Origin of the sequence: Azospirillum agricola, assembly GCF_020005195.1 — a bacterium.
Classification (GTDB): Bacteria; Pseudomonadota; Alphaproteobacteria; order Azospirillales; family Azospirillaceae; genus Azospirillum; species Azospirillum agricola.
In genome coordinates this window covers 1,340,198-1,392,788 of record NZ_JAIFZR010000004.1, presented here as the reverse complement: position 1 = coordinate 1,392,788, position 52,591 = coordinate 1,340,198, and the positions used below count along the sequence as shown (strand labels likewise).

Here is a 52,591-nt window from a genome sequence, read left to right as displayed (position 1 = left end):
GGGCCGGCGCTGTGGTGCTCAACGCGGTCCTGACCACGGTGGACAACGCGAGCAACGAGGTCTCCGGCGTGATCTCGGGCAGCGGCAGCCTGATCACGGAGGGCACCGGAACGCTGACCCTGTCGGGCGCCAACACCTACACCGGCGCCACGACCGTGCAAGGCGGAACGCTGGTCGTGGCGGGCGACGGCAACCTGGGCGGTGGCACGTGACGCTGAACGCGGCACGCTGACCGTGACCGGAGCCGGGGTGATCGACAATGGCATCGGCATCGATGCCAACGGCGCCACCAAAACCTCCGCCGCCGTCACCCTGTCGGGCGTGATCTCCGGCAACAACCTGACCAAGACCGGCAGCGGAACGCTGACCCTGTCGGGCGCCAACACCTACACCGGCAGCACCACGGTGTCGGCGGGCACGCTGCTCCTCACCGGCAGCCTCGGCAACGGGGCCGTGTCGGTGGCGTCCGGCGCGACCCTGGGCGGCACCGGAACCATCGGGCGGCAGCGTGACCGTAGACGGGGGGCGACCCTGGCGCCGGGCGTCGCGGGAAGCAAAACGGCATCGGCACGCTGCTCATCGGCGGCAACCTGACGATGAACGGAATCCTGGCGATCGAGCTGGCCGGCGCATCCAGCTACGACAAGGTCAGCGTCTCCGGCACCGTCACGATCAACGGCGGCAGCAGCGGCACCACCGGCAACAACTTCATCAGCGTCACCCGCGTGAACGGCTACGCGGCGACCAACACCACCTACGCGGTGATCAACAACACCGGCTCCAGCCCCATCAGCACAACCTTCCCCAGCCTCGCCGAGGCGGCACCCTGACCACCAACGGCGACCTCTACACGGTCAGCTACGCGGCGGGCACGGGTTCCGACGATCTGGTTCTGACGGCGGTGGGTCAACCCCACCGTGACGTCGGTGTCGGCGACGACCGCCGACGGCACCTACAAGGCGGGCGACACGGTGACGATCACCGTCACCTTCAACCGGGCGGTGACCGTGACCGGATCGCCGACCCTGAGCCTCGGCACCGGGCGGACGGCGACCTACACCGGCGGTTCGGCGGCACGACTCTGAGCTTCACCTACACCGTCCAGGCCGGCGACAGTTCCGCCGACCTGGATTACGCCTCGACCACCGCGCTGTCGCTGAACGCGGCGCATCGTCGACGGCACCACCAGCATGGCCGCCACCCACGCTGGCGCGCCAGGGCGGCCGCTGGCGGCGCGGGCACCGCACCGGCGGTCAACGGGGTGGTGGATCTCGGCCGACCGCCGGCCTACGACGCGCGCGCACGGTTCCGGCCGGCCTTCCGACCCGCGCGCCCCGGCTGACGTGCGGGGGCGAGCGACGCGGCGGGGGCGCGCGCTGACGGGCGCGGACGGCTCGGCGCCGCCCCCCGCCGCGGCGCGGCGACGAGCGCCCGCCCGTCCTCCGCCGCGGTGTCCTCCTCGACCGCCGACGGCACCTACGGCACCGGCGACACCATCACCATCCAGGTCAGCTTCTCGGAAGCGGTGACGGTGTCGGGCACGCCGACGCTGACGCTCAACACCGGCGCGTCGCGACCTACAGCGGCGGCTCCGGCGGCAGCGTGCTGACCTTCACCTACGTGGTGCAGGCCGGCGACACCACCGCCGACCTCGACGCCGGCGGCCTCGCCCTGAACGGCGGCGTCATCACCGACACCACGGGCAACCCCGCCACCCTGGCCTGCCGGGCGGGGGCGCCTCGCTCGCCGGCGGCAAGGCCATCGTCATCGACACCACCCCGCCCAGCGTCGTCGGCGTCAGCGTCCCGGCCGACGGGGCCTACACCGTCGGCAAGACGCTGAGCGTTACCGTGCAGCTCAGCGAGGCGGTCATCGTCAACGGCACGCCGACCATCCTGCTCGACATCGGCGGCGTCCAGCGCGTGGCGGTCTACAACCCGGCCGGCAGCAGTGGAACGGCGCTGCGCTTCGACTATGTGGTGCAGGCCGGCGACAACGACGCCGACGGCATCACCGTCAAGGAACTGGCGCTGAACGGCGCCAGCATCACCGACGCCGCCAGGCTGGCGCTGCCCGCGACCCTGGGCGGCATCCCCGGCACCCAGGGCGTGCTGGTCGACACGCTGGCGCCGGACGCCCCGTCGGTTCCGGTCCTCGCCGCCGGGCAGGACAGCGGCAGCTCGGCCACCGATGGGCTGACCAACGTCAACCGGCCGACCATCGGCGGCACCGCCGAGCCGGGCTCCACCGTCACCGTGATGATCGACGGCGTCGCCCGCGGCACCACGACGGCCGGCCCCGGCGGGGCGTGGAGCTTCACCGTCACCGACCCGCTGACCGACGGCGCCCACTCGATCACCACCACGGCGACCGATCGGGCCGGCAACGTCAGCCCCGCCTCACCGGCGCTGGCGCTGGTCATCGACGCCACGCCGCCGGTGCTCTCGACGCCGTCGCTCGCCCCCGGCTCCGACAGCGGGGTTTCGGCGACCGACCGCATCACCGGCGTGACGCGCCCGACCCTGACCGGAAGCGCCGAGCCCAACAGCAGCGTCCGCGTCATCCTCGACGGGGTGGTGGTCGGCACGGCGACGGCGGGGCCCGACGGGCGCTGGAGCTTCACCGTCGCCGACGCGCTGGCCGACGGCGACCACAGCGTGGCGACCGAAGCGACGGATGCGGCCGGCAACACCGGACGGTCGGCCAGCCAGACCTTCACGATCCGCAGCACGGCGCCCGGCGCTCCCTCGGCTCCGACGCTCGCCTCCGCGACAGCGGCGCCTCGGCCAGCGACGGGCTGACCAGCACGACCCGGCCGGTGCTGACCGGCACCGCCCCGCCCAACGGCACGGTGACCGTCTATGTCGACGGCACGGCGGTCGGCACCGCGCGGACCGACGGGGCGGGGTCTGGAGCCTGACCCTGAACAACCCGCTGACCGACGGCGCCCACCGGATAGAGGTCAGCGCCGCCGACGCGGCCGGCAACGTCGGTACCCAGCGGTCCGAGGCGCTGGTGCTGATGATCGACACGCAGGCCCCGACCGTGGCGGCGGGTGGCGCGGCGCCACGCCTGACCGCCGGCGGGACGGCGGCGGTCGGCGCCGGAATTTCGCTGTCCGACGCCAACACGCTGGACCGGGTGGTGATCAGCCTGACCAACGCGCAGGCCGGCGACGAGCTGGTGATCGGCGCGCTGCCGGGCGGCATCACGGCGAGCAGGGACGGCAACCGGATCGTGCTGTCGGGCGTCGCCTCGGCGGCGGACTACCAAGCGGCGGTGCGGGCGATCGGGCTGCGGTCGAGCGCCACCGACCCCAGCTTCGGCGGCACGGCGACGAGCCGGTCGATCACAGTGTCGGCGCGCGATGCAGCCGGCAACGAAAGCGGGGCGGCGACGGTGTCGGTCAACGTTCCCGCCACCGCGGTGCCGCCCACCGCCTCCGGCGGCGACACCGGTGACCACGATCTCCGGCAACGGCCCCTCGACCAACACCTCCTCCAGCTCCGGCTCCACCGGCAGCGGCTCCACCGCGCTGCCGAGCCTGCCCGGCGGAAACGGCGCAACCAGCGGGAGCGGCCCGATGATGGGATCCTCCGGCACCGACGCCGGCCGCTCGGTGACGCTGGCAGCGTCGGCGGCTCGTCGGCCAGCACCGACGCCGGCCGCTCGGTGACGTTGGGCAGCGTCGGCGGCTCGTCGGCCAGCACCGACGCCGGCCGCTCGGTGACGTTGGGCAGCGTCGGCGGCCAGAACAGCGACGGCTCCAGCAGCAGCTCCAGCGGCCTGTCGGGCGGCAGCGGCAGCACCGGCTCCAGCGGCGGCAGCCCGCTGACCGGCGGCTTGGGTGGCGGGTTCGGTGGCAGCTTGGGCAGCGGTCTGGGAGGTGTGATCGGCGGGGTGCAGAGTCCATTCTCCGGATCGATCGGCCCACGCACCGGAATCCAGCCCACGGCCGGCACACCGCAGAACGGCAACGTCCAGGGGCCGGGGGCCAACAGCCAGCGCACCGTCCCCAATCCTGGCAACGCCCCGGCCGGCGACGGCCAGAACCGGGAGCCGCAAAGCCAGCCCCAGGACCTGCCGCCGCAGGATCAGCAGCCGCAGGGCCAGCCCGAGGGGCAAGGCGAAGGCGGCGCCGAGGCACCGGGCGGAGCGGCACCCCAGGACACGGGAAGCGACGGCAAGCCGGCCGACCGGGCCGACGCGGCGCCGGCCGGCCGGGTGGCGCCGGGCTTCGCCCAGCAGGTCGCCCGCGCCCATGGCGGTCCGGCCGGGGCATCGGCCCTGCTCGCCGCCCTCGTCAACCACACCCTGCCCGGCAGCCGCGCCGCCTGACGGCGGCACGGCTCCGGCCCTCCTTTCCGAACGCTCCCGCCCAGCCTCTCCAACGCAAAACGGATCCAACCGTCCCATGAAGATTTCGCCCGCCCGCCTCCGCCGCCGCCCGCTTTCTTCGGCCTTTCCGCTCGTCGCGCTGTCCGCCTCGCTGCTCGCCGCCGGCTGCGCGGTGTCGCCGGAACCGCTGACGGCCGAGGACAATCTGGCGCGCGTGCGCAAGGATCTCAGCGTCGTGTTCGCCCCGCAGGAGCCGGTGACCAGGGCGATCTCCATGCACGAGGCGATGGCGCGGGCCATCAAGTACAACCTCGACGAACGCGTGAAGATCATGGAGACGGCGGTCGCCAGCCAGCAGCTCGACCTGTCGCACTACGACATGCTGCCGCGCGTCGTGGCTTCGGCCGGCTATGTCGGGCGCAACAACGATAGCGGTTCCGAGAGCCTGAACCTCGCCACCGGCCGGCGCACCGGCGAGAGCACCACGGCGGTCGACAAGCACCGCCGGGTCGGCGATCTCGGCTTCACCTGGAACGTGCTGGATTTCGGCGTCAGCTACCTGCGGGCGCGGCAGAACGCCAACCTCGTGCTGATCGCCGACGAGCGCCGCCGCCGCGTCGTCCAGGGCATCCTCCAGGACGTGCGCACCGCCTACTGGCGGGCGGTGGCGGCCGAACGGATGCTGGAGCGCATCGCCCCGCTGGAGGCGCGGATCGAAGGAGCCCGGCGCGACGCCCGCACGCTGGAGGCGCTGCGCGTCCAGGCACCGTTGCAGGCGCTGGGCTACACCCGTTCGCTGGTCGAGACGCTGCGCCAGTTGCAGTCGCTGCGGCGCGAGCTGGTCGCGGCCAAGTCGCAGCTCGGCGCCCTGATGGGGCTGCCGCCGGGCGAGCCCTTCGAGGTCGAACTGCCGGCCAAGGACGGCACCAAGGCGCCGCCCAGGCTGGAGATCCCGGTGGAGGCGCTGGAGACCTACGCGCTGCTGAACCGGCCGGAGCTGCTTGAGGAGAGCTACAACCAGCGCATCTCGGCCGACGAGACGTGGCGGTCGATGCTGAAGCTGCTGCCGGGGGTGGAGCTGAACGCGGCGCTGCGCTACGACAGCAACAGCTTCCTGCTGAACCAGCGCTGGGCCGATTACGGCGCGCGGGTGAGCTGGAACCTGATCAACCTCGTCTCCGCCCCCGGCACGCTGTCCTACGCCAACGCGCAGGAGGAGCTGGTGACCTTCCGCCGGCAGGCGCTGAGCATGGCGGTGCTGAGCCAGGTGCGGGTGGCGATGCTGCAATTCAGGGAGCTGAACCAGGAATTCGGACTGACCGCCGAGCAGGCCGATCTCGACACGCGCATCCGCACCCAGTACGCCAACGTCGGCACCGCCGGGCAGATCGGCGAGCTGGGGGTGATCCAGGCCGAGGTGACGGCGCTGCTGTCGGACCTGCGGCGCGATCTGGTCTACGCCGACCTGCACAACGCCTACGCCCGTGTGATGGTGTCGGCCGGTGTCGATCCACTGCCCGAAACGGTGCCCTCGGCCGATCTGGCGACGCTGACCCGGGCGGTCGACCAGGGGCTCGGCTCCTGGCAGGAACGCGCCAACAGCGCGCTGCGCGTCAAGGACCTCGCCAAGGGAGCCGATCCCAAGGCCGAAGCCGCCAAGCCCGAACCGGCGAAGCCGGAGACGGCCGCCACCCCGCCGGTCGCCGAAGCGAAACCCGCGCCGGTCATGATCGCCCCGATCGCCAGCGGACCGGCCAGCGGGCCGTCGAGGACCGCTCCGGCCGTCGCCGCCGCCTTCTCCCCCGTCATCCAGGTGGAACTCGGGGCCTACACAAGCCACAGGCTGGCGCAGCGCGATTGGGATACACTCGCCAAACGGTTGGGTTCGGCGGCCGACGGCAAGGGGGCGTTGTTCGTCACCACCAGCCGCAGCGCCGGCGGCCGGCCGATCGTCCAGTTGCGCGTCGGCGGCTTCGCCGACCACGCCGACGCCGAGCGCTTTTGCCAGGATGTGAAGGGTAAGCAGCAGGGATGCACCGTCCGAACCGTCTCCGCCATGCAAGGCGCCCCGGCCGTGGCCGCCTCGTGATCCGTCCCGTCGCGGCCGCCGTCGCCGCGGCGCTCGCCGCCACGCTGCCCGGCTGGTCCGGCGGCGCGGCACTGGCCCAGGACGCCGCCCAGGGGCAGGTCCGCGCGCTGGTCGAGGCCAAGCGGCACGCCGTGCTGTCGGCCGAAATCCCCGGCCGCATCGCCCGGCTGGGCGTCGAGGCCGGGCAGGGCTTCAAGGCCGGCGAGGTGCTGATCGCCTTCGACTGCGCCAGCTATCAGGCCGAGCTGGATGCCGCCCGTGCCCAGCTGAACGCTGCGGAGGTGACGGCGCGGGTCAACCGCAAGCTCAACAGCCTGCGCTCGATCGGCGAGGCCGAGGTCCAGCTTGCCGAGGCCAAGGCGCAGGTCGCCCGCGCCGACGTCCGCAAATACGAAGTCCAGGCCAAGCGCTGCGAGATCCGCGCGCCCTTCGACGGGCGAGCGGTCGAGCGGCGCATCCAGGAGCACGAGTCGGTTCCGGCCGGGGCGCCGCTGCTGGAAATCCTGTCCGACCGCGACCTCAAGGTGGAGCTGATCGTGCCGTCGTCCTGGCTGGTCTGGCTGAAGCCGGGCCAGCGCTTCGACCTGCGGGTGGACGAGACCGGGGCGTCGCTGCCCGGCGAGGTGGTGCAGCCCGGCGCCAAGGTCGATCCGGCCAGCCAATCGGTGAAGGTCACCGCCCGGCTGCTCGGCGACAGCGGCCCCGCCACCGGTCTGACGGCCGGGATGAGCGGCACTGCGGTCTTCCCGCTTCAGGCGCTGTCCGCCCTGCCTGCCAAGCCGGCCGCCACCCCGTGAGCCTCGCCCCCATGAGTTTGGTCCCCATGAGGCCGGCATGGGCGTGCCGGGCATGAGCGGCGCCGGCCCGTCCGCCGCCAACCCGGTCAACGGCCTGCTGCTTCTGCTGGAGCTGCAACGGCAGGCGTGGCGGCTGACGGCGGCGGCGGAGTTGCGCTACCACATCGTCAACCAGACCCGCCGGCTGATCGCCTACCGGCAGGCCGCCTTCCTGACCCTGCCCCCGACCCTGCCTGCGTCCGGACGCGGCCGGCCGGCGCTGGAGGCGGTGTCGAACATCGCGGTGCTGGAGCCGAACGCCCCCTTCGCCCGCTGGCTGGAGGACGCCGCCCGTGCCGTCGCCGCCGGGCCGGAGGGTGGGACCATCCACGTCGTCGATCCCGCCGCGCTGCCCCCGCCCGTGCGCGGCGCCTGGGGCGAGTGGGGACCGGCCCAGGCGCTGTGGTGCCCGCTGGCGGGGCCGGACGGCGTGCCGCGCGCCGGCCTGTGGCTCGGCCGCGACGAGCCGTGGACCGATGGCGAACTGCTGCTGCTTGGGCATCTGGCGGAGGGTTACGGCCATGCCTGGTGGGCGCTCGCCGGCAAGCGGGCGCCCAAGCCGGGCCGGCGGCGCGCGATGCTGCCGCTGCTGGCGCTGGCGCTGGTCTGCGGGGTGCTCGCGCTGCCGGTGCCGATGTCGACCCTGGCGCCGGCCGAGATCCGCGCCAGCGACCCGGTGATCGTCGCCGCCCCGCTGGACGGGGTGATCGAACGCTTCCACGTCCAGCCCAACGAGGCGGTGGCAGCCGGCCAGCCGTTGTTCAGCTTCGACGCCACCGTGCTGCGCAGCCGGCACGAGGTCGCCGCCAAGGGCCTGAGCCAGGCCGAGGCGGAGTTGCTGACCGCCTCCCAGGCCGCCTTCGCCGACCCGCAGACCAAGGCGCGCGTCGGCCAGCTCCGCGCCCAGGTCGAACTGCGCCGCGCCGAGCTGGGGCTGGCCCGCGACCTGCTCGACCGGGTGACGGTGCGGGCGGAGCGCGCCGGGCTCGCCGTCTTCACCGACACCAACGACTGGCTCGGCAAGCCGGTGGCGGTCGGCGAACGGGTGCTGACACTGGCCGACCCGCAGGCGCCGGAGATCGACATCCAGGTGGCGGTCGGCGACGCGCTGGTGCTGGAGGAGGGGTCGAGGGTCGAGCTGTTCCTGAACGTCGATCCGCTGCGCCCGCTGCGCGCCCGGCTGACCCACGCCAGCTACGAGGCCGGCCTCTCGGCGGCGGGGGTGCTGTCCTACCGGGTCAAGGCGGCGCTGGAGGCCGACCCCGGCCAGCCGCCGCCCCGCATCGGCCTGCGCGGCACCGCCAAGATCCTGGGCGAGCGGGTGCCGCTGGCCCTCTACCTGTTCCGCCGCCCGCTCGCCCTGCTGCGCCAGACGCTGGGCATCTGAGCGCGCGACCGCCCGAAAGGACGCCGCCTTGTCCATCGCCCTCACCGGCAGCGCCGCTGCTCCTTCGCCCGGCCGCAACCCGCCGGACAAAGTCCGGCTGCCGGCGCTGCGCGACGACCTGGCGCTGCTGCCGGCCCCCGCCGGGCTGGACGGGGCGCCGGGCTGGACCATCCACGACCCGGTGCGCAACCGCTACTTCCGCATCGGCCCGCAGGCCTTCGCGCTGATCGCACACTGGCATCTCGGCGCGCCGCGCGCCATCGCCGCGGCGGTGGCGGCGGAAAGCCTGTTCGAGGCGACCGACGACGACGTGATGGGCTTCTACCAGTTCCTCGCCGCCAACAACCTCACCGTCACCGCCGACACCGCCTATCTGGCGCGGCAGGCGGCGGCGCGCGAAACCGGCTGGATCTGGTGGCTGATCCACAACTACCTGTTCTTCCGCGTTCCCCTGTTGCGGCCCGACCGTTTCCTGTCGGCGACGGTCGGCTGGGTGGCGCCCTTCTACAGCCGGACGTGGCTGACGATCGTCCTGCTGGCCGGGGTGGCCGGGCTGCTGCTGGCGGCGCGGCAGTGGGACGCCTTCCTCCACACCTTCCAGCATTTCTTCAGTCCGGAGGGGCTGGCGCTCTATGGCGTCACGCTGATAAGCACCAAGATCCTCCACGAGCTTGGCCACGCCTACACCGCCAAGCGCTTCGGCTGCCGGGTGCCGACCATGGGGGTGGCCTTCCTGGTGATGTGGCCGGTGCTCTACACCGACACCACCGACGCCTGGAGGCTGGTGTCCCGGCGCCAGCGGCTGGCGGTGGGGGCCGCCGGCATGCTGACCGAGCTGACCATCGCCGTCTTCGCCACGCTGGCCTGGAGCTTCCTGCCCGACGGGCCGCTGCGCAGCGCCGCCTATTTCCTGGCGACGGTCAGCTGGGTCACCACGCTGGCGATCAACCTCAGCCCCTTCATGCGCTTCGACGGCTATTACCTGCTGTCCGACGCGCTCGACGTGCCGAACCTACAGGACCGCGCCTTCGCGCTCGCCCGCTGGAGGCTGCGGGAATGGCTGTTCGGCCTGGGCGAGCCGGCACCGGAGCAGATGCCGCCGCGCCTGCGCACCACGCTGCTGGTCTATGCCTACGTCACCTGGGTCTACCGGCTGGTGCTGTTCCTCGGCATCGCCCTGCTGGTCTACCACGTCGCCATCAAGGTTTTGGGGATCCTGCTGTTCGCCATCGAGATCGGCTGGTTCGTCGCTCGCCCCCTGTTCGCCGAGTTCCGGGCGTGGTGGGGGCTGCGCGACCGTTTCCGCGCCAACGGCCGCACGCTGCTGACGCTGCTCGGGCTGTCCGGCGCGGTCGGGCTGGCGGTGCTGCCGGTGACGACGACGGTGTCGGTGCCGGTGGTGTGGCGGTCCTCCGGCTTCGCGACGATCTACGCCCCCTTCCCCGCCAGGCTGGAGGAGACGCTGGTCAGGCCAGGCCAGACCGTGGCCGAGGGCGAACTGCTGTTCCGCCTGTCCGCCCCCGACCTGGACGGCAAGCTCCGGCAGGCGACCCTGCGCATCGACTGGATGCAGGACCAGATCGCGCGGCTGTCGTCGAGCCGCGAGCAGCTCGACCGGCTGCGGGCGATGGAGGAGGATCTGGCGGCGGCCCTGGCCGAACGGCAGGGCCTGCTCGACAGCCGGACCCGGCTGGAGGTGCGGGCGCCATTGTCCGGCACGGTGACCGACCTGGAGGACGCCCTGTTGCCCGGCCGCTGGCTGAGTCCGAAGCTGCCGCTGGCCACGGTGGTGTCGCCGGGGGCGGGCGAACTGGTCGGCTATGTCGGCGAGGGCGACTTCGACCGGCTGCAACCGGGGGCGGCGGCGCGCTTTCATCCCGACGACCCGCTGCGGGCGCGGATCGGCGCGCGGGTGCGGGCGGTCGATCCGGTCAGCGTGGCGGTGCTGGACGTGCCGGCCCTCGCCTCGCTGCATGGCGGGCCGGTGGCGGTGGAGGGGCAGGCCGGTCCGGCGGGACCGGGAGCCGTCTCCAGCCGCGCGGCGCTCACCCCCGTGGAGGCGGTTTACCGCATCGCCTTCGACGTCGAGAGCGGCGGCGACGCGGCGAAGGGGCCGCCGCGCGTCACCCGCGGCGTCGCCCGTGTCGAGGGCGAGGCCCGCAGCCTCGCCGAACGCTTCTGGCGCGCCGCCGCCGCCGTCCTCATCCGTGAAACCGGGTTCTGACCGCCGCACGGAACCGCCTTGCGGAGCGGCGGAAGCGGCGGCGCCGTTCACCGCGCGGCCCGGCCCGTGGGTTCAGGTCGCGAACTCCAGCGTGATCTGGCTGCCCTGGCCGGGGCGGCTGTCGATCCGCATCTGGCCGCCATGCGCCTCGATCAGCGACTTGACGATCGACAGGCCGAGCCCGGTCCCCTGCCCCGGACGGGTGGTCAGGGCCGATGCCTGGCCGAAGGGCACCACCGCCTGGCGCAACTGCTCCGCCGTCATGCCGACGCCGGTGTCGGTGATGCGCAGGACGCAGCGCCCGCTCACCCCGCGCCCGATGGCGATGTGGATGCGGCCGCCCTCCGGCGTGAACTTCACGGCGTTGCTCAGCAGATTCAACAGCATCTGCTTCAGCGCGCGCTCGTCGGCGACGACCGGGGGGATCGCCGGCGGGCGGCTGATCTCCATGCGGATGAGCTTCGGCTCGGCCTGGGGGGTCACGATGCGGACCGCCCATTCGACGGCGGCGACCGGATCGACCGGCTCCAGATGCAGCTCCATCCGGCCGGCCTGCAACCGCGACAGGTCGAGAATGTCGTCGATCAGCGTCAGCAGATGCCGGCCGGAGGCGTGGATGTCCTTGGCGTAGTCAGCGTAGCGCGGCAACGCCTGCGGCCCCAGCATCTGGTCCTTGATGACCTCGGAGAAGCCGAGGATGGCGTTGAGCGGAGTCCGCAGCTCGTGGCTGACACGGGCCAGGAAGTCGCGGTTGACCGCCAGCGCCGCCTCCAGCCGCTCGGCGTTGCGGTGCTGGACCAGCAGGAAGCCGGCGACGGTCACGATGGACAGGCTGAGCAGCGCCGCGATCGCCTGCATGTGGCGGCGCAGGCCAGCGACGGCCGTCTCCATGTCGACCAGCGCCGCCCCCACGGCGATGACCAGCGGATAGCCCTGGACCTGCCGGTAGGCGTAGGCGCGGCGCTGGCCGTCGGCGAGGCTGGTCTGCCAATAGACGCCGATCGGCGCCGCGCTCATCGCCGCCCACATTCCCGACCGGCTGATGGACAGGCCGACTCCGTCGTTCCCCCCCTGCTTGACCCCGCGCGCGCGGATGACATGATCGAGCCCGACCAGCGACACCACCCCTTGCGGGCCGATGTCGGCCTGCCGGTAGAAGTCGGACAGATAGTCGGGATCGACGTTGGCCGAGACGACCCCGGCGAAGCGGCCATCGGCGTCGTCGATCCGGCGGGTGAAGCGCAGCAGCGGCCGCCCGGTTTCCGACCCGGCATAAGGCAGGCCGACGCGCATCAGCGAGCGGCCCACCCCCTGGTGGAAGGGAAGGATGGCCTCGTCGTCCAGCACCTCGCCCCGCCCGTGCCCGGCGCTGCGGAAGACCATGGCGCCGGTGCGGTCGAAGACGCTGAAGTGATGGATCAGGTTGAGGTCGTACAGCCCCTCGTCGACGATCCGCCGCGCCTGCGCGAGGCCACCCTCGGCGTATTTCGCGACGAAGTTCTTCAGCGTGATGTCGATCTCGTGCAGGGTGCGGCCGGTGCTGCTCTCATAGGCGCGGGCGGTGGTTTCGGCCCCGGCGATGGCGTCGCGCTTCTGGCTCTCGAACAGCGCGTCGGCCATCTGGAAATAGCCGACCCACACCACCGCCAGCGCGATGGCCGCCGCCAACGGCACGCCCAGCCGGAAGGGCACCGGGTTCCTCACGCCGTACGCTCCACCGTTCCATGCCTCCCCGACCGGATTGCTGGGAACCGGACCGCGACCATCCCGACCTCATCCACGGGCCATGCGCCCCGCAGGGCGATGGGCCAGGATCGATCGGGCGGAGCGTCGCCGGATCCGTCAGAGGATCCGACAATTCGATTTCAATATAAATTTGGCTTCCCCGCCCGGCTGTCAAGGGAAGCGGCGGCGCAGCCTGTCGATGGCGGCGTCGAGCACCTCTTCGCGTTTGGAGAAGCAGAAGCGGATGCAGCTCCGCGGCGCGTTCTCGACGAAGAAGGCGCTGACCGGGATGGCGGTCACCCCGGCCTCGGCGACCAGACGGCGGCAGAACTCCTGGTCGTCGCCCTCGAAGCCGAAACGCGCCACGTCGGCCACCACGAAATAGGTGCCGGCCGACGGCAGCACGTCGAAGCCGACGGAGCGCAGCCCCTCGGCCAGCCGGTCCCGCTTGGCCTGGAGCCCGCCGGCCAGCCCGGTGAAATAGGCATCCTCCTTGCCCAGCCCATAGGCGACGGCGGTCTGGAGGTTGGGCGGGGTCGTGAAGGTCAGGAACTGGTGGGCCTTGGCGACCGGCTGGAGCAGATGCGGAGCGCCGGTGACGTAGCCGACCTTCCAGCCGGTCAGCGAGAAGGTCTTGCCGGCCGAACCGATCTTCAGGCAGCGGTCGCGCAGGCCCGGCAGGGTCATCAGCGGGATGTGGGCGCGGCCATCGAAGACCAGATGCTCGTAGACCTCGTCGCAGACCGCCAGCGTGTCGAAGCGCAGCATGAACTCGGCGATCAGTTCCAGCTCCGGCCGGCTGAACACCTTGGCCGCCGGGTTGAGCGGGTCGTTGACCAGGACCAGCTTGGTCTTCGGCGAGAAGGCGGCCTCCAGGTCGGCGCGGGTGAAGCTCCAGTCCGGGGCCTTCAGCGAGACGAAGCGCGGCACGCCGCCGGCCAGACGCACGATCGGCAGGTAGCTGTCATACATCGGCTGGAACAGCACCACCTCGTCACCGGGGTTGATCAGGCCGAGCAGGCAGGCGGTCAGCGCCTCGGTGGCGCCCGACGTCACCATCGTCTCGGTCTTCCAGTCGACGTCGAGGCCGTAGAAACGCTTGGCGTGAGCGGCGACGGCCTGCCGCAGATCCGGCGTGCCCATCATCGACGGGTACTGGTTCCAGCCGGTCAGCAGCGCGTCGGACGCCGCCGCCAGCACGTCGGCCGGGCCGCCGTCGTCGGGAAACCCCTGGCCCAGGTTGATCGCGCCATGCTCCTCCGACAGGCGGGACATGACCTCGAAGATCGTGGTGCCATAGCTCGACAGAATCGCGTTGCCCGACTTCACCGGTGCCTCCAAGCCTCAAGCGGACGCACAAGATGGAGGCGGCGGCGGGTGGATGTCCAGCGTCACGGTCCTGCGCGGGGCTCAGCCCTGCATGCGCTTCTTCTGGCGGCGGACGCGCAGCTTCACCCGGAAACGCTCGACCGGTCCGAGCACGCGCGGATAGCGGCGTTTCATCCGCACGAACAGGCGCCGCGCGTCGGCGGAGTTGCGCAGCACCAGCACGCCGCCCAGCAGCATGACCGGCAGCCCGCCCGGCCCCGGCAGCGGCGAGATCAGAATGCCCAGCGCGATGATCGTGCAGCCGGTGCCGATCAGCGCCAGCTGGCGCATGCGGGCGAAGGTGGGAATCGACGTCTCGGTGTCGCTGCGAGGCATCGCGGGTTCGAACGCTCCAAAGGGCCGGTCACCGCCATATGGGGAGGAACGCTGACGTGAAAAGAGCCCCCTCCCCCTTTGGACGAATTCGCCGACACGGATCCGCCGGCGGGAAGTCCGTCAATGCAGGGCGTGGCCGGGGACCTTCGGCTCCCGGTCGAGCCGGGCCGGGTCGAGCCGGCTCAGCACGGCGTTCAACTCGGCCGGCTTCGGGTCCCAGCCGAACTCCCTAGTCAGCAGGTCGCGCGCGGTGCCGGCGCGGTGCGCCAGCGGATCGCGGTCCGGACGCGCGGCAGACGGCGGACGGCGGTCGGCGCAGCTTTCCAGCATCAGCCGGATCATCCGCTCCCGCTTGGCGGCGTCGACGAAGCCGGACTTGTCGAAATAGAGCTTGGTGAATTCCATCTCGGCCAGCCGGGCCGAACTCTTCGGGTCGCCGACCAGCACGGCGGCCACCACCTCGACGCAGCGCCCGGCATAGGCCGGCAGGGGCGCCGTTCCGTCGTCCGCGCGGTCGAGGAGCCGCGCCGGCAGATCGACCAGCCGCCCGGAAACGTCCCTCACCAGATACCGGCGCCACACCTGCATGGTTCAGCCTCCCGCCCGGCCGAGCCGGTCCATGGGCCCGCAAGACCCCAAGCCTACACCAGTCGGCGGGGAGACGGAACCTGCCAAAGCGGCCGAGCCCGCGCTTGCCGGCGCCAGGCCTAGCGCGGCACCAGCGGCCAGAACAGCGCGATGGCGGCGGTGCCCAGCACCACCACCATGATCGACAGCGGCAGTCCGAGCCGCCAGTAGTCGCCGAACCGGTAGCCGCCCGGCCCCATCACCAGCGTGTTGCACTGGTGCCCGATCGGGGTGAGGAAGTCGCAGCCGGCCCCGACCGCCACCGCCATCAGGAAGGCGTCGGGGCGCAGCCCGAGATGCCCGGCGAGGCTGGCGCCGATCGGCGCCATCACCAGCACGGTCGCCGCGTTGTTCAGGAAGGGGGTGACCGCCATCGCCGTCATCAGGATCAGCGCCAGCGCGCCGACCGGCGGCAGCCCCTGCGCCGCGTCCGACAGGGCGCTGGCGATCAGCTCGGTGCCGCCGGTGGTGCGCAGCGTCTCGCTGACCGGGATCAGGGCGCCCAGCAGCACCAGGATCGGCCATTCGATGGCGTCGTAGGCCTCCTTCGGCGTGACGACGCCCAGCACGGTCATGGCGACGGCGGCGCCGAAGAAGGCGATGGCGACCGGCACCGTCCCGCTGGCGACCAGCGCCACCGTGACCGCCAGCACCGCCAGGGCGATGGTCCGCTTCGGCGTGCGCCCGATGGCAAGGTCGCGCGCCGCCAGCGGCAGGCAGCCCAGCTCGCCCAGCGTGTCCGGCAGGGTGGCCGCACGGCCCTGCAACACCACGAGGTCGCCGGGCTGGAGGCGGACCCGGCGCAGGCGCTGGCGGATCGGCCGGCCCCGGCGGCTGAGCGCCAGCAGGTTGACGCCGTGGCGCTCGCGCAGCGCCACCTCCTCGATGCTGCGGCCGATCAGGGGGGAGCGCTGCTCGACCACCCCTTCGGCCACCGCCATGTCGGCCTCGCTCTCGATGCCCTCCAGCTCCTTCTCGTGCATCATGCGCAGCCCGGCGCGCTTGACCAGATCGGCCAGCGCCTGGGTGTCGGCCTCCAGCACCAGGATGTCGTTCCCGTACAGCACCCAGTGGCCGGAGGGAACGTAGCGGCGGTGCTTCTCCCGGATGACGGCGGCGACCGTCACCTCACCCTCGCCGAACCCCTCCAGATCGGCGACCGTCTTGCCGACGAAGGGCGAATCGATGGGCAGCCGTGCCTCGGCCGTGTAGTCGTCGATGGAGAAGACCGGACCGGCGGCGGCGGCGCGCCCCTGCGGCAGCAGCCGGTAGCCGACCGCCAGGAAGGCCACGCCGGTCACCGCGATGACCAGCCCGACCGGGGTGAAATCGAACATGGCGAAGGGCTCGCCGGTCATCTCGGCCCGCACCCGCGAGACGATGATGTTGGGCGAGGTGCCGACCAGCGTCATCAGCCCGCCGAGCAGCGAGCCGAAGGCCATCGGCATCAGCAGCAGCGACACCGGCGTGCCGTTGCGCCGGGCGATCTGCAACGCGATCGGCATGAAGATCGCCAGTGCGCCGATGTTCTTGACCACCGCCGACAGCAGCGTCACCGCCCCGGTCAGCACCACCACCTGGGCCCAGACGGTCCTCATGCGCGGCGCCAGCGGCCGCATCGCCGCCTCCACCACGCCCGAGCGGCCAACCGCCGCGCTGACCACCAGCGCCGAGCCGACGATGATGACGATGTCGTCGGAGAAGCCCTGGAACGCCGCCTTCGGCTCGACGATTCCGACGGCCAGCGCCGCGAGCAGGGCAACCATGGCGACGAGGTCGTAGCGCAGCCGGTCCCAGATCAGCAGCGCGATCACCGCGCCGATGATGCCGAACGAGAACATCTGGTCGAGGGTCATGGAGAGGGCTTCACGTCCTTCTTGCTTGTGGCGTCCTGGCGGGGCGTCGGGGCCGTGTCACCGGCCGCTGCCGGCCGGGGCCGGCTTGCGGTCGGCCGCCGAACCGCCGGAGGCCTTGTCGTTCCTGCCGGTGCCGGGTTTGCGGGCGTCGCGCACCAGTTGATCGCAGTGTGGCTGCTCGTCGCTGCCCGGGTCAAGGAAGGGCAGCACGCCCGCCAGCGGGGTCAGCAGCGCGCCGAGCGCCACCGCGGCGGCTCCCCGCGCCGCCGATTCCGTCGGGTCGATGCCGATCTCGGGGTCGCCGAGCTTGCCCTGCACATGCACCGGAATGTGGGTGGCGAGGAACTGTGGCGACTTGGCGTTGCCGACCACCCGCAGATCCAGCCCCTCGTTGCGCAGGTTGATGGTGCCCTGCCCGGTCACCAGCGTCTCCGGCGTGTCGAGCACCAGCGCCTCCGTGCGGGCGATCCCCTTCTCCACCGACAGGTTGGCGACGAGGCAGGTGAAGGGCAGCGGCTGCGACCCCGACAGCACGACGCCCAGCGTCTCCAGGATGTTGGTCTTCAGCCCCTTGACCGCGAGGCTGGAGATCTTGCCGCCGTCCACCGCAGCACCCAGCTTGCCGTCCGACGAGGCCAGCAGGTCGGCCACCGTGGTGCCGCTGCCGGCGAGCTGGAGGCGCCCCGACACCGTGCCGCCCATCTGCCCGGCGAAGGAGGTCTCGCGGAAGAAGGCCGAGAGCTGCATCTTGCGGATGTCGAGGTTGGTGCGCAGCACCGGCACCTTGCGGCTGCCGTCGACCTGCACCGTCCCGGCGATCCGCCCGCCGCCGATGCCGAGCGACAGCGGGTCGAAGCGCAGGTCGCCGGCGTCCAGCCTGATCCGCATGTCGAGGTCGTCGAGCGGCGCGAAGGGCGACTCGACCCGCTGGCCCTTCAGGCGGATGTCCATGTCGGTGTTGCGCAGCTTCTCGACGTTGACGGGGGTGGCGGGAATCACCCGGTCCTTGGCGCGGGTCGGGTAATCGCCGTTGCCGCGCGGCGAGGCGCCGACCAGGCCGGCCAGATCCTGCGCCGCCAGCCGCTTGGAGGTGAGATCGCCGGTCACCTTCGGCCGCTCGCCGGCGGTCTCCACCGCGACGCTGCCCGACAGGTCGCTCTCGCCGACCTTGCCGTGCATGCCTTCGAACGACCAGCGGGTGCCCTCATAGCCGAGATGGCCGGAGATGCTGTAGGGCCGCGTCTTGGGCGTCGGAATCCCGAGGATCGGGAAGATCTCGGCCAGATCGTCGCCGCGCAGATCGACCGACAGGTCGATGCCCTGCATCTTCACCGGCTCGGCCACCGATCCCTCGATCCTGCCCCTGGTCTTGCCGACCGCCGCCTCGATCTTGATCGGGTAGGGTTCCGGGTCGTCGCGCAGGGTGAGCAGCGAGCCGCCCTCCGCCGCCAGGGTGAAGGGCTTGCCGGCGAAGCTCCCCTTGCCGTCCAGCTTCACCGTCTGGGTGTCGTTGTCGCCGGACGCGGTGTTGATGGTGTTGGCGATGTCGATGTCGCTGGTCGGGTCGCGGTAGCGGACGGCGCCGTCGGCGATGGCGAGCTGGCCGATCACCGGAATGTCGCCGCGCTTGTCGGGGGTCGCCGCCTCCTTCGCGACCTCCTTGGTCGGGGTCGGCGCGAAGGTCCAGTTGTTCTCGCCCCTGTCGTTCTTCTCCAGCACCAGCTTGGGACCGTCGACGCGCAGCTCCGGCAGCTCCCAGTTGCCCTTCAGGATCGGCCAGGGCAGCAGCGCGGCATCGAGCGCGCGGATGGCGAGCATGTCCTTCTCGTCGCTCCACGGCGCGTTGGCGATGCGCAGCCCTTCGAGATGGATGCGGATCGGGTTGCCGAGCCGGACCTTCAGGTCGCCGTCGATGGCGACCTCGCGGCCGAGCGCGGCGCTGGCCCGCTTGGCGACGAATCCGCGCGCGTCGTTCCAGTCGAAGATCAGCAGAAACGCCCCGATCCCCACCACCACGAGGCCGACCAGCCCCAGCAGTCCGTAGCCGATCCATTTCACCGCCGCCATCGCCCCGCTCCTCCTCCCGTCCGCAACCGCCTCGATAAGTTAACGAAGGATCGGGCGATCCGGACGGGGATGGAGCGTAGGGTTAGCCCCAAGGATCCGGCTCCCGCCCGAACGTCATAGAATTCAAGCGCGAGATAGATTGGATTTAACGCAAAATTCAGGGTATCGGCCCTGTAATGTCTCATCTCTTTTCCGCAGGCACGACCGGCCCCCCATGCGTTCCCTCACCAATTTCGCCCCCTCGACCTTCGAGGATCGCGGCGCCGCCGTCGCCTTCACCACGCCGGTGCTGGCCCAGACCCGTGTCCGCAAGGACAGCCGCGAACAGCTCGAGGTGCTCGTCCCCAACCTGTCGGAAGGGCGCGGCGTCTATGTGGTGCCGTGGAAGTCGCTGCCGCTGGCCTTCCCGATGACGGTCCACGACCGCATGCTGCACGACCTGATCGCCAAGGGGGAGGGCTGCTCGCCCGACGACATCCGCAAGGCGACGCTGGAGGCGGCGCGCTGCGGCCTCGCCGGCCCCGACGCGGTGGCGGCGGCGGAGGCGGCGCTCCGCGACGACGACGAGCAGCGGCTCCTCATCAACTACCAGCTCATCGTCGAGGCGCTGAAGGCGGTCGGGCTGGAATCGACGGAGATCCTGCGCGCCGGCCTCGCCTCGGCCGAAGGGCAGCGGCTGACCCGCGACCTGATGTCGAAGGCGGCGCACAGCCTGGGGCTGGAGCCGACCGAGCTGTATTCGCGCATCGCCGAGCTGGCCGCCTACGTCGAATCGATCGGGCTGGCGACCTCGCCCAAGCCGGCGCGGCTGCGCCGCCTGATGCGCGACCTCCAGGGCTTCCGCGACAGCATGACCGACTGGGCGACCGACAACGTGTCGGAGGCGGCCCCCATCGGCGGCTTCTGCGCCGAGGTCGCGGAGCACACGGTCAACCACGCCCGCACCGTGATGAAGCAGCTCGATCAGGCGGTCGCCTCCTTCGAGGTCCTGATCCGGCAATGGGACGTCAAGCGGGTCGTCGTGCGCAGGGCGGCGACGCGGCTGTCCTGGCTGCTCGACGGCTGGGAGTACCTGATCGCCCTGTGGGCCGATGCCGTCGCCAAGAGCCGGCACGAGCAGGATTTGACCGTCCACGAGATCTTCCGCGTCATTCCCCTGCTGCCCAAGAACGAGGGGCAGGGCGATCAGGCGTCGGCGGCCGACGCGCTGATGCAGAACAACCGGCGGTCCGTGCGCGCCTACGTCGACTGGCGCAGCGGGCAGCTCGACGTCGATCTCGTCATGAGAATCGAGACGATCAAGGGAAAGGCCGCCTGACGCCATGGAGATCCGGGATCTGCTCGCGCTGGGCGACCAGCTGCTCCACATCGACGAACCCAAGTTCCGGCAGATCGTGCAGCTGCTGGAGCAGATGGGCGACCATCCCGACATCCAGCGCACCATCGCCGTCCTCCGCCCGCGCATGGCGGAGCTGCGCATCAACCGCCGGCCGACGCTGAAGCGCCTGTTCTGCGACCCGTTCGAGGATCTGTTCGAAACCTTCGGCAAGAGCGAGCCGGCGCCGCTCAGCGTCATCGAACGCTCGCTGATGAACAACCTGTGGTCGATGGTCGAGGCGCAGATCGGCAAGGACCGGCTGAAGGGCTACCGCGGCGCCCTCCAGGAGGGACCGCAGCAGAAGGCCGCCACCGAGGCCTTCTGGGCGGAAACCGCCGCCGTCGTCGCCGACATCGCCGCCGAGATGCAGGCCGGGCGGGTCGCCGAGGCGTTCCGCCTGCGCGTCACCCCCGACCGGGTGCGGGCGGTCGCCGACATCGCCACCATCCTGACCATCGCGCCGGACATCCGCGACCTGAAGGCGGCGCTGTCGCCCAAGCCGGTGACCAAGCTGCACCAGGACCATCTCGACGGCATCCAGGACATCGCCCGCCGCATCGCCCGTGGCCGGCCGGACGCGCTGAAGATCTTCATCCTGGTCGCCGCCTCACGCCTGTCCGAACCGGCGGTGCTGCTCGGCGGGCTGTGGGACATGGATCTGGGCCGCGCCGACCGCGCCGCCCTGTTCATGGATCTGTCCGGAACGGTGATGGCGCAGATCGAGGGCCGTTCCCGCTCGCTGAAGGGGGGGCCCGGCGCGGCCCCCGACCGGCTGGCGGTGGCCGATCTGGCGGTCGATCTGGTCGCCAGCCTCGACGCCACCCGCGACGCCATGGAGCGGAGCCGCAACAAGTCCTTCGACCAGCGGCTGAAGGAGGTCCGGGGATCGGTCCACGAGATGGTGCGGACCCAGGTCTTGCAGGGCGCCGACGGCGGCATCGTCACCGCGCTCGACGGGCTGGGGGACGGAACCGGCGACCGGGCGCAGATGGCCCAGGCCGAAAACCAGGCGCGCGCGCTGCGCAAATGTGCCACCATCGCCGACCAGCTCGGCCTGCGCGGCGAGCTGAAGGCGGTGACGCAGAAGACGACGGCGACGCTGACCGACAAGGCCAGGGCGGCGCTGGGGCGCGGGCCGGCGGGGCCGGCGTCGCGGACCGGCTACACCGCCATCCGCATGATCGAGCTGATCGCCGGGTCGGCGGAGGCCAACAAGGTCATGGACGAGATTCTGGGCGGCGGACGCCGTTGAACGGGAGACATCGAGCGAAAGGACGCGGCATGGCGACGGGATACACGGGGTGGGAGCTGCCCGACGACGAGCGGACCCGCCTGCTGGCGCTGTTCCCCCAGCGCTACGAACGGCTGGTCGCCGACCATGTGACGCTGGAATTCGGGGTCCGCGCCGGGCACCCGCTGCCGGTGGCGACCGCCGGCGAGGTGGTCGGCAGCGTCGACGACGAGGCGGGCGTCCAGGCCCTGATCGTCGCCATCGACGGCAGCAGCGACCGCCCCGACGGCTCGACCCTCCACCTCACCTGGTCGCTGGCGCCGGGGCGCAAGCCGGCGGACTCCAACACCGTCATCGCCGAATTCGGCTGGCGCCCGGTGGAGCCGGTGGCGGTCCGGCTGGTGCCAAGATTCTTTGGGCGCTGAGGGCGGGGCAGCCCGACTCCCCTTTCCGTCATGCCCGGCCTTGGGCCGGGTATCCACGCGCAAATCTCAGCTGCACTCGTGGATGACCGGGACAAGCCCGGTCATGGCGTGGGTGGGAAAATGTGGGCGAGGAAACCGGCGCGGCTGCTTCCGCCCGTCGCCTACACATGGTCCGACGCCGCCCCCGCCGCGGCCCCGCGCTTCAGGCTCTGCTCGCGGTGGAAGATGAACAGGCCGCTGCCGATGATCAGCGCGCCGCCCAGCGCCATCCGCAGGCTCGGCTGCGTTCCCCAGACGGCGAGGTCGAGCAGCACCGCCCACAGGATCGACACATACTGGAACGGCACGACCACCGCCGCCGGGCTGAGCTGCAACGAGCGGTTGATCATCGCGTGCCCGCCCAGCGCCGTGATGCCGAGCAGGCCGAGCAGGAAGAAGTCCAGCCAGCCCGGCGTCGTCCAGGAAAACGGCAGCGCCGCGCCGCCCAGCACCAAGCCACCCAGCGTCTGATAGGTGACCAGCGGCAGGGTGCCGGCCTCGCGCAGCAGCCGGGTGAAGATCAGGCCCGACGCGAAGATGGTGGCGCCCAGCAATGCCACCAGCGACGGCAGAAGATCGAACTGACCGGTCGGGTTGAGGACGACGACGACCCCGACGAAGCCGACCACCACCGCGACCCAGCGCCGCCAGCCGACCGTCTCGCCGAGGAACAGCACCGACAGGGCGGTGACGATCAGCGGCGCCGACATGTAGATGGTCATCACGTCGGCCAACGGCAGATAGGCCACCGCCCAGTAGAAGCAGGCGATGTCCAGCGTCACCAGCAGCACGCGGACCAGATGCATCGGCAGCCGCTTGACCGCGAAGACGGTGCGCACGCCCTCGCGCAGGATCATCGGCAGCAGCACCGCCGTGCCGAACAGGCTGCGGATCGCCAGCAGCATGGCGACCGGGTATTCGGTCACCAGCCACTTGCCGAGCGCGTCGTTCAGCGTGAAGAACGTCATGCCGCCCAGCATCAGGAGGATGCCGAGGCGGCTGTCGGTGGCGGCGGCGGGGGTCGCGGTCATGGTGGGGGCTTGGTGCTTTGGAGTGAACGGGACCGCACCCTACCCGCTCAGACGACGCCCTTGTCGCGCAATTCCGCGATGTCCGCCGCGCTCAAACCCAGGGCCTCGGCCAGCACCGCGTCGGTGTGCTGGCCGAGCGTCGGCGGGGCGGTATCGTGGACCAGCGGGGTCGCCGAGTAACGGATCGGGCTCGCCACCGTCGGGACGGTGCCGAGATCCGGGTGCGGCAGATCCTGGCGGATGTTGCGGGCTTGGACGTGGGGGTCGGCGAAGACCGCCGCCAGATCGTTGATCGGGCCGCAGGGCACGCCGACCGTCTCCAGCGCGGCCAGCCAGTCGGCGCTGTCGCGGGTGCGGACGATCTCCTCCAGCAGCGGCACCAGCTCCTTGCGGTGGGCGACGCGGGCCGGGTTGGTGGCATAGCGCTCGTCCTTCGCCAGCTCCGGACGGCCGGCGACCTGGGCGAACTTGGCGAACTGGCCGTCGTTGCCGACCGCCAGGATGATGTGGCCGTCGCGGGTGGCGAAGGCTTGATAGGGCACGATGTTCGGGTGGGCGTTGCCGAGCCGCTGCGGCGGCTTGCCGCCGACCAGCGCATTCATCGCCTGGTTGGCGAGCACGGCGACCTGGACGTCGAGCAGCGCCAGATCAACCTGCTGCCCCTCGCCGGTGCGGTCGCGGTGGGCCAGCCCGCCCATGATGCCGATGGTGGCGTAAAGGCCGGTGAAGATGTCGGTCACCGCCACCCCGACCTTGACCGGGCCGGCGCCCGGCTCGCCGTCGGGCTGGCCGGTGATGCTCATCAGCCCGCCCATGCCCTGGATCATGAAGTCGTAGCCGGCGCGGTTGCGGTACGGCCCGGTCTGGCCGAAGCCGGTGATCGAGCAGTAGACCAGCCGCGGGTTGACCGCCTTCAGGCTGGCGTAGTCGAGGCCGTACTTGACCAGCCCGCCGACCTTGAAGTTCTCGACGACGACGTCGGCCTCGGCCGCCAGCCGGCGGACCAGCTCCTGGCCCTCCGGGCGCTCGAAGTCGATGGTGATCGACCGCTTGCCCCGGTTGGTGGAGAGGAAATAGGCCGACTGGTCGCCGGCCCAGGGCGGACCCCAGGCGCGGGTGTCGTCGCCGGCGCCGGGCCGTTCCACCTTGATCACGTCGGCCCCGAGATCGGCCAGCGTCTGCGCCGCCCAGGGGCCGGCCAGCACGCGCGACAGCTCAAGCACCTTGATGTGCGACAAGGGTCCGGCCAACTCCTGCTCCTCCCGTTCGTTTTCCCCTCTCCCGCCCCGGGAGAGGGTGGCCGCGAAGCGGCCGGGTGAGGGGCTATCGGGCGTGGAACCTAAGTCCATGCCCCGACAGCCCCTCACCCTTCCCATGCTGCGCATGGGCCCCTTCCCTCTCCCGGGACGGGAGAGGGACATTGGGTAACCGCCGCGATCACGCCGAGACGAGTTCTTCCAACGAACGCTCGATGATGTCCAGACCTTCGTCGATCACGGCATCCGACGCGGTCAGCGGGACCAGCACGCGGATCACGTTCGCGTAGGTGCCGCAGGACAGCAGGACCAGCCCCTTCTCCGCCGCCTTGGCGACCAGCGCCTTGGTCAGGTCGGCGGCCGGCTCCTTGGTCTGGCGGTCGGTCACCAGCTCCATGGCGACCATGGCGCCGAGGTTGCGGACGTCGCCGACGACCGGCAGCGAGTTGCGCTGGCCCATGACGCGGAAGCGGTCGGCGATGCGCTCGCCGATCACGACCGCGCGCTCGCACAGCTTCTCCTCCTCGATGGCGTCGAGGACGGCCAGCGCCGCCGTGGTCGCCAGCGGGCTGCCGGCGTAGGTGCCGCCGAGGCCGCCGGGGATCGGCGCGTCCATCAATGCCGCCTTGCCGGTCAGCGCCGACAGCGGGAAGCCGCCGGCCAGGCTCTTCGCCATGGTGATCAGGTCGGGTTCGACCCCGGCGTGCTCGACCGCGAACATCTTGCCGGTGCGGGCGAAGCCGGTCTGGATCTCGTCGACGATCATGATGATGCCGTGCTTGTCGCAGACCGCGCGGATCGCCTGGAGGAACTCCGGCGAGGCGATGTTGAAGCCGCCCTCGCCCTGCACCGGCTCGACGATGATCGCGGCGACGCGGGCCGGGTCGACGTCGGACTTGAACAGGGTGTCGAGCGCCTTCAGGCTCTCGGCGACCGAAATCTCGCGGTACGCGTTGGGGAACGGCACATGGTAGATGTCGGCCGGGAACGGGCCGAAGCCGACCTTGTAGGGAACGACCTTGCCGGTCAGCGCCATGCCGAGCAGCGTGCGGCCGTGGAAGCCGCCCGAGAAGGCGACGACCGCCGGACGGCCGGTGGCGGCGCGGGCGACCTTGACGGCGTTCTCGACCGCCTCGGCGCCCGTGGTGAAGAAGGCGGTCTTCTTCGGCGTGTCGCCGGGGACCAGCGCGTTCAGCTTCTCGGCCAGCTCGACGAAGCTGTCGTAGGGCGTCACCATCATGCAGGTGTGGGTGAAGCGGTCGAGCTGGGCCTTGACCGCCTCCATCACCTTGGGGTGGCGGTGGCCGGTGTTCAGCACGGCGATGCCGGCGCCGAAATCGATGTAGCGCTTGCCCTCGACGTCCCACATCTCGGCGTTCTCGGCGCGGTCGATGTAGATGGGCAGGCCGGCGGAGATGCCACGGGAAACGGCGGCCTCGCGGCGCACGACCAACGACTGGTTGCTCATGATCGATGTCCTTGGGAGTCGTGCGTGAGCGTCAGGCGCCGAGGCCGACGCAGAGATACTTGGTTTCCATGAAGTCATCGAGGCCGTACTTGGAGCCCTCGCGGCCGATGCCGGACTCCTTGACGCCGCCGAAGGGAGCCACCTCGGTCGAGATGATGCCCTCGTTGATGCCGACCATGCCGTATTCCAGCCCCTCGGCGACGCGCCAGACGCGGCCGATGTCGCGGCTGTAGAAATAGGCGGCGAGGCCGAACTCGGTGTCGTTGGCCATGCGGATGGCCTCCTCCTCCGTCTCGAACTTGAACAGCGGGGCGACCGGGCCGAAGATCTCCTCGCGGGCGACCCGCATCTCGGTGGTGATGCCGGTCAGGATCGTCGGCTCGAAGAAGGTGCCGCCCAGCGCGTGGCGCTTGCCGCCCAGCGCGACCTTGGCGCCCTTCTCCAGCGCGTCACCCATCAGCTCCTCGACCTTGGCGACGGCGTCGGCGTTGATCAGCGGGCCCTGGGTGACGCCGGCCTCGGTGCCGTCGCCGACCTTGAGCTGCTTGACCGCCTCGGCCAGCTTGGCGGCGAAGGCGTCGTAGACGCCGGCCTGCACCAGCAGCCGGTTGGCGCAGACGCAGGTCTGGCCGGCGTTGCGGTACTTCGACGCCATGGCGCCCTTGACCGCCTCGTCGAGGTCGGCGTCGTCGAAGACGATGAAGGGGGCGTTGCCGCCGAGTTCCAGCGACACCTTCTTGACCGTGCTGGCGGCCTGCCGCATCAGCAGCTTGCCGACCTCGGTCGAGCCGGTGAAGCTGACCTTGCGGACGATCGGGCTGTGGGTCAGCTCGTTGCCGATGGCGGCCGGCTCGGACCCCATGACGATGTTGATGACGCCCGCCGGGAAGCCGGCGCGCTCGGCCAGCTCGGCCAGCGCCAGCGCCGACAGCGGCGTGTCCTCCGCTGGCTTGATGACCACGGTGCAGCCGGCGGCCAGCGCCGGGGCGCATTTGCGGGTGATCATGGCGATCGGGAAGTTCCACGGCGTGATCGCCGCGACGACGCCGATGGCCTCCTTCAGCACGACGATGCGCTTGTTGGCGGCGAAGGTCGGGATGACGTCGCCATAGGCGCGCTTGCCCTCTTCCGCGAACCACTCGACGAAGGAGGCGCCGTAGGCGACCTCGCCGCGGGCTTCGGCCAGCGGCTTGCCCTGCTCGGCGGTCATCAGCCGGGCCAGATCCTCCTGCGCGGCCATGATCAGCTCGTACCAGCGGCGCAGCACGGCGGCGCGCTCCTTGCCGGTCTTGGCCTTCCAGCCCGGCAATGCTGCATTGGCGGCGTCGATGGCGGCGCGCGTCTCGGCGGCGCCCATGTCGGCCACTTCGGTGATGACCTTGCCGTTCGCCGGGTTGGTCACCGCGAAGGTCTTGCCGGAATCGGCCGCGCGCCACGCGCCGTTCACATAGCCCTTGGTCTGGAGGAGGCTCTGGTCGTTCAGCGACAGCATGTTGGTCCGCCCTGGATGCAGCCTGGAAGGGGAAAGGGTGCGTGGAGGCCCCTGGGCTTCGCCTGAAGGATCACCTTCGGCGATCGACCTGGGAGGCATTGCTTGATCCACGAACCGAAGCCTACCATGTTTAATAAATTAAACAACCCCTGTTTAGCTGTCCATATTTTGATGACGGGGTTGCGCGGATCCGCTATTGCTTAGGGTTGAGGAACCAGGAGTCGGGTGATGGATTTCGACGTCGGCACGCGGTTGAAGCAGATCCGCGAGCAGCATGGGCTGTCGCAGCGGGCGTTGGCGCAGAAGGCCGGCGTGACCAACGGCACCATCTCGCTGATCGAGCAGAACCGCAGCAGCCCGTCGGTGTCGTCGCTGCGCAAGGTGCTGCAAGGCATCCCGATGACGCTGGCCGAATTCTTCTCTTCCGACGACCTTCCCCCTCCCGAGCAAATCTTCTTCAAGAACAGCGAACTGGTCGAGCTGGCCGGCGAGCTGAAGGGCACCGTCGGCAAGGTCTCCTTCCGGCAGGTCGGCGACCTGCGCGGGCGCAACCTGCAAATCCTCCACGAACGCTACGCCCCGGGCGCCGACACCGGCCGCACCATGCTCCAGCACGAGTCCGAGGAGGGCGGCATCGTCGTCCGCGGCCAGATCGAGCTGACGGTCGGCGACCGCAAGGAGCTGCTCGGCCCCGGCGACGCCTATTTCTTCGACAGCCGCATCCCGCATCGGTTCCGCAACGTCGGCGAGGAGGAGTGCGAGCTGATCAGCGCCTGCACCCCGCCCTACCTGTAAGCCACCTACGCCACATTTCCCTTCAAGCGCTCGTTCCGGCGGCGCAGCAGTTCGATCATCGTCAGCAGGCCGATCGAGATCACCGTCAGCACCACCGCCACGGCCGTGATGGTCGGGCTGATGTTCTCGCGGATGCCGCTGAACATCTCGCGCGGCAGCGTGCGCTGGTCCGGCCCGGCGAGGAACAGCACCGTCACCACCTCGTCGAAGCTGGTGGCGAAGGCGAACAGCGCGCCCGAGGCCAGACCCGGCAGGATCAGCGGCAGGATCACCTTGCGGAAGGTCAGCAGCGGCGGCGCCCCCAGCGAGGCGGCGGCGCGCGCCAGAGTCATGTCGAAACCCTGCAGGGTCGCCGACACGGTGATGAACACGAAGGGCGTCGCCAGCGCCGTGTGGACCAGGATCAGGCCGAGGAAGTTGCCGGTCAGCCCGAGCGGCGCGAAGAAGAAGTAGACGCCGACCGCCGTGATGACCACCGGCACGACCATCGGCGACAGCACGACGGCGAGGATCACCGGCTTCCACTTGCTCTTCCACTGGACCATGCCCAGGGCCGCCAGCGTCCCCAGGATCATCGACAGGATGGCCGAGGCGACGCCGATGATGGCGCTGTTCTTCAAGGACAGCATCCAGCGCGGCGAGTTCAGGAAATCCTCGTACCAGCGCAGCGACAGCCCCGGCAGCGGGTAGGTCAGGTAGGCGCCCGAGCTGAAGGACAGCGGCACGATCGCCAGGATCGGCGCCATCAGGAACACGAAGACCAGGGTGGCGGCGATGACGGTCGCGATCCAGGCGGCGCGCTGGCTGGCCGTGCGGGGGGAATGGTTCGCGCTCAATTCTTGAGACCTCCCGTGTTCTGGCGGCCGAGCGCCAGCTTGCCGTAGACCGCCGCCAGAACCAGCGTGGACAGCAGCAGCACCGCCCCCAGCGCCGAGGCCAGGCCCCAGTTGACGGTTTCCGTGGTGTAGAAGGCGATGAAGGCCGAGATCATCTGGTCCGCCGCGCCGCCCACCAGGGCCGGCGTGATGTAGTAGCCGATGGCCAGGATGAAGACCAACAGGCAGCCGGCGCCGATGCCGGGGATGGTCTGCGGCAGGTAGATGCGGAAGAAGGCGGTGGCCGGCGGGGCGCCAAGCGAGGCCGCCGCCCGCATGTAGGCCGGCGAGATCGAGCGCATCACGCTGTACAGCGGCAGGATCATGAAGGGCAGCAGCACATGGGTCATCGCCATGTAGACGCCGAACCGGTTGTAGATCAGCCGCAGCGGCTCGTCGATCAGCCCCAGCCATTGCAGCGAGCCGTTGACGATGCCCTCGCTCTGCAAGATCACGATCCAGGCGCAGGTGCGCACCAGCAGCGAGGTCCAGAAGGGCAGCAGCACGAAGATCATCAGCAGGTTCGACTGCGCCGTCGGCAGGTTCGCCAGCAGATAGGCGACCGGGAAGCCGAGGACCAGGCACAGCGCGGTGACGCCGAGGCCGATGGCGAAGGTGCGTCCGAACAGGTCGAGGTAGATCGCCTGGTCCGCCGGCGACGCGACGATGGCGCCGTCGGCGTCGCGCGTCAGGTCGACGGCGGCCAGCAGGTAATAGCTGGTGACGGGACCGCTGGCGCTCTTGATCGCCGTCCAGGTGGCGTGCTCGCCCCAGGCCGGGTTGATGGCGATCAGCGTGTCCTTGGCGGTGCCGGGTTCCGGCGCCGTCTTCAGGTTGCGCGCGGTGGAGGTCAGGATGGTGCGGAAGCCGTTGACGACGTAGTTCAGCCGCTTGGCCGCGATGCCGATGGTCCCGGCGGCGCGCGCCGCCTGGAGGTCGCCGGCCAGCGCCGCGTAGGCCGTCTCCTCGGGAAGCCCCTGCCCGTTCCAGGTGGAGAGCGCCGCGACGGTGTGCGGCATGACCTGCGGCACCTCCCAGTCGTCGACCGAGCGCCAGATCATCCCGGCGATGGGAACGACGAAGGTGAACAGCAGGAACAGGAGAAGCGGCGCCACCAGACCCAGCGCGCGGAGCTGCCGGGCGCGTTCGGCCCGCTTCAATCGGCGCTTCAACGGCATTTCGGCGCCGGCAACGAAAGCGGCTGTCATCGGGGTGTCCTGTCGAAATCTGCGCAGTCTTTCCCTCTCCCGCCCCGGGAGAGGGAGGGGACCCGCGGCTGTCAAGCCGTGGGGAGGGTGAGGGGCTATCGGGCGTGGCACGGACTCCCCGTTCCGATCACCCCTTACCCTTCCCATGCTTCGCATGGGCCCCTTCCCTCTCCCGGGACGGGAGAGGGAGGAACAAACATCAGCCCGTTACTTGGCCGCCCACTTGTTGAAGCGCTCGGTCAGGCGGTCGATGTTCTCCAGCCAGAAGTTCGTGTCGATCTCGACCGCGTTCTTCATGTTGGCCGGCGAGGTCGGCAGGTCGGCGAGCACGGCCGGTTGCAGCTTGGCCGGCGCGCCCTTGTTCGACGTGCCGTAGGCGATGCCCTGCGACAGCTTGGCCTGGTTCTCGGCCTTGCCGACGAAGTCGAGGAACTTGTAGGCGGCGTCCTGGTTCGGGCTGCCCTTCAGGATGACCCAGCTGTCGATGGTGAACAGCGCGCCGTTCCACACCATGCCGAAGTTCTTCTTCTCGGCCTTGTTGGCGGCGTCGATGCGACCGTTGTAGACCGAGGTCATCGCCACCTCGCCCGACGCCAGCAGCTGCGGCGGCTGGGCGCCGGCCTTCCACCAGACGATGTCGTTCTTGATGCTGTCGAGCTTCTTGAAGGCGCGGTCGATGCCGGCCTCGGTGCCGAGCACCTTGTAGACGTCGGCGGGGGCGACGCCGTCGGCCATCAGGGCGATCTCCAGCGTGGTCTTGGCGCCCTGGCGCAGGCCGCGCTTGCCGGGGAACTTCTTGGTGTCGAAGAAGTCGGCCCAGCTCTTCGGCGCGTCCTTGATCTTGTCCTTGTCGTAGCCGAGCACGAAGTCGTAGACGATGGCGCCGACGCCGCAGGCGTTGACGGTGGCCGGCAGATAGGCCTCCTCGCCGCCGATCTTCGAGTAGTTGATCTTCTCGAACAGCCCCTCGTCGCAGCCCAGCGCCAGCTCCTCGCTCTCGACCTGGACGACGTCCCAGGTGGAGGCGCCGCCCTGGACCTTGGCGCGCAGGACGCCGACGCCGCCGTCCCAGGACTCGTCGCTCATCGGGGTGCCGGTCGCCTTGAACGGCTCGAAATAGACCTTCTTCTGGACGTCCTGATAGGCGCCGCCCCACGACACGACGGTCAGATCGCGGGCGCTGGCGGCCGAGGCCAGAGCGGCGACGGCGGTGAAGGTCGCGACGAAACCGAGAGCCACCCTAAACTTCGACATGATCCCCGTCCTCTGTCTGTGGTTGTTGTTCGACGTTTTTGAGACCGGCGTGGGAAAGCTCCTCAGACCGGATCCAGCGCCCGGCAATCCTCGGGCCGGAAGGCGATGGTCACCGCCTGCCCCTGCGCCAGCCCCGCATGGGCACCGGCGGGCAGCTTGACCATGAATTCGTCGTTGCCGGGGACCGCCAGCATCGCCAGCGTGTGGTCGCCCAGATAGATCAGGTCCTTCAGGGTGGCCGGCAGCCGGTTGAAGGCGGGGTCCCCGTCATCGCCGGTGCTGATCGCCACCCGCTCCGGGCGCACCGACAGTGAGGTCCGCGCGCCCGGCCCGGCGACGTTGACCGCCAGCGCCAGCACCGACCCGCCGGCATCCAGCGCGACGCGGGCGTATCCGTGTTCGATATTTTCGACAGTGCCGTTCAGCACGTTGCTCTCGCCGATGAAGTTGGCGACGAAGCTGTTGACCGGGCGTTCGTAGAGCGCGTCCGGCCGGTCGATCTGCTGGACGATGCCGTCGTTGAACACGGCGATGCGGTCCGACATGGTCAGCGCCTCACCCTGGTCGTGGGTGACGTAGACGACGGTGATGCCCATCGTCTCGTGCAGCCGCTTGATCTCCAACTGCATGTGCTCGCGCAGCCGCTTGTCCAAAGCGCCCAGCGGCTCGTCCATCAGCACCAGCGCCGGGTTGAAGACCAGGGCCCTCGCCAGCGCCACGCGCTGCTGCTGGCCGCCGGAAAGCTGGCCGGGATGGCGGGTGGCGACATGCTCCAGCTTGATCATCTTCAGCGCGTCGGCGACGCGCGATTTGGCCTCGGCCTTGGGAACGCCGCGCACCGACAGCGGGAAGGCGACGTTCTCCTCGATGGTCAGGTGCGGGAACAGCGCGTAGTTTTGAAAGACCATGCCGATGTCGCGCTTGTGCGGCGGCGTGTTCTTGATCGAGCGGTCGCCGAGGAAGATCTCGCCGTGGGTCGGCACCTCGAACCCGGCCAGCATCATGAGGCAGGTGGTCTTGCCCGATCCGGAAGGGCCGAGGAGCGTCAGGAACTCACCCTTGCGGATGTCGAGATCCAGGCTCTTCACGACGAGATGCTCGCCGTCGTAGGTCTTCTGCACACCCACGAAACGCACCAGAGACTGCGTCGTCGCGATCATCCCACCGTCCATCGTCCTCTCCCGTCAGAGGGGGGCGGAAATCCACGGGCCAAGCCGCGTTTCCGTCCGTCTTGATGGCCCCGACGGTAACATGCGTTTAAGAAAATAGACAAGCAGATTGCTTATGTTGTGATCGCTTCAACAGTCTGATGGTTTATTGTGCATGTGCGAACGGTTTGCACAAGGGCCGACCGGCAGTCTGCGCTTTCAGCAGGCGATTGAGAAGGCGAATGATGGGCGGAACGGACGGACATACGGACGCATCCGGTCGTGTCGAAGGGCGGCGGGGGCGAATCGCCGCCCCCGCCCCTTCCCCTGCCCCCGCCTTACCGGCGCTGGGCCGACTGGCTGTAGACGAAGGCGTCGAAGCCGTTCTCGGCGACGCGGAACCACAGCCGCTCCTCCTCCAGGAAGGGCTTCCACGCGTCATAGACCTTCTTGAAGCGCGGGTTGGTCGCCGCGAGCTGGTCGTACAGCTCGTAGGCCGCCTTCTCGCAGGCCTGCATCATCTCGCGCGGGAACAGGCGCAGCGCGGCGCCGCCGCCGACCAGCCGCTTCAGCGCGGCGGCGTTCAGCGTGTCGTACTTGGCCAGCATCCACGTGTTGGCCTCCCAGCAAGCCTGCTCCAGGATCACCCGGTACGACGCCGGAAGCTGCTCCCACGCCTGCATGTTGAAGAGCAGAGGGATCTGCGCCGAACCCTCCCACCAGCCGGGGTAATAGTAGTTCTTGGCGACCTTGTAGAAGCCGAGCTTCTCGTCGTCGTAGGGGCCGACGAACTCGGCGGCGTCGATGGTGCCCTTCTCCAGCGCCGGGTAGATGTCGCCGCCGCCGATCTGCTGCGGAACCAACCCGAAGGGCGTCAGGATCTGGCCGACGAGGCCGCCGATCCGCATCTTCAGGCCCTTCAGGTCGTCCAGCCCGCGGATCTCCTTGCGGAACCAGCCGCCCATCTGGGCGCCGGTGTTGCCGGCCGGAACATGGATGACGTTGTACTCCTTGAACACCTCGCGCATCAGCTCCAGCCCGCCGCCATGCATCATCCAGGCGACGTGCTGGCGGGTGTTGAGACCGAAGGGCATCGCCGTGTCGAAGCAGAAGGTCGGGTCCTTGCCGACGTAGAAATAGGCGGCGGACTGGCCGCACTCGACCGTGCCGTTCTGCACGGCGTCGAGCACCTGGAGCGCCGGAACGATCTCGCCCGCCGCGAACGGGCGGATCTGGAACTTGTTGTCGGTGGCGGCGGCCACCCGCCTGGTGATGAATTCGGCGGCGCCGTAGATGGTGTCGAGGCTCTTGGGGTAGCTCGACGCGAGGCGCCACTTGATCTCGGGCTGGCTCTGCGCGATGGCCGGGGCCGCGAGCGTGCCGGCGGCAACGCCGACGCCCGCGCTGGTGAGGAACGCACGCCGTTTCATGGTTGGAGTCTCTTCCCGACTTTATGTTGGTTGGCCGGCCATCATACTCCGTTCGCGCCGCCGATCGGCAAGCCCGGTTCGCCGGCCCGGCCGGTCATTTTGCGGATTGTCGACACTCGAAACGAAAAATCCAGCCGCCAGGGCTGGATTTTCTGCGACGCAGCATTATCTGCTTTTTTGACCGCCTTATCAGGCGTTTCCTCCCTAAACTCGGGCCGCGGCTGTATAGCTAGCGGCCTTTTTCTTTTTACGCAATATGCTGAACGTCAGTATGACCAACGTTCCAATTTCCGACGTTGGGGCCAACCCGTCCGCGCCCGTGATATAGGACGGTCGGGATTCACGTCGGTTCCTTAAACCCCTCCGATCAGGCATAAGAAGAAAAGACGAGACGGAGTCCGGAAGGTTTCCCCATGAGCAGCTTGGGCCTGCGCGCCACCGTGGCCGCCACCACCGCCATCCTGGTGCTCGGGCTCACGCTGGCGAAGGGCCTGTTCGTGGGCTCCCAGGCCGAGCAGGTGCTGACCCGCGAGATCGGCGATTCCATGGCCGAGCTGTCGCAATCGCTGGCCCGCCAGCTCGACGCCACCATGTGGGCGCGGGCCAACCAGATCGCCGCCCTGGCCCAGATCGACTCCCTGAAGGATCCGGCGGTGGCCCAGGCGACCATCGACGAGTTGAAGCGGCGCGACCCGACCATCGCCTGGATGGGGGTGACCGACCGCCAGGGCAACGTGGTGGCCGCCAGCGGCGGCCTGCTGCTCGGCAAGAACATCGCCACCCGCCCCGTCCACGTCGAGGGCATGAAGGGCCTCTTCGTCGGCGACGTGCACGAGGCGGTGGCGCTGAAGGGCAAGGTGCCGCACCTGCCGGGCGAGACGCCGAAATTCGTCGATGTGTCCGCCGCGCTGCGCGACGCCGAGGGGACGGCCGTCGGCGCCTTCGCCGTCCATTACAGCTGGGAATGGGCGCGCGCCACGCTGCGCGAGCTGATTTCCTCGCTGCCCGGCCGCGAGGGGCTGACCCTCTACATCCTGTCGGCCGACGGCACCGTGCTGATCGGCCCGGACGAGGCGGTCGGCACCGTCCTGCCCATCGACCGCAACAAGGAGGGCTGGAGCCTCGCCCGCTGGCCGGACGGTGGCAGCTACCTGACCGGCATCGCCCGCGGCCGCGGTCTTTACGACTACGCCGGGCTCGGCTGGACCGCGGTGGCCCGGCAGCCGGCGAACGCGGTGTATGGCGAGACCGGGCGGCTGCGCCTGACCATCATCGTGGTCGGTGCCGGGCTGGCCGTGCTGTTCAGCGTGCTGGGCTGGCTGGCCGCCGGCCGCATCGCCCGGCCGCTGGTCGCCATCGCCGACGCGGCCGAGCGCATCCGCCGGGGCGAGCAGGGGGTGGCGTTCCCCAACGTCGGCGGCACCACCGAGATCGGCCGGCTGTCGGCCTCGCTGCGCGACCTGATCGACAGCCTGACCAACAAGGACGCCGCGCTGATGCGGCTGGAGGACATCGCCTACGAGGATCGGCTGACGGGCCTGCCCAACCGGCGCTATTTCGAACAGTATGTCGACGCCTCGACCAGCGGCGACGGCGGCGACGGGTCCGCCACGATGATGTATCTCGACCTCGACGGCTTCAAGCCGATCAACGACCGGCTGGGCCACGACGCCGGCGACGTGGTGCTGCGGCAGGTCGGCCGCCGTCTGGCCGCCATCTTCCGCGACGACGACGTGGTCGCCCGGCTGGGCGGCGACGAGTTCGCCGCGATCCTGCCCCGCCGCACCGGCCGTACGGCTCCGGACACCGGCGTGCTGGCCGCCCGCATCATCGCCACCGTCAACGAACCGGTGTCGGTCGGCGGCGAGACGGTGCGGGTCGGCTGCTCCATCGGTCTCGCCTCCTGGCCGGACGATTCCACCGACATGGCGACCGTGATGCGCCATGCCGACGTCGCGCTCTACAAGGCCAAGCGCGACGGGCGCAACCGCGCGGTCCGCTGGACGCCCGAGCTGACGGACAGCGACACGGCCTCCGGCTGACGCCACGGGCCGGCCTCCGCCGCTCAGAGGGCGCGGACCAGCCCGTTCATGAAGCCCAGCTTTTCGATCACCGCCGGCGACAGGATGAAGGGGTAGAGGTCGGGCTGGCCCATGCTGCGGTTCAGGCTGTTCACCGCGTAGGTCAGCGGCAGCCAGGGCTCGATCAGATCCTCGATCCGCCGGGCCTTGTGCGGGTTGAAGGCGACCTCGGCCTCCAGTTCGGCGCCCTCGCTGACGCGGGGACGGATGCGCAGACCGAAGGCGCGGGCGGTTTCCAGCGTGTCGACGATGTGCAGGTAATGAGCCCAGGTCTCGGCGAAATCCTCCCACGGGTGGGCGGCGGCGTAGCCGCTGACATAGTTGAACTGCCAGTCGGCCGGCGGGCCGGCGGCGTAGTGGCGCTTCAGCGCCTCGCCATAGTCCTCGCGCTCGTCGCCGAACAGGGCGCGGAAACGCTCCAGCGTCGCCGAATCCTCGGACACCAGCCGGTCCCAGACGTAATGGCCGATCTCGTGGCGGAAATGGCCGAGCAGCGTGCGGTAGGGCTCGCCCATCTCGGTGCGCCGCCGCTCGCGCTCGGCGTCGTCGGCCTCGGCGACGTTGATGGTGATCAGCCCGTCGGCGTGGCCGGTCAGCACCGTGGTGACGCTGCCGTCGGGGTTCACCGTGTCGGACAGGAAGTCGAAGGCCAACCCCTTCTCCGGATCCTCGGCGCGGGTGCGCAGCGGCAGCTTCAGGTTGGTCAGGGTGTAGAACAGATGATGCTTGGCGAGTTCCAGCTTGCGCCAGCGCGTCAGGTTCTCGGCGTCGGACAGGTTGGGGATGGTGCGGTTGTGGCGGCAGGCGTCGCAGTGGGATTCCTCCGCCCCCTCCTCCAGCAGCCAGTTGCAGGCATCGAGCCCGGCGTTCCGGCAGAACTTGAAGCGCTTGCCCGGAAAGGCGAGCGCGGTCCACACGCCCTCCGTCTCCGTCGGCTCCAGCGCCGTCATCGTGCCCGGATCGGGCATGTAGCCGAGCCGGTGGCCGCAGCGCTCGCACAGCGTGTTCTCGAAATAGAGCGGCTGGTGGCAATGCTGGCATTCGAACAGTTTCATGGCCGAGCGCTTTTCGGTGAGAAGAGGGGATGGGGGCGGGAGAGCGCGCCGGACCGCGCACGGGCCCCCACCCCGAACCTCCCCGGCGGAAGCGGGAGAGGGTTGGGTGGGAGCCCGTGCGCCGCCGCTCAGACGGCCGGTTTCTCGACCGGCTTCACCTCGGCATCCTCCACGCTCTCCACCTCGGGCTCGGCCGCCACCGCCGCTTCCTCGGCGACCGGCACCGGGGCCGGGCTCTCCGCCACCGACCGCAGGGCGCGGGCGGCGCGGCGCAGGGCGAAGGACGATTTGCCTTCCGGTTCAAGCGCCAGCAGCAGCAGCGAGCGGCCGGTCACCATGTAGGCGTCGCCGGTGTTGACGCGCGGCGCCTCGTCGGGGTCGGTGATGTTGGTGTCGACCAGACAGCGCCACACGCTGCCGCCGTTGACCTCCGGCAGGGTGAAGCTCACCACGTCGTGATGCGAGTTCACCACCAGCAGCAGCGTGGCGTCCATCGCCGGCCGCTTGATGCCGGTCGCCTGCGCCCGGCCGTCCAGCAGCATGCCCAGGCACTTGGCGTTGCCGTCGTGCCAGTGCCCCTCGGCCATCTCGTCGCCGGCCGGGGTCAGCCACGTCACGTCCTTGACGTCGAACTCGGCGTTGTAGTTGCCCGAGAGGAAGCGCCCGCGCCGCAGCATCGGAAAGGACTGGCGCACGGCGATCACCCGGCGGACGAACTCGACGAGCGACTGGCCGTCCTCGTCGATGCCGTCCCAGTTCAGCCACGCCGTCTCGTTGTCCTGGCAATAGGCGTTGTTGTTGCCGGACTGGCTGTTGCCGAACTCGTCGCCGGCCAGCAGCATCGGCGTGCCCTGCGACAGCAGCAGGGTGGCCAGCAGGTTGCGCTTCTGGCGTTCGCGCAGTTCCCGGATCTGCGGGTCGTCGGTGGGCCCCTCGACGCCGTGGTTCCACGAGATGTTGTGGGAATGGCCGTCGCTGTTGCCCTCGCCGTTCGCCTCGTTGTGCTTGTCGTTGTAGGACACGAGGTCGTTCAGCGTGTAGCCGTCGTGCGCGGTGATGAAGTTCACGCTCGACCACGGCTTGCGGCCGCGCTTGTCGAAGACGTCGCCCGAGCCGCACAGGCGCGGCGCCAGCTCCGGCAGCTTGCCCTCGTCGCCCTTCCAGTAGGCGCGCACGGTGTCGCGGAACTTGTCGTTCCACTCGGCCCAACCCGGCGGGAAGTTGCCGACCTGATAGCCGCCGGGGCCGCAGTCCCACGGTTCGGCGATCAGCTTGACGCTGGAGAGGATGGGGTCCTGGAGGCAGCTGTCGAGGAAGCCGCCGCCCTCGTCGAAGCCGTAGGGCTCGCGCCCGAGGATCGTCGCCAGATCGAAACGGAACCCGTCGACGTGCATCTCGGTCGCCCAGTAGCGCAAGGAATCGGTGACCATCTGGAGCACGCGCGGGTGGCTGAGATTGACCGTGTTGCCGGTGCCGGTCTCGTTGATGTAGTAGCGCTTCTCGTCCGGCATCAGCCGGTAGTAGGAGGCGTTGTCGATGCCCTTGAAGGACAGGGTCGGCCCGCGCTCGTTGCCCTCGGCGGTGTGGTTGTAGACGACGTCGAGGATCACCTCCAGCCCGGAATCGTGGAGATGCGCGACCATCTCCTTGAACTCCTTGATGCTGTTGCCGCTGGCGGAATAGCGCGGCTCCGGCGCGAAGAAGCCGATGGAGTTGTAGCCCCAGTAGTTGGCCAGCCCCTTGTCGACCAGATGCTGGTCCTGCACGAAGGCGTGGACCGGCAGCAGTTCCACCGAGGTGACGCCGAGGCTCTTGACGTAGTCGATGACCTCCTTGATCGCCATGCCGCCGTAGGTGCCGCGCAGATTGTCGGGCACCGCCGGATGCAGCTTGGTGAAGCCCTTGACGTGGGCCTCGTAGAAGATCGTCCGCTCCCACGGCACCGCCGGCGACGCCTCGCCGCGGCCCCAGGTGAAGGCCGGATCGATCACCCGGCATTTCGGCATGAAGGGGGCGCTGTCGCGCTCGTCGAAGGTGGTGTCGTCACCCGATTCCATCACATAGCCGAAATGCGCCGGGTTCCAGCGGATCTCGCCGGCCAGCTCCTTGGCGTAGGGGTCGATCAGCAGCTTGTGCGGGTTGAAGCGGTGGCCGTTCTCCGGCTCGTAGGGGCCGTGGACACGGTAGCCGTAGAGCTGGCCGGGACGGGCGTCCGGCAGATAGCCGTGCCAGATCTCGTTGGTGAATTCGGGAAGCTCGATGCGCTCCAGTTCCTCCTCACCGCTCTCGTCGAACAGGCACAGCTCGACCCTGGTGGCGTTTGCCGAAAACAGGGCGAAGTTCACGCCGATGCCATCCCAGGTGGCGCCCAAGGGAAAGGGCCGCCCTTCACCGAGCCGTGTCGCCTGTTTCAGAATGTTCGCCATGATCCGCCTTTTCCACCGTGACCCGAGGGTATGGCTTCAACCCGCCGGGCTGGCGCTTGTTCCTCGGCTCCTTTGGCCTCTCCGTTCGGTGTGGAGCCTTCTGAAAACGGCCGATTCTAAAGACAGGGGCGGATGTAGGGCCGGTTGGCCTCCCACAGCTCGTCCAGGATGGCGACGGCGGCGTCGGTGGAGGTGATCACCGGGTCGATCAGCAGCGCCTGGAGGGCCAGTTCCCTGGAGCCGCGCAGGGCCGCCTCGACCGCCATCTGCTGCACCCCGGCCTGGACCGACAGCAGCTTGAGCACGCCGTCCGGCAGACGGCCCAGCGCCACCGGGTGCACCCCGGCCGCGTCGGCGACCAGCGGCACCTCGACCGCCAGCTCGTCGGGCAGGCCGGGAACGACGCCGTGGTTGACGACGATGCCGGATTCGATGAAGCGCTTGCGGTTGTGCAGCATGCCCTCGATCACCGCGACGGCGCGCTCGCCCCAGGAGGGTCCGGTCCAGTCGTCGGGGATCGGCTTGCTGCCGTCGATCACCCCGTCCATCAGATCCTTCAGGATGACCCGGCCGCGCTCGTCGTTCTCGAAGTCGAAGCCGTGCTCGCCGCCCTCCCAGCCGTAGGGCAGATACTCGCCGACATGGTCGTCGCTGCACGTCACCCATAGGCCGAAGGCGTGGAACAGCCGGCGGGTCAGCGGCGTGAAGGCGGGGTCGTGAGCCTTCTCGCGCTCGCGCAGCAGCGGGTAGAGGTCGCGGCCGGTGGCGCGCTCGCGGATCGCGGTCAGCCATTGGAAATGGTTCAGACCGGCGCCCCAGACATCGACCTCCTTCTCCGGCATGCCGAGGATCTGGCAGACGAACCAGCGGGCCAGGAAGATGCCGTGGCACAACCCCAGCGCCCGCACGCCGGTGCAGCGCGACAGCCCCAGCACGATGCGGCTTTCGGGATTGGACAGGTTGATGAACAGCGCGTCCGGGCAGATCGCCTCGACGTCGCGGACGATGTCGACGATCAGCGGCAGGGTGCGCAGCGTGAAGAACAGCCCGCCGGGGCCGCCGTTCTCGCCCAGCGTGTGGCGGACGCCGTGCTTCCTCGGCACCTCGAAATCCAGCTTCCACAGGCGGTTGCGGTCCACCGCGACAGCGCACAGCACGAATCCCGCCCCCTCCAGCGCCGCCTTGCGGTCGGTCGCCGTCTCGATGACCAGCCCGGCGTTGCCGCGCCGGTTCAGCACGTCCGCCAGCGCCGCCATGCGGGCGAGCGCGTCGGGGTTGGTGTCCACCAGGGTCAGGGTGCTGCCGGCCAGTTCGGCGGACGAGAAGAGATCCTGGAAAAGGCTGAGGCCGAAGGCGGCGCTGCCCGCCCCGATGAAGACGATCTTGGTGACGTTCGCCATGGCGCTTCCTCCCGTGCAGAAGCCGATTTTCCGGGATTCTACGCCCGCGCCCCGTCGCCGCCCAGCCCCGGCGTCATCCCCTGCGCCACCACGTCGCGGAGGCATCCGCGCCATGGCGGGGCCCTCCGATTTGAGGCATGCTAACAAAAAACGAAGACCCGTCCGGGAGGACAACCGCATGACGTCGCCGACTTTCCCGCCCGGCTTCCGCTGGGGCGCCTCCACCTCGTCCTACCAGATCGAAGGCGCGCTCGACGCCGACGGGCGCGGCGCTTGCGTGTGGGACACCTACACCGCCGCCGGCCGCATCCAGGACGGCAGCAACGCCGCCACCGCCTGCGACCATTACCACCGCTTCCCCGAGGACATCGCGCTGATGAAGGCGGCGGGCTTCGACAGCTACCGCTTCTCCATCGCCTGGCCGCGCATCCTGCCGGCCGGCAGCGGCGCCGTCGAGACCCGCGGCCTGGATTTCTACGACCGGCTGGTCGATTCGCTGCTGGAGGCCGGCATCACCCCGATGGCCTGCCTCTACCATTGGGACCTGCCGCAGCCGCTGGAGGATGCCGGCGGCTGGCAGGGGCGCGGGGTCATCGGCCCCTTCGCCGACTACGCCCGCGTCGTCACCGCCCGGCTGGCCGACCGGGTGAAGGAATGGATGATGCTGAACGAGCCCAACGTCGTCGCCATCCACGGCTACGGCACGGGCGAGCACGCCCCCGGCCACCAGTTCGGCGAGGAGGGCGTGCTGCGCGCCCTGCACCACCAGAATCTCGCCCAGGGGGCGGCGCTGCGCGCCATCGCGGCGGAGCATTCCGGCCTGACGCTGGGCACCGTGCTGAATTTGCAGCCGGCGGTTCCCGACAGCGACCGGCCGGAGGACGTCGCGGCGGCGGCCCGCTGGGACGCGGTGTGGAACCGGGTGCCGCTCGACGGGCTGATGCGCGGGGAGATTCCGGCGCTGCTGGCCGAGCGGATGGCCGGCTTCGTCCTGCCCGGCGACGAGGAGGCGATCCGCTACCCGATCGACCTGCTCGGCATCAACTACTACTCCCGCATGACGATGAAGCACGAGGCGGGCCGCCTGTTCGACGTCTGGTGGGGCGAGGCGCGTTGCGAGCGCTGGACCGGCATGGCCTGGCCGGTGCAGCCCGAGGGCCTGCACGAGCTGCTGAGCGAGCTGCGCACGGATTACGGCAACCCCGCCGTCTTCATCGCCGAGAACGGCTGCGCCTACGACGACGTGGTGGCCGAGGACGGCCAGATCCACGACGACCAGCGCGTGCTGTTCTTCCGCGAGCACCTGGAGGCGGTGGCGCGGGCGGCGCGGGAAGGCTGCGACGTGAAGGGCTATCTGTGCTGGAGCCTGCTGGACAATTTCGAGTGGGGCTTCGGCCTGTCGAAGCGGTTCGGCATCGTCCGCGTCGATTACGACACCCTGGCGCGGACGCCCAAGGATAGCTACCGCTTCCTGAGCAGCGTCGCGAAGAGCGGGAAGCGGTGACGTTTTGCGTGCTACCCCCCTGTTCGCGCGATCGACGCCACCCCATTCGTTGGTGATACGGAGGATCCGCAAGCCGAAAGCCCCGCGATGGACAGCATGACCGACGGCGCGGGCCGCGAGCCCTCCGGCTCCGCCCCGCCCCACCCCCCGCCGCCCAGCTTCACCCGGCGCTTCCTGCGTTTCGCCGGCGGCTACTGGACCGGGGAGAACCGGGTGGCGGTGTGGCTGCTCACCACGGCGCTGGTCGTTCTGACCGTCGGGCAGGTCGTCGTCCCGGTGCTGATCAACATCTGGAGCGAGCGGCTGTTCGACGCGCTGGAACAGCGCTCGATGGACCGCTTCTTCACGATGGTCGGGGCGGTCGGGGTCATCATCGCCTTCAACATCGTCAACGCCGTGCTGCACCTGCTGGTCAAGCGGCGCCTCCAGCTCGGCTGGCGGCGCTGGCTGACCGCCAAGCTGATGGAGGACTGGCTGCGGCGCGGCCGGCACCACCAGATCGCCTATCTGCCGGGCGACCACGACAACCCGGACGGCCGCATCGCCGAGGACATCCGCATCACCGCCGAGATGGCGATCGACCTCGGCCATTCGCTGACCTACTGCGCCATGCTGCTGATCAGCTTCACCAACATCCTGTGGATGCTGTCGGGGCGGATCTCGGTCGATCTGTTCGGCACGGAATGGTCGGTGCCCGGCCATCTGCTGTTCATCGCCCTGCTCTACGCCGCGATGGGCACGACCATCGCGCTGCTGATCGGCACGCCGCTGGTCAACGCGGTCAACCGGCGCCAGAGCTACGAGGCGGATTTCCGTTTCGGCTTGGCGCAGGTGCGTGAGAATGGCCAGGGCATCGCCCTGCTGCACGGCGAGACGGCGGAGCGCGGCCGGCTCTCCAGCCTGTTCGAGGGGGTGACGCTGGGTTGGCACGGCCAGACGCGGGCGCTCAGCCACATGATGCTGTTCAGCGCCACCTATTCGGTGCTGTCGGCCGCCTTCCCGATCCTGGTCGCGGCGCCGCGCTACATCGCCGGCACCATCTCGCTGGGCGTGCTGATGCAGACGGCGCAGGCGTTCCAGCAGACGGTCGGCGCGCTGTCCTGGCCGATCGACAACCTCGCCCGCGCCGCCGAGTGGCGCGCCTCGGTCGAACGGATGCTGCGCCTGCATGAAGCGCTGCAACAGCTCGACCGCGAGGTCTGCGGGGACGGCGCCGACCACATCGTGGTGGAACGGTCGAAGGGGCACAGCGGCCTGAGCTTCCGCGGGGTGTCGATCGACGACCCGGACGGCAAGCCGGTCGTCCACGGCTTCGACCTGGAGGTCCGGCGCGGCGACCGCGTGCTGATCGTCGGCGACCCGGCGGCGGCGGTGCGGCTGTTCCGCGCGGTGGCCGGGGTCTGGCCCTGGGGACGCGGCCACATCGCCCTGCCGGCCGACACCCACGTCTTCTTCATGCCGGAGCATCCCTATCTGCCGCACGACAGCCTGCGCGCCGTGCTGGCCTACCCCGGCGCGCCGTCCTCGGTGGACGACGGCAAGGGGGTGGAGGCCCTGGATGCGGTCGGGCTGGCGCACCTGTCCGGCCATCTCGACACGGTCGACCGCTGGGACGAGGTGCTGTCGGTGCCGGAATGCCAGCGGCTGAGCTTCGCCCGCCTGCTGATCCGCCGCCCCGACTGGATCTTCCTGGAGGACGCCACCGATTCCCTGGACTCCCAGGGCGAGGCGGACCTGATGGCGCTGATCGAGCGGACGCTGCCCGCCGCCACGATGCTGACCATCGGCAACCACGCCGGGCTGGCGCCCCTGCACCAGCGCCGGTTGGTGCTGGAGCGCACCAACGGCGCCGTGACCCTGCGCGAGGATCCGCAGAACCAGCCCACCGCCGCCAGCGCCGTGTGACGCGGAACGGCGCGTCCCCGGAGGACCGCGCCGCCTCTCTCGTTCCCCGTGTTTTCAGGCCGGCGGTCCCTCAGACCCAGGAATCGTCGCCGCCGCCGTTGTCGCCGCCGTCATCGAAGGACGCATCGTCGGTCTGATAGTCGGCGTCCTGCTGGTAATCCACGTTGCGCGCCTCGGGCGCGGCGCTGTCGCCGTAGAAGTTGTTGATGACGGTCTCGCCGCCCGGCACATGCGAGGCGGCCGACGCGGCGGCGTCGCCGAAGGGGCCGGGCGAGTGGCTCAGCATCGAGGAGATGGCGCTCGCCGCCAGCATGCCGCCGGCGACGCCAGCCGCCGTCGTCGCGGCGTTGGCCAGGAATCCGCCACCGGCGCGCTGCGGGGCGAATCCCGGCTGCTGCGGATAGCCCGGCTGGCCGCCGCCATAGGCGCCCATCGGCGGCGCGTAGCCGGTCTGCGGCGCGCCCCCCCACGGGCTGCGGGAGGGTTGGGGCTGGCCTTGCGGCTGCGGCGCCGGGCGCGGCTCCTCGGTGCGCGCGCCCCAGGGGCTGCGGCCGATCCCCAGCGCGTTCGACAGGAAGCTGCCGCCGGACGGGGCCGGGGCGGCCGGCTGGGCGGCCCGGCTCTGCGCCTCCCTGAGCTGACGCTCCAGCTCCTCGATGCGGCTCTGGGCGGCGGTCAGGGCCTGCTGCTGGACCAGAACGGTCTGCGCCATGTAATAGGCGGACAGCGGCTGGCTCTGCACCGACTGGCGGATGAAGGATTCGGCCTCCGCGTCGCGCGGCTGACCTTCCACCTCGCGCAAATGGCGGAACAGGTCGGAAAGAAGCGTGCGTTCCTCGGGGGTCATGGCGGTCTCCTGAACACCTCGTCATCGCCGCGAGTCGGCGGCCATGCAGCCTATGTGTTCCGCCCGCTGCCCGGAAACAAGATCCGCCGCCTATCCGGACACGCCTATGCGCGACGGGCCGCGGTTGATGCTTTGGTCCTGCGACCTTCCGTGTGTTGCCGCTGCCCCGAAAGAGCGGCTAGACTCGGCCGTATGCCCCGCAAGCGCGGGAAAGAGCCGCGAAGACGGCTCCGTGCGTCGCGCAGAACGCCGAATGCGGAAATCCAAACCGCCAAATTCAAATCAAGGGAGAACGCCCATGTCGGTCCTGGAGACGATTCCGGATCTGTACCGCGCCCCCGAGACGAGCCAGCTGGCGCCCGACGAGATCGCCGTGATCGCGCGGCACGAGCATCTGACCCCCGCCGAGGCCGCCGTGCGCGGCGCGGAGATGCTGCGCGAGCCCTGGGGGCATGCCGCCATGCGCCAGATGGTGTGGGACTGTCTGTGTGAGGCGAAACGCCGCGCCGACGCGGCCGAGACCGCCCGCCTGACCGACCTGTACCGCCGAACCTGCCGGCGCTACGCCTGCCCGCACGACCGCCGCGTCTCGCCGACGCGCGAAAAACACCCGTTTCCCTTCGGCGGCGGGGGCTGACGCCCGCCCGTCGCCGCCCCCTATCCATATTATCCCTGCAATGCGGCGGAACCGCCTATGGCTCCGCCGTATTTGTTATAGGACGTTGACGCAGGTGCATTTTCCCGCCCATCTGTCGCAAAATCCGCGACGCGCCCACCGGGCGGCGCTGACGATCCTGACGACAAGGGGGCAAGGCGCCGAGCATGGTGGAGTTGACCGACCTGGAGCGCGACGCGCTGACCGAGTTGGTGAACATGGGCGTCGGCCGGGCCGCGACCCATCTCAGCCGCATGGTTTCCGACCAGGTCCTTTTGTCCGTGCCCTCGGTTGACATCGTCAGCCGCGACGCCGCGACGGAGTTCCTGACCACCCGCGAACGCTCCGGCCTCGTCGCGGTGGAACAGCAGTTCCAGGGCTCCTTCGCCGGACGGGCGCTGCTGATCTTTCCCGAGGCCAACAGCCTGGAGCTGGCGCGCGCCGTGCTGGGCAGCGAGCTGACCCTGGCCGAAATCGTCGATCTGGAGCAGGACGCGCTGGCCGAGATCGGCAACATCATCCTGAACGGCTGCCTCGTCGTCATCGCCAACACGCTGAAGGACCGGCTGTCGATCTCGCTGCCCGCCGTGCTGCGCGGCAGCGGCGGCAACATCCTACAGGACAAGAATGGAACGTCCGACGAGCTGGTGCTCTTCCTCTACATCGATTTCTCGATACGCAGCCGCAGCATCCGCGGCTACATCGCCCTGCTGATGGGAGTCTCATCGCTGGAATCGCTGAAGCTTCTCATCCACGGGTTCATTGACGGGATCGCCGCGCCGGCGCCGTCCGTCGAGGCCTCCAGGAACCAGCATGGCGCCGATCCCCTCTGACCGTCCGGCCTGGGCCGAGGATGTGCTGAACGCGCTGGACGCCGGAATTCTCCTGCTCGACCGGCATGGCCATGTCCGCTACTGGAACAACTGGATGGAGCGCGCGTCGGACGTGCCGGCCCGCGACATCCTCGGCCACGACCTGTTCGACGCCCTGCCGCACCTGCGCGAGTCGCGGCTGCACACCGCCGTGCGCGACGTGCTGGCGACCGGGGCGCCCGGCGTGCTGTCGAACACGCTGAACCCGATGCTGTTCCCGCTGCGCCTGCCCGACGGGCGCAGGATGGTCCACAACGTGCTGATCCGCCCGCTGCCGCCCGACAGCGAGGCGCGCTGCCTGATCCAGGTGACCGACGTCACCGCCTCGGTCAACCGCGAGCGGGTGCTGCGCGAACAGCGCGACGCGCGCTATCGCGCCATCGTCGACACCGCCCCCGACGCCATCATCACCACCGACACGCGGGGCACGGTGCAGTGGATGAACGGCGCCGCCGCGCAACAGTTCGACTATCGCCCCGACGAACTGATCGGCCGCAGCATCCACACCCTGCTGGACAAGGACGCCCCCGACTGGGTGCAGTTGTCCGAACACGGTCTCGACGGCCAAGGCCCCGACCGTTCCGGCGAGACGGTCGAACTGGTCGGACGGCGGCGCGACGGCAGCCGGATCGACCTCGAGCTGTCGATGGCGCGCTGGATGTCGGAGGGCCGCAGCTTCATCACCGGCATCCTGCGCGACATCACCGAGCGCCAGCGCACGCGGGAGGAGCTGCGCGCCAACGCCCTGGCCATGCGCCAGCTCGCCGAGCAGACCAAGGCGACGCTGGACGCGCTGCCGGCCTTCATCGCCGTGCTCGACCCGGCCGGGCGCATCGTCTCGGTCAACCGCGCCTGGGCGGAGGCCGGGCCGGAAACCGAGTTCCTCGGCCAGGGCTGCATCGTCGGCGACAATTATCTGGAGATGTGCGTGCACGACGGCACGGAGGCTCTCCCGCATGGGGAGGATCCGCAGGGCGAGGCGGTGCTGGAAGGGCTGCGCACCCTGCTGGCCGACGGCGGGCTTCCTTTGTCGGCGGAGTATGCCGGGCGCGCCGGAGCCGGCCACCACTGGTTCCGCTGTCTGGCCGCGCCGATGACCGCCGGCCCTTTCGGCGGCACCGTGCTGATGCACATCGACGTCACCGAGATCAAGTCGATGGAGGCGGCGCTGCGCAAGCTGGTCGGCCAGAAATCGACCCTGCTGCGCGAGGTCAACCACCGGGTCAAGAACAGCCTGCAACTGGTGTCCAGCCTGCTGACCCTGCAAACGCTGAGCCTGCCGGACGAGGCGGCGCGCGCCCATTTCCAGGACGCCCGCAGCCGGATCGAGGCCATCGCCCGCGTCCACAACCGGCTCTACCAGGCCGACCAGTTCCAGACCATCGAGTTCGGGACCTATCTGCGGGAGCTGTGCGAGGATCTGGCCCGCGCGTCGGGCGGCGAGCTGTGCGACGTGATGGTCCGCTCGGACATCGTCGATCTGCCGATCGATCAGGCCGCACCGCTCGGCCTGATCGCCAACGAGCTGATCACCAACGCCATCAAGCACCGCGGCAGCGGGGCGGCCCGTGTCGACGTCGCGTTCCGCCGCGACGCCGACGGGCTGGTGCTGACCGTCTCGGACCAGGGTCCCGGCCTGCCGCCGAACTTCGACATGCGCAAGGGCCGCAGCCTGGGCATGCGGCTGATCGCCAGCCTGAGCGGCCAGATCCGCGCTCACGTCGCCATCGTCCCGTCGGAACGCGGCACGACCTTCCGCATCGAGCTGCCGATGCCGGAACCGGATCCAACCCTGGAAACCATCGCCGCCGGGGAGGGCGGGCAATGAGGATCCTGCTGGTCGAGGACGAGGTCCTGATCGCGCTGGAGCAGCGCTTCTACCTGGAATCGGCCGGGCACGAGGTTCTCGGCCCGGCGGTGACCGCCGCCGAGGCGGTGGCGATGGCGGCGGAGGATCCGCCCGACCTGGCGCTGGTCGACGTCCATCTCGCCCGCAACTCCAGCGGCATCGACGCCGCGCAGGTGCTGACCCGGCAGGGCGTGCCCTGCCTGTTCATCACATCCTTCCGCGACGAGATGCGGCAGGCCGGCATCCCGATTCCCGGCATCGGCTGCCTTCCGAAGCCCTTCTCCGAGCATTCCCTGCTCGGCGCCGTCGAGGTCGCCCGCACAATCCTGGCCGGCGAGACGCCGCGCGACGTGCCGAAGACCATGGAGCTGTTCAGCGGCTGACCGTCCCGCCGGGGCGGCCGGTCACAGCTCCCCCAGCGTCTCGTGCAGCCCCTCGATCTCCTGGATGCGCCCGCGCCCGGCGGCTCCGGTCAGCCGGATCAGCTCGGCGGCCAGCGCGTGGATCACCGCCATCACCGCGACATGGGTGTCGAGCGGCGCCAGGCTGCGGGTCTCGCAACGGAAGGTCAGCGGCGGGACCGGCTCCTCCAGGGGGGAATGGCTGTCGGCGATCAGGACGGTCGGAATGCCGCGCTGCCGTGCCGCCTGAAGCAGCCGGACGATGGCCGGCGGACGGCGCCGGATGCCGACCAGCAGCAGCGCGTCCTCCGTCCCGAGATCGGCCAGGGTCTCCGCCAGCGTCTCCCCGGCGCCGACCATCTGGTGGACGCCCGGACGCACCTGTATGAACTGCCAGCGGGCATAGCCCGCCAGGAACACGCTGTTGCGCGCGCCGCAGACCCAGACGCGCCGGGCTTCCGCCAACAGGCGGGCCGCCTGCTCCAGCGCCGCCGGATCGATGCGCCGGGCGGTCGCGGCGATGGCCTCGGCGCTGCGCTGGAAATGCGCCTCCACCGACGGAGCCGCCGCGTCCCCAGCCTCGGCCCCCCTCCCCGCTCCGGCGGGCTGGGCCAGCAGATAGAGCGGCGATCCCCATTCGGTGCCGCGCCGCGAGGCCAGCCGCGCCTCCTCGAAACTGGCGAAGCCGAGCCGGCGCACCAGCCGCGACACCGTCATCTTGGACACCCCGGCGCTCTGCGCCAGCTCCGTCGCCGAATAGCCGGACAGCTCGCCCGGACAGGCGAGGATCACGTCGGCCAGTTGCCGTTCCGTCCGGCTGAGTTCGGCGTAGCGGCCGCGGATGCGGACGGTCAATGCCTGTTCATTGGGCTTTTTGCTTGTCCGGTCGGTCATCTGCGCATCGATTGGGCAAGGTTGCACGCCGTTGTTTGGTTACACGGGTAACGCATTGGCTGATTTCTGGGATAAATGTAACAGTTCCGCCGCCTTAGGCCAACCGGCCCGTCCCTCCCCCGACGTGGCACGCCGTTTGAAATAGGACCGCACACCCCCCTTTCGGCTGGAGATCAGGTCCCATGCGGTTTGCGACGATACTCGGTGCGGTCGGCTTTGCCACGGCCCTTCTGACCGGCGGCCTGAACGGCGGTCTGATGGCGACGGCCCACGCCGACGCGCTGGAACGGATCACCAAGGACAAGGTGCTGCGCGTCGCGGTGCCGCAGGATTTCCCGCCCTTCGGCTCGGTCGGCACCGACATGAAGCCGGTCGGCTACGACATCGACACCGCCGCGCTGCTCGCCAAGGAGATGGGCGCCAAGGTCGAGCTGGTCCCCGTCACCAGCGCCAACCGCGTCCCCTACCTGACCACCGGCAAGGTCGACCTGATCATCTCCAGCCTGGGCAAGAACGCCGAGCGCGAGAAGGTCATCGACTTCTCGGTCGCCTACGCGCCCTTCTTCAACGGCGTCTTCGGCCCGGATTCGGTCAAGGCCGAGACGGTCGCCGACCTTGACGGCAAGACGGTCGGCGTCACCCGCGGCTCGGTCGAGGACATCGAGCTGTCGAAGCTCGTCTCCGACAAGGTCAGCGTCCGCCGCTACGAGGACAACAACGGCACCATCTCCGCCTTCCTGTCGGGGCAGGTCGAGCTGGTGGCGACCGGCAACGTCGTCGCCGCCGCGATCATGGAGCGCAAGCCGCCGCGCCTGCCGAACCTGAAGTTCCTGGTCAAGAACTCGCCCTGCTTCATCGGGCTGGGCAAGGACGAGGGGCCGCTGCTGGAGAAGGTCAACGCCATCCTGACCAAGGCGAAGGCCGACGGCTCGCTGGCCGCCATCGCCGAGAAGTGGCTGCACGCGCCGCTGCCCAAGGATCTGTGAGGACGGCCGCTTCCTACTGAAAAGCCCCTCTCCCCTCGTGGGAGAGGGGTTGGGGTGAGGGGGTGCAAACTTTCCGCCTGTGGCGGAACACCCCTCATCCCAACCCTTCTCCCGCAAGGGGAGAAGGGCTTTTTCCCCTCCGGCACGGACGACGCCATGGCCTACACGTTTGATTTCACCTCTCTGTGGGACTACGCGCCCGTGCTGGTCCACGGCGTCGCCACCACGGTCGGGCTGACCGTGGCCGGCACCGTGCTGGGGATGGGCATCGGCATCGCCGGGGCGGCGGCGCGCAATTCCGCCAACCGCCCGCTGCGCCTCGCGGTCGGCGCCTATGTCGAGCTGATCCGCAACACGCCCTTCCTGGTGCAGCTCTTCTTCATCTTCTTCGGCCTGCCGTCGCTCGGCATCCGCATGCCGGAATGGGCGGCGGCGGTGCTGGCGATGGTCGTCAACCTCGGCGCCTATTCGACCGAGATCGTCCGCGCCGGCATCGACGCCACCCCCAAGGGGCAGGTCGAGGCCGGCGCCAGCCTCGGCATGACCGGCCCGCAGATCTTCCGCCACATCGTCCTCGGCCCGGCGATGGGCAGGATCTGGCCGGCGCTGAGCAGCCAGATCGTCATCGTCATGCTGGGGTCCTCGGTCTGCTCGCAGATCGCGGCGGAGGAGCTGAGCTTCGCCGCCAACTTCATCCAGTCGCGCAACTTCCGCCCCTTCGAGGTCTATTTCGCGGCGACCGCGCTGTATCTTGCGCTCGCCGTGCTGACCCGCTGGATCCTGGCCCGGCTGGGCGACCGCCTGTTCCTGAAGGGAGCCGCCCGTGCTTGAGTTCACCTTCTGGGACATCCTGTCCAACCTGCTGCTGGCGGCGCGCTGGACCGTGCTGCTGTCGGTGATCGCCTTCGCCGCCGGAGGCCTCGCCGGGCTGCTGGTGCTGATGGCGCGCGTCGCCCCGGTGCCGCCGCTGCAACGGCTCGCCAAGCTCTACATCGAGCTGTTTCAGGGCACGCCGCTGCTGATGCAGCTCTTCATCGTCTTCTTCGCCCTGCCCCTGGTGGGCATCGAAACCTCGCCCTGGACGGCGGCGGCGCTGGCGCTGACGCTGTTCACCAGCGCCTACCTGGCCGAGATCTGGCGCGGCTGCGTCGAGGCGGTGCCGAAGGGCCAGTGGGAGGCCTCGGCCAGCCTCGCCATGGGCTTTTCCGAGCAGATGCGCTGGGTCGTGCTGCCGCAGGCGCTGCGCATCGCGGTGCCGCCGACGGTGGGCTTCTCGGTGCAGGTGGTGAAGGGAACGGCGGTCACCTCGATCATCGGCTTCGTCGAGATCACCAAGGCCGGCACCATGATCACCAACGCCACCTTCCAGCCCTTCCTGGTCTACGGCCTCGTCGGGCTGCTCTACTTCGCCCTCTGCTATCCCCTCTCGCTGTCGGCCAAGGCGCTGGAAAGGAAGCTCAATGTCGCTCGTTAAGCTCTCGGGCATCCGCAAGTCCTTCGGCTCCGTCGAGGTGCTGAAGGGCGTCGACATGACGGTCCGCGAGGGCGAGGTCGTCGCCATGATCGGGCGCAGCGGCTCCGGCAAGAGCACGCTGCTGCGCAGCGTCAACGGGCTGGAGCGCATCGACGCCGGCGTCATCGAGGTCGACGGCGAATGCGTCGATCCCGGCCAGATCGACCTGCGGGCGCTGCGCCTCAAGGTCGGCATGGTGTTCCAGCAGTTCAACCTGTTCCCCCACCTGTCGGCCGGCGAGAACGTGATGCTGGCGCTGAAGGTGGTGAAGAAGATGGGCAAGGCCGACACCCGCGCCGCCGCCGAGCAGGCGCTGGCCA

Annotated in this window: 46 protein-coding genes and 1 pseudogene (1 of these 47 only partly in view); 27 read left to right on the top strand and 20 right to left on the bottom strand. The window is 69.9% G+C overall.

Annotation, left to right across the window (positions count from 1 at the left end; translation table 11 throughout):
- The 12 genes and pseudogenes from JN22_RS14770 to JN22_RS14720 all read left to right on the top strand — a co-directional run.
- The coding region (locus JN22_RS14770) for an autotransporter-associated beta strand repeat-containing protein (RefSeq protein ID WP_223677718.1) at positions 1-212 on the top strand (212 nt) is incomplete at its 5' end.
- A complete protein-coding gene (locus tag JN22_RS35225) occupies positions 202-594 on the top strand; it encodes an autotransporter-associated beta strand repeat-containing protein (protein WP_085554603.1) in 393 nt (130 codons plus the stop codon). The genes JN22_RS14770 and JN22_RS35225, both read left to right, overlap by 11 nt.
- Positions 595-596: 2 nt before the next feature.
- On the top strand, positions 597-830 hold the full coding sequence (locus JN22_RS14760; protein WP_085554602.1) for a hypothetical protein: 234 nt from the start codon (positions 597-599) through the stop codon (positions 828-830).
- An 87-nt stretch (positions 831-917) separates the two neighbouring features.
- Positions 918-1,085: a hypothetical protein gene (locus JN22_RS14755; protein ID WP_223677717.1), complete on the top strand. Its 168-nt coding sequence runs from the start codon at positions 918-920 to the stop codon at positions 1,083-1,085.
- Positions 1,086-1,450: 365 nt separating this feature from the next.
- Positions 1,451-1,609, top strand: a complete 159-nt coding sequence (locus tag JN22_RS14750; protein ID WP_223677716.1) for a hypothetical protein — start codon at positions 1,451-1,453, stop codon at positions 1,607-1,609.
- A 241-nt stretch (positions 1,610-1,850) separates the two neighbouring features.
- Positions 1,851-2,801: an Ig-like domain-containing protein gene (locus JN22_RS14745; RefSeq protein ID WP_085554601.1), complete on the top strand. Its 951-nt coding sequence runs from the start codon at positions 1,851-1,853 to the stop codon at positions 2,799-2,801.
- Positions 2,802-2,916: 115 nt separating this feature from the next.
- A pseudogene (locus JN22_RS34910) lies at positions 2,917-2,973 on the top strand (hypothetical protein); the annotation flags it as partial.
- A gap of 48 nt (positions 2,974-3,021) precedes the next feature.
- Positions 3,022-4,338, top strand: a complete 1,317-nt coding sequence (locus tag JN22_RS14740; RefSeq protein WP_143268302.1) for a hypothetical protein — start codon at positions 3,022-3,024, stop codon at positions 4,336-4,338.
- 76 nt (positions 4,339-4,414) lie between these two features.
- Positions 4,415-6,427: a TolC family protein gene (locus tag JN22_RS14735; protein WP_085553647.1), complete on the top strand. Its 2,013-nt coding sequence runs from the start codon at positions 4,415-4,417 to the stop codon at positions 6,425-6,427.
- On the top strand, positions 6,424-7,224 hold the full coding sequence (locus tag JN22_RS14730; protein ID WP_223677646.1) for an efflux RND transporter periplasmic adaptor subunit: 801 nt from the start codon (positions 6,424-6,426) through the stop codon (positions 7,222-7,224). The genes JN22_RS14735 and JN22_RS14730 overlap by 4 nt, the downstream gene beginning before the upstream one ends.
- Positions 7,225-7,261: 37 nt before the next feature.
- Entirely contained in the window at positions 7,262-8,650 is a 1,389-nt protein-coding gene (locus JN22_RS14725; RefSeq protein ID WP_085553645.1) for an efflux RND transporter periplasmic adaptor subunit, read from the top strand.
- A gap of 28 nt (positions 8,651-8,678) precedes the next feature.
- Entirely contained in the window at positions 8,679-10,874 is a 2,196-nt protein-coding gene (locus JN22_RS14720) for an HlyD family efflux transporter periplasmic adaptor subunit (protein ID WP_085553644.1), read from the top strand.
- A gap of 72 nt (positions 10,875-10,946) precedes the next feature.
- On the opposite strand, the gene JN22_RS14715 is transcribed toward JN22_RS14720, so the two are convergent.
- From JN22_RS14715 to JN22_RS14690, 6 genes are all read right to left on the bottom strand, one after another.
- Positions 10,947-12,578: a sensor histidine kinase gene (locus tag JN22_RS14715; protein ID WP_223677715.1), complete on the bottom strand. Its 1,632-nt coding sequence runs from the start codon at positions 12,576-12,578 to the stop codon at positions 10,947-10,949.
- 192 nt (positions 12,579-12,770) lie between these two features.
- Positions 12,771-13,928, bottom strand: coding sequence for an aminotransferase (locus JN22_RS14710; RefSeq protein WP_085554599.1), 1,158 nt, complete (start codon positions 13,926-13,928; stop codon positions 12,771-12,773).
- Positions 13,929-14,009: 81 nt separating this feature from the next.
- Entirely contained in the window at positions 14,010-14,303 is a 294-nt protein-coding gene (locus JN22_RS14705) for a hypothetical protein (RefSeq protein WP_085553643.1), read from the bottom strand.
- Positions 14,304-14,423: 120 nt separating this feature from the next.
- Positions 14,424-14,891, bottom strand: coding sequence for a hypothetical protein (locus tag JN22_RS14700; RefSeq protein WP_085554598.1), 468 nt, complete (start codon positions 14,889-14,891; stop codon positions 14,424-14,426).
- Positions 14,892-15,010: 119 nt separating this feature from the next.
- Complete coding sequence (locus JN22_RS14695; protein WP_085554597.1) at positions 15,011-16,786, bottom strand: SLC13 family permease; 1,776 nt, start codon at positions 16,784-16,786, stop codon at positions 15,011-15,013.
- A 57-nt stretch (positions 16,787-16,843) separates the two neighbouring features.
- Positions 16,844-18,853: an AsmA family protein gene (locus tag JN22_RS14690; RefSeq protein ID WP_085554596.1), complete on the bottom strand. Its 2,010-nt coding sequence runs from the start codon at positions 18,851-18,853 to the stop codon at positions 16,844-16,846.
- Positions 18,854-19,067: 214 nt separating this feature from the next.
- On the opposite strand from JN22_RS14690, the gene JN22_RS14685 reads away from it, so the two are divergent.
- From JN22_RS14685 to JN22_RS14675, 3 genes are read left to right on the top strand one after another with little or no spacing between them, the layout of a single operon-like run.
- Positions 19,068-20,171 carry a hypothetical protein gene (locus JN22_RS14685; RefSeq protein ID WP_085554595.1) on the top strand — a complete coding sequence of 368 codons (1,104 nt, stop codon included), beginning with the start codon at positions 19,068-19,070 and terminating at the stop codon, positions 20,169-20,171.
- 4 nt (positions 20,172-20,175) lie between these two features.
- Entirely contained in the window at positions 20,176-21,483 is a 1,308-nt protein-coding gene (locus JN22_RS14680) for a hypothetical protein (protein ID WP_085554594.1), read from the top strand.
- A gap of 29 nt (positions 21,484-21,512) precedes the next feature.
- The gene (locus JN22_RS14675) at positions 21,513-21,887 is read left to right on the top strand and encodes a hypothetical protein (RefSeq protein ID WP_085554593.1); all 375 of its coding nucleotides are present in this window, start codon (positions 21,513-21,515) and stop codon (positions 21,885-21,887) included.
- A gap of 161 nt (positions 21,888-22,048) precedes the next feature.
- Here the strand turns inward: JN22_RS14675 and JN22_RS14670 are convergent, their stop codons facing one another.
- The 4 genes from JN22_RS14670 to JN22_RS14655 all read right to left on the bottom strand — a co-directional run bounded on the left by JN22_RS14670 (position 22,049) and on the right by JN22_RS14655 (position 27,173).
- A complete protein-coding gene (locus JN22_RS14670; protein WP_085554592.1) occupies positions 22,049-22,957 on the bottom strand; it encodes a DMT family transporter in 909 nt (302 codons plus the stop codon).
- A gap of 47 nt (positions 22,958-23,004) precedes the next feature.
- Positions 23,005-24,207: a CaiB/BaiF CoA transferase family protein gene (locus JN22_RS14665; protein ID WP_085554591.1), complete on the bottom strand. Its 1,203-nt coding sequence runs from the start codon at positions 24,205-24,207 to the stop codon at positions 23,005-23,007.
- 187 nt (positions 24,208-24,394) lie between these two features.
- On the bottom strand, positions 24,395-25,681 hold the full coding sequence (gabT, locus tag JN22_RS14660) for a 4-aminobutyrate--2-oxoglutarate transaminase (protein WP_085554590.1): 1,287 nt from the start codon (positions 25,679-25,681) through the stop codon (positions 24,395-24,397).
- A gap of 31 nt (positions 25,682-25,712) precedes the next feature.
- Positions 25,713-27,173, bottom strand: coding sequence for an NAD-dependent succinate-semialdehyde dehydrogenase (locus JN22_RS14655; protein ID WP_179166158.1), 1,461 nt, complete (start codon positions 27,171-27,173; stop codon positions 25,713-25,715).
- Positions 27,174-27,401: 228 nt separating this feature from the next.
- Between JN22_RS14655 and JN22_RS14650 the strand changes: the two genes are divergently transcribed.
- A complete protein-coding gene (locus JN22_RS14650) occupies positions 27,402-27,968 on the top strand; it encodes a cupin domain-containing protein (RefSeq protein ID WP_085554589.1) in 567 nt (188 codons plus the stop codon).
- 5 nt (positions 27,969-27,973) lie between these two features.
- Here the strand turns inward: JN22_RS14650 and JN22_RS14645 are convergent, their stop codons facing one another.
- The 5 genes from JN22_RS14645 to JN22_RS14625 all read right to left on the bottom strand — a co-directional run bounded on the left by JN22_RS14645 (position 27,974) and on the right by JN22_RS14625 (position 33,883).
- A complete protein-coding gene (locus tag JN22_RS14645; protein WP_085554588.1) occupies positions 27,974-28,804 on the bottom strand; it encodes an ABC transporter permease in 831 nt (276 codons plus the stop codon).
- Positions 28,801-30,051, bottom strand: a complete 1,251-nt coding sequence (locus tag JN22_RS14640) for an ABC transporter permease (RefSeq protein WP_085554587.1) — start codon at positions 30,049-30,051, stop codon at positions 28,801-28,803. Before JN22_RS14640 ends, JN22_RS14645 begins: the two co-directional genes overlap by 4 nt.
- Positions 30,052-30,258: 207 nt before the next feature.
- Positions 30,259-31,305 (bottom strand): ABC transporter substrate-binding protein, encoded by a 1,047-nt coding sequence (locus JN22_RS14635; protein WP_085554586.1) that lies wholly within the window; start codon positions 31,303-31,305, stop codon positions 30,259-30,261.
- Between the two features lie 62 nt (positions 31,306-31,367).
- Positions 31,368-32,477 (bottom strand): ABC transporter ATP-binding protein, encoded by a 1,110-nt coding sequence (locus JN22_RS14630; protein WP_085554585.1) that lies wholly within the window; start codon positions 32,475-32,477, stop codon positions 31,368-31,370.
- A gap of 314 nt (positions 32,478-32,791) precedes the next feature.
- A complete protein-coding gene (locus JN22_RS14625; protein ID WP_085554584.1) occupies positions 32,792-33,883 on the bottom strand; it encodes a TRAP transporter substrate-binding protein in 1,092 nt (363 codons plus the stop codon).
- 413 nt (positions 33,884-34,296) lie between these two features.
- Here JN22_RS14625 and JN22_RS14620 point away from each other — a divergent pair, with 413 nt between their 5' ends.
- On the top strand, positions 34,297-35,925 hold the full coding sequence (locus tag JN22_RS14620) for a GGDEF domain-containing protein (RefSeq protein ID WP_085554583.1): 1,629 nt from the start codon (positions 34,297-34,299) through the stop codon (positions 35,923-35,925).
- Between the two features lie 23 nt (positions 35,926-35,948).
- On the opposite strand, the gene JN22_RS14615 is transcribed toward JN22_RS14620, so the two are convergent.
- From JN22_RS14615 to JN22_RS14605, 3 genes are all read right to left on the bottom strand, one after another.
- Complete coding sequence (locus tag JN22_RS14615; RefSeq protein WP_085554582.1) at positions 35,949-37,019, bottom strand: zinc-binding metallopeptidase family protein; 1,071 nt, start codon at positions 37,017-37,019, stop codon at positions 35,949-35,951.
- 128 nt (positions 37,020-37,147) lie between these two features.
- Entirely contained in the window at positions 37,148-39,445 is a 2,298-nt protein-coding gene (glgX, locus tag JN22_RS14610) for a glycogen debranching protein GlgX (RefSeq protein WP_085554581.1), read from the bottom strand.
- A gap of 116 nt (positions 39,446-39,561) precedes the next feature.
- Complete coding sequence (locus JN22_RS14605; protein WP_085554580.1) at positions 39,562-40,845, bottom strand: family 4 glycosyl hydrolase; 1,284 nt, start codon at positions 40,843-40,845, stop codon at positions 39,562-39,564.
- Between the two features lie 178 nt (positions 40,846-41,023).
- Between JN22_RS14605 and JN22_RS14600 the strand changes: the two genes are divergently transcribed.
- Both JN22_RS14600 and JN22_RS14595 read left to right on the top strand, forming a co-directional pair.
- A complete protein-coding gene (locus JN22_RS14600; protein ID WP_085554579.1) occupies positions 41,024-42,349 on the top strand; it encodes a GH1 family beta-glucosidase in 1,326 nt (441 codons plus the stop codon).
- Between the two features lie 87 nt (positions 42,350-42,436).
- Entirely contained in the window at positions 42,437-44,254 is a 1,818-nt protein-coding gene (locus JN22_RS14595) for an ABC transporter ATP-binding protein/permease (RefSeq protein ID WP_085554578.1), read from the top strand.
- A gap of 70 nt (positions 44,255-44,324) precedes the next feature.
- Here the strand turns inward: JN22_RS14595 and JN22_RS14590 are convergent, their stop codons facing one another.
- A complete protein-coding gene (locus tag JN22_RS14590) occupies positions 44,325-45,101 on the bottom strand; it encodes a DUF2076 domain-containing protein (RefSeq protein WP_085554577.1) in 777 nt (258 codons plus the stop codon).
- A gap of 298 nt (positions 45,102-45,399) precedes the next feature.
- On the opposite strand from JN22_RS14590, the gene JN22_RS14585 reads away from it, so the two are divergent.
- The 4 genes from JN22_RS14585 to JN22_RS14570 all read left to right on the top strand — a co-directional run bounded on the left by JN22_RS14585 (position 45,400) and on the right by JN22_RS14570 (position 48,860).
- Positions 45,400-45,738, top strand: coding sequence for a hypothetical protein (locus JN22_RS14585; RefSeq protein ID WP_085554576.1), 339 nt, complete (start codon positions 45,400-45,402; stop codon positions 45,736-45,738).
- Positions 45,739-45,923: 185 nt separating this feature from the next.
- Positions 45,924-46,589 (top strand): chemotaxis protein CheX, encoded by a 666-nt coding sequence (locus tag JN22_RS14580; RefSeq protein ID WP_085554575.1) that lies wholly within the window; start codon positions 45,924-45,926, stop codon positions 46,587-46,589.
- Positions 46,570-48,456: a sensor histidine kinase gene (locus JN22_RS14575; protein ID WP_085554574.1), complete on the top strand. Its 1,887-nt coding sequence runs from the start codon at positions 46,570-46,572 to the stop codon at positions 48,454-48,456. The genes JN22_RS14580 and JN22_RS14575 overlap by 20 nt, the downstream gene beginning before the upstream one ends.
- Positions 48,453-48,860: a response regulator gene (locus JN22_RS14570; RefSeq protein WP_085554573.1), complete on the top strand. Its 408-nt coding sequence runs from the start codon at positions 48,453-48,455 to the stop codon at positions 48,858-48,860. The genes JN22_RS14575 and JN22_RS14570 overlap by 4 nt, the downstream gene beginning before the upstream one ends.
- A gap of 21 nt (positions 48,861-48,881) precedes the next feature.
- Here JN22_RS14570 and JN22_RS14565 read toward each other — a convergent pair whose 3' ends face one another.
- On the bottom strand, positions 48,882-49,733 hold the full coding sequence (locus tag JN22_RS14565) for a MurR/RpiR family transcriptional regulator (protein ID WP_223677714.1): 852 nt from the start codon (positions 49,731-49,733) through the stop codon (positions 48,882-48,884).
- A gap of 221 nt (positions 49,734-49,954) precedes the next feature.
- On the opposite strand from JN22_RS14565, the gene JN22_RS14560 reads away from it, so the two are divergent.
- The 4 genes from JN22_RS14560 to JN22_RS14545 form a co-directional block, all read left to right on the top strand.
- The gene (locus JN22_RS14560; protein WP_085554571.1) at positions 49,955-50,758 is read left to right on the top strand and encodes a transporter substrate-binding domain-containing protein; all 804 of its coding nucleotides are present in this window, start codon (positions 49,955-49,957) and stop codon (positions 50,756-50,758) included.
- A gap of 156 nt (positions 50,759-50,914) precedes the next feature.
- Positions 50,915-51,589: an amino acid ABC transporter permease gene (locus tag JN22_RS14555; RefSeq protein ID WP_085554570.1), complete on the top strand. Its 675-nt coding sequence runs from the start codon at positions 50,915-50,917 to the stop codon at positions 51,587-51,589.
- A complete protein-coding gene (locus JN22_RS14550; protein WP_085554569.1) occupies positions 51,582-52,232 on the top strand; it encodes an amino acid ABC transporter permease in 651 nt (216 codons plus the stop codon). The genes JN22_RS14555 and JN22_RS14550 overlap by 8 nt, the downstream gene beginning before the upstream one ends.
- A protein-coding gene (locus JN22_RS14545) for an amino acid ABC transporter ATP-binding protein (protein ID WP_085554568.1) crosses the window boundary here: on the top strand, positions 52,219-52,591 show its 5' portion. It continues 362 nt past the right edge of the window; the window shows 373 of its 735 coding nt (coding positions 1-373); its start codon is at positions 52,219-52,221; the stop codon falls past the right edge of the window. The genes JN22_RS14550 and JN22_RS14545 overlap by 14 nt, the downstream gene beginning before the upstream one ends.

Bases quoted from the DNA above. Each gene is read 5' to 3' on its own strand.
- JN22_RS14760 (WP_085554602.1), top strand. From the start codon at position 597: ATGAACGGAATCCTGGCGATCGAGCTGGCCGGCGCATCCAGCTACGAC.
- JN22_RS14740 (WP_143268302.1), top strand. From the start codon at position 3,022: ATGATCGACACGCAGGCCCCGACCGTGGCGGCGGGTGGCGCGGCGCCA.
- JN22_RS14735 (WP_085553647.1), top strand. From the start codon at position 4,415: ATGAAGATTTCGCCCGCCCGCCTCCGCCGCCGCCCGCTTTCTTCGGCC.
- JN22_RS14725 (WP_085553645.1), top strand. From the start codon at position 7,262: ATGGGCGTGCCGGGCATGAGCGGCGCCGGCCCGTCCGCCGCCAACCCG.
- JN22_RS14705 (WP_085553643.1), bottom strand. From the start codon at position 14,303: ATGCCTCGCAGCGACACCGAGACGTCGATTCCCACCTTCGCCCGCATG.
- JN22_RS14700 (WP_085554598.1), bottom strand. From the start codon at position 14,891: ATGCAGGTGTGGCGCCGGTATCTGGTGAGGGACGTTTCCGGGCGGCTG.
- JN22_RS14695 (WP_085554597.1), bottom strand. From the start codon at position 16,786: ATGACCCTCGACCAGATGTTCTCGTTCGGCATCATCGGCGCGGTGATC.
- JN22_RS14690 (WP_085554596.1), bottom strand. From the start codon at position 18,853: ATGGCGGCGGTGAAATGGATCGGCTACGGACTGCTGGGGCTGGTCGGC.
- JN22_RS14685 (WP_085554595.1), top strand. From the start codon at position 19,068: ATGCGTTCCCTCACCAATTTCGCCCCCTCGACCTTCGAGGATCGCGGC.
- JN22_RS14680 (WP_085554594.1), top strand. From the start codon at position 20,176: ATGGAGATCCGGGATCTGCTCGCGCTGGGCGACCAGCTGCTCCACATC.
- JN22_RS14675 (WP_085554593.1), top strand. From the start codon at position 21,513: ATGGCGACGGGATACACGGGGTGGGAGCTGCCCGACGACGAGCGGACC.
- JN22_RS14670 (WP_085554592.1), bottom strand. From the start codon at position 22,957: ATGACCGCGACCCCCGCCGCCGCCACCGACAGCCGCCTCGGCATCCTC.
- gabT (WP_085554590.1), bottom strand. From the start codon at position 25,681: ATGAGCAACCAGTCGTTGGTCGTGCGCCGCGAGGCCGCCGTTTCCCGT.
- JN22_RS14655 (WP_179166158.1), bottom strand. From the start codon at position 27,173: ATGCTGTCGCTGAACGACCAGAGCCTCCTCCAGACCAAGGGCTATGTG.
- JN22_RS14650 (WP_085554589.1), top strand. From the start codon at position 27,402: ATGGATTTCGACGTCGGCACGCGGTTGAAGCAGATCCGCGAGCAGCAT.
- JN22_RS14640 (WP_085554587.1), bottom strand. From the start codon at position 30,051: ATGACAGCCGCTTTCGTTGCCGGCGCCGAAATGCCGTTGAAGCGCCGA.
- JN22_RS14635 (WP_085554586.1), bottom strand. From the start codon at position 31,305: ATGTCGAAGTTTAGGGTGGCTCTCGGTTTCGTCGCGACCTTCACCGCC.
- JN22_RS14630 (WP_085554585.1), bottom strand. From the start codon at position 32,477: ATGGACGGTGGGATGATCGCGACGACGCAGTCTCTGGTGCGTTTCGTG.
- JN22_RS14625 (WP_085554584.1), bottom strand. From the start codon at position 33,883: ATGAAACGGCGTGCGTTCCTCACCAGCGCGGGCGTCGGCGTTGCCGCC.
- JN22_RS14620 (WP_085554583.1), top strand. From the start codon at position 34,297: ATGAGCAGCTTGGGCCTGCGCGCCACCGTGGCCGCCACCACCGCCATC.
- JN22_RS14615 (WP_085554582.1), bottom strand. From the start codon at position 37,019: ATGAAACTGTTCGAATGCCAGCATTGCCACCAGCCGCTCTATTTCGAG.
- glgX (WP_085554581.1), bottom strand. From the start codon at position 39,445: ATGGCGAACATTCTGAAACAGGCGACACGGCTCGGTGAAGGGCGGCCC.
- JN22_RS14605 (WP_085554580.1), bottom strand. From the start codon at position 40,845: ATGGCGAACGTCACCAAGATCGTCTTCATCGGGGCGGGCAGCGCCGCC.
- JN22_RS14600 (WP_085554579.1), top strand. From the start codon at position 41,024: ATGACGTCGCCGACTTTCCCGCCCGGCTTCCGCTGGGGCGCCTCCACC.
- JN22_RS14595 (WP_085554578.1), top strand. From the start codon at position 42,437: ATGGACAGCATGACCGACGGCGCGGGCCGCGAGCCCTCCGGCTCCGCC.
- JN22_RS14590 (WP_085554577.1), bottom strand. From the start codon at position 45,101: ATGACCCCCGAGGAACGCACGCTTCTTTCCGACCTGTTCCGCCATTTG.
- JN22_RS14585 (WP_085554576.1), top strand. From the start codon at position 45,400: ATGTCGGTCCTGGAGACGATTCCGGATCTGTACCGCGCCCCCGAGACG.
- JN22_RS14580 (WP_085554575.1), top strand. From the start codon at position 45,924: ATGGTGGAGTTGACCGACCTGGAGCGCGACGCGCTGACCGAGTTGGTG.
- JN22_RS14575 (WP_085554574.1), top strand. From the start codon at position 46,570: ATGGCGCCGATCCCCTCTGACCGTCCGGCCTGGGCCGAGGATGTGCTG.
- JN22_RS14570 (WP_085554573.1), top strand. From the start codon at position 48,453: ATGAGGATCCTGCTGGTCGAGGACGAGGTCCTGATCGCGCTGGAGCAG.
- JN22_RS14560 (WP_085554571.1), top strand. From the start codon at position 49,955: ATGCGGTTTGCGACGATACTCGGTGCGGTCGGCTTTGCCACGGCCCTT.
- JN22_RS14555 (WP_085554570.1), top strand. From the start codon at position 50,915: ATGGCCTACACGTTTGATTTCACCTCTCTGTGGGACTACGCGCCCGTG.